A 55,125-nucleotide genomic window follows, 5' to 3' on the forward strand; every position below is an offset into this window, starting at 1 on the left:
GGCAACGTACTGCTGGATCAAGGCAATGGCGGTAATCAGACCAGCGATAAAACCACCGCCTGGCATGTTGTGACCACGCAGGAAGATATAAGCCGATACCAGCAGCGCCAGCGGCAGCAAGCTCTGTGATATCAGTGCCAGCAGCACCGGGTGGCTCTCTTTCGACCATGGAATGCCATCGCTGTTGGCGGTTGGCATCGCCAGCGTGATACGCGCCAGCAGTTTGTAGATGCCCAGCGCCGCAATGCCCAGTACGGTGATTTCACCGAGGGTATCGAAGCCACGGAAGTCGACCAGAATCACGTTCACCACGTTGGTACCACCGCCGCCGGATTTCGAGTTGGCAAGGAAGAACTCGGAAATCGAGTGCAACGGCCGCGTCAGCATGGCGTAGCAGATGGTTCCCACCACACTGCCAAACATGGCGGCAATGCCAAGGTCTCGAACAATCTTGCGCAAGGAGCTGTCCAGCGCCGGGCTGTGCTGGGGCAGGAAGAACAGCGCCAGCAGGAACAGCAGAATGGTGACCACCTCAACCGACAGCTGGGTCAGCGCCAGATCCGGTGCCGAGAAGTAGGCAAAGGCGATCGATACCACCAGACCCACCACCGACAGCGCCAACAGCGCCCGTAAACGACGATGACTCCACCAAACGGTCAAAATGGTCGACACAATCAACAGGCCGGTACAGAAGGTCACTACCCAGTTGGTCGGAATTTGCGGCCGCGAGCCTTCAACAGAATCCATGCTCAACAGCGGGTAAGACACCATCGCCAGCGCCAACAACAGCAACAGGAACATCGCTCGTTGCAGCGAGTCGGTATCCAGCCAATTCTGGATTGCTGTTGCCACCCGGACCGTTCTTTGAACCAGTCCTTCGAAAATCATTTTGGCGTCCATTTCGTTGAACTGGCCCTGGAAATGGAACAGGTGACGACGCTTGATATACAGCATTGAGCCAACGGTAATGGCCACTGCACTCATCGCCAGTGGCACGTTAAAGCCGTGCCATATGTGCAAATGGAATTCCGGCAAACGGGTCTGCAGCACCGCTGAGGATGCCGCATTCAGCAAGTCGCCGACGACAAATTGCGGGAAGATACCCACCAGCAAACACAGCACCACCAGGACCTCGACCGGCACCCGCATGTAACGTGGTGGCTCGTGCGGGGTTTTCGGCAGGCCAATCGGTTCACCGTTGAAGAACACGTCGTGCATAAAGCGCAGCGAGTACGCCACCGACAGTGCGCCACCGACGGTCGCCAACAGCGGAATCCACCAGGACAAGGCCCCAAGGGTGTACTGGTTAAGGGTTTCCGCAAACATCATTTCTTTCGACAGGAAACCGTTCAGCAACGGCACACCGGCCATTGAGGCTGCGGCCACCATCGCCAACGTGGCAGTAATCGGCATGTACTTGAACAAGCCATTGAGCTTGCGCATATCACGGGTGCCCGACTCGTGATCAATGATCCCCGCTGCCATAAACAGCGACGCCTTGAAAATGGCGTGGTTGATCACGTGGAACACCGCAGCAATCGCCGCCAGCTGACTGCCCAGACCCAGCAGCAAGGTAATCAGACCCAGGTGACTGATGGTGGAGTACGCCAACAGGCCTTTCAGATCGTGTTTGAACAGCGCGGTGTAAGCACCGACCAACAGCGTCGCCATACCCGTCAATGAAACAACAATGAACCAGGCATCGGTATCGGCCAGCAGCGGGAAGAAGCGCGCCATCAGGAAGATACCGGCTTTCACCATGGTCGCCGAATGCAAGTAAGCACTTACCGGCGTAGGTGCCGCCATGGCATGAGGCAGCCAGAAGTGGAACGGAAACTGTGCCGACTTGGTGAAGGCTCCCAACAGGAACAGCACCAGGATGGCCGGATAATAGCCGCTGGCATGCACCACATCGGACATCCCCAGCACTTCGTCGAGTTGGTAGGTACCAGTCACGTGACCAATCATCAACAAGGCGGCCAACAGCGCCAGACCGCCCGCACCGGTGATGGTCAACGCCATACGAGCGCCCTTGCGAGCATCGGTACGGTGAGACCAGAAGCTGATCAGCAGGAAGGAACTGATGCTCGTCAGTTCCCAGAAAAACCACAGCTGAATCAGGTTGTTGGACAGTACAATGCCCAACATGGCCACCATAAACAGCATCAGGTATGCATAGAATTTGGGCATCGAATCCTGCTCGGACAGGTAGTACCGGGCATAGAGAATGACCAACAAGCCAATACCAAGTATCAGCAAGGCAAAGAGGTACGCCAGTCCGTCAAGGTGAAGCTCGACATTGAGTCCAAGGACCGGTATCCATTCCATTGAAAAGGCATCAACCTGACCTGCAAACACGCCGTTGGTTTGCTGCATCAGGATGACAAGTGCCGCAAAAGGCGCGACTGCCGTGGCCCAGGCACAGGCAGAACGCCCGAGTCTGGCCGCAAGCAAGGGGGCCATAATACCCAAAATGGGTAACAGCAATATCCAGAAAACATTCATATTAAGGCAAAGCCCTGTCAGTTAAGTCCATCATACCGGGCTGGTCACACCCGGGGCCCAAAGGGGCATTTCCGACCATTACAGACATACTGGAGCTTAGCATGATTAGGATCATGAGTTGACTGCCTGTCTCCGACAGATAGCCAGCGTCAATACTACTTTGAGGCGGGGATAATAAAGCTAAAGAGAGGCTGAAAAGAGGCTTACCAGCAAGAAAGCAAAGTGGATGCCAGGGCCCCTCTGAAAAACCCGGTGCCCGCTCTGGATGACAGGGCGAAGCTGAGTCACCAAGCTGATTTGCAGGCCTGGCGGGTCAAGTCAAAAATCAGCGACACAGAGTCAGCGATGCCCTGCCATCCCCGCAGGGCGCGGCCTGCAGCCCGCCAGAACGGTGTTGGCGAACCTGCGCGGCCCGATTTGGAAAGGGCCAGCCATTCCGCTGCATTCGCCGCCTTGTTCTGACGACCTGCAGGACTCGCAGAGCTGTGCAGAGTTTTTCAGAGGGCCCCTAGCTTGCTGGTGAAAATGCCCAAGCGTAGCTGGGCCAGCCTGACGCGTCAGCGGTCAGGCTTACAGATGATATTCAGGGCTGAGTTCAACCACCGCTTCAACAAAGGCTTTGGCGTGTTCCGGGTCTACGAACTGGTGAATACCATGGCCCAGGTTGAATACCTGACCGGAGCCCTTACCGTAGCTGTCCAGAATGCGTTTTACCTCCGCGCGAATGGTCGCCGGTGAAGCGTACAATACCGATGGGTCCATATTGCCCTGCAGCGCCACCCGGTCACCCACGCGAGCACGGGCGTTACCAATATCAGTGGTCCAATCAAGGCCCAGCGCGTCGGCACCGGTATCGGCCATGGCTTCCAGCCACTGACCACCACCCTTGGTGAACAGGATCACCGGGATCTTCTGGCCGCCGTGCTCACGGATCAGACCGTCAACAATCTGCTTCATGTACTTCAGCGAGAATTCGCGGTAACACACATCACTCAAGCTACCGCCCCAGGTATCGAACACCTGTACCGCCTGAGCACCGGCTTTGATCTGGGCGTTGAGGTAATCAATCACGGATTTGGCCAGCACATCCAGCAGCTGGTGCATAACCTCCGGCGTGTCGTACATCATCGCCTTGATGTGGCGGAAGTCTTTGGAAGAGCCGCCTTCAACCATGTAGGTCGCCAGTGTCCACGGACTACCGGAGAAGCCTATCAGAGGCACACGGCCGTTCAGTTCGGAACGGATGGTCGACACTGCTTTCAGCACGTAATCCAGATCGGACTCGGTGTTCACCACGGACAGCGCCTGTACATCGGCTTCGGTGCGAATGATCTTGTTGAAACGCGGGCCCTCGCCGGTTTCAAAGTACAGACCCAGCCCCATGGCATCCGGAATGGTGAGGATATCGGAGAACAGAATGGCAGCATCCAGCGGGAAGCGTTCCAGCGGCTGAATGGTCACTTCACAGGCCAACTCAGGATTCTTGCACAGCGACATAAAGTCACCAGCATGGGCACGGGTAGCCTTGTATTCAGGCAGATAGCGGCCCGCCTGACGCATCATCCAGATAGGGGTACGGTCTACCGGCTGACGCAGCAGAGCCTTGAGGAAACGATCGTTTTTGAGTTGGGACATGCCATCATCCGTCACGAAAAATTCAGTGCCGGATGATAGCAGAGATTGCTACCCCTGAATTGATTCCAGTGGTAGCAAGTCGAAAGAACTAATCAAGGTGCGGTCAGACGCATCGACACGCCTTCAAAGTCAGAGTGGGAGACCGTCAGTTCGATATCAACCGGGTCATCGTCGTCGTCGTATTCAACGTAGTAGAGCTTACCGAAGGTCGGCAAACCGCTGTAGCTTGAATTAATTGAGCGCAGGAAGCCCAGTGTATTGGTACTCACGTCACCACTGTTGTCGAAGATGTCATAACCATCACCGGTCACCGCCAGGTTCACACCTTCAGCCGGGTAATTGCCATTGCCGTCTTGCAGCAGAATGTAGAAAGAACCACTGCCTGTAGCGCTCAAGGTAAGGCTGTTGTTCTCAACAAAGGTGACGCCATCGGCTGACTCATACAAACGCATCACCACATTGGAGTCACTCTGAATGATACGGATAGAGTCACGTACGTGGGTCAGGCTGGCACAGTGACCTGCGGACAGGGCACTGTCAGAGCAGGTAATCCCCTGATACACGGAAGAAGCCGCGGAATCGTGGTAGCCGTCGGCATCGAAGTCCATGAAGCTTTCAACCGGGGCACCGTCATACACATTCAGGTCACCGTCCCAGTTATCATCACGGAAGGCTTCTGCAAGACCTACAAATGGTTCTGGGCTGCCGCTGTCCAGAACATCGAACAAGCCATTGCCGTTGGTGTCTGTGTAACCACCCTCACCTGTGGTGTATGCAGTAATGGTCGTCATACCCAGAATGGTGTTAGCCCTCTCGTCCTCGGCGGTGCCCGGATCATCCACCGGATAGGTTTCATTCACACGGTGCAGGTCCGCATCGAAGTTGCCAGGGCGGGTGCCGCTGCTGTACCAGGTGACGGAGCAAGAGCCTCCGCTCATCACACAGGTGCTGGTGATGGTGCCGCTTTCGGCAGTGAAGTTAACTTCGGTACCATCCGCGACCGGGTTCTGGTATTGGTCAGAAGCAAATACGGTGAGTTCAACCTCAGAGCCAGAGTAATCATAGCCTCGTGGGTTGAAGATATCGGCAACCAGCTCAAAGCTGTCCTGGTCCGGATAACCTGTCGTAATCGTGATTGGCTGTGAATTGGTGGAAATGGTCACGCCTGCGCCGGATACGGTGGATGCCCGCACCGAGGTCACTGCATGACTGGAGCCAGAGTTGATCAAGACCGAGACTTCACCATTGGTATCCGACACATCCGTCGCTGTTTCAGTGCCACTGCCAAGGGTAATACCACCCGTGGTATTGGTCAGTTCAAAAGAAACTTCCTGGCCTTCAACAGCCTGACCTTGCTGGTCATAAACGGTGAAGTACACCGTCGTATACTCAGGGATATTCGGGTTACCGGTGTCCTTGATGGCCAGCGAAGTATCATCAACACTGTCGAAGCTGATACCACCAACCTCTGCCGGTTGAATAAAGATAATGCCGGTAATTGCCGTCGTGGTCAGACGCGTAGCCAGTGCACCGTCTTCGACGGTATACAGGTGGGCCTGAAATTCATCGGACAAACAGCCGGCAGCAGTATAAGTGAAGCGAACTTCGCCGGACGTGGTGGTCTTCTCTGCTTCATCCAGTGTTGCATCACCATCCGCCACACAGCCGGACGTCAGGCTAACACCGTAAGTCGTACCAGAAATCTGGCCATTGCTGTTGTTGGCATCAACGATATTGGCCTTGATCAGCATGGTGCCACCGGCAGCCAGTTTGTCTTCGTCATCCACGGAGTCTGACGTCGGGCTGTCACCGTATTCGCTCTCACGCATGCCGTTGACCAGCAGCTCGGCGTAGAAGGTGTCATCAACCAGTACGCCCAGCTCAGGATCTTCTCCGAGGGTTACTTCAATGGTTGCATTCAATGTGGCGTAACAACCGCTGGTGTCAGCGAGGCTACAGTTTGATGTGTCTGAGCCCGATACGAGCAGGCTGATGTTGTTGTCACCCGCACAGTCGGCATAGTCCGCAAGGTACTGGTTTTCAAAGGTACCCGTTGAATTGGTCGCGCGGATGATCGAAAACGTACCGTCTTCACAGTCACTGAACCAACGGCCAATGTAAGTTGAATCGGTAATCAGGGCATTGGAATCCAGCGGGTTAACCAGATTCACCGACAGGCTGGTACCGGCCTCATCGGTCAGCTCCAGGTCACCTTCGATCTCGCCTTCCACAAACGATGCACCGGATGACGAGCCAAGGGATGGGTAATCCGTTTGAATAGTCGTGGTCGCCGTTGCGATCAGGGAACCGAGGGAGCTATCCGTGGTGTCCACGCTATACATGCTAACGGTAATGGTATCGTCATCAGGGCAACCGCGGTTACGGTAGGTAGTGCTGATCGAGTTGGTTGAACTGAAGGTACTGGCAATAGAGAATTCGGCAGATTCACACTCTGCACTGAATACATAGCCATAAGTGTCTGTCAGGCTTTCGTTTTCGCTGTTGGTATCAACGCCATCCACAGTCACGGTGACGCTGCCACCCACAAGGGCGTAATCGGCAGACAGGGTAATCACGCCGGATTCAAAATCGGCACCCGTGCCACTGCCCAGCGCAGGGCTGACGTCGGCACCGGAAGATCCGGAGGAACCACCTGAGGACGAACCACCCGTATTGGCATCCGACACTGAGCCGCCACCGCCACACGCCGATAGACCGCCAGCCAACATCAACATGACCAATAAACTGCGAAATGACATACGGGCAAACTCCCTTGAGGCAATTCCTGACAAATACAGACGCTGGAGGATAACACTTACGGCTTACTGACGACCACCTACAAAAAACGCGGCCGAAGCCGCGTTTTCTACCGTTCATCACATTTTATGAGATGTGTCACACATCGAGGTAATCAAGGATACCTTCGGCGGCGTTACGGCCTTCGTAAATGGCGGTAACCACCAGGTCAGAGCCACGTACCATGTCACCACCGGCGAAGATTTTTTCGTTGGTAGTCTGGTGAGCGTACTTCTGTTCCGCTGGTGCAACCACACCTTGCCAGCTGTTCAGTTCGATACCGAACTTCTCAAACCATGGCGCCGGGCTTGGACGGAAACCGAAGGCCACCAGAACAGCATCCGCTGGCAGGATTTCTTCAGAACCTTCCACCACCTGTGGACGACGACGACCGTTCTCGTCTGGCTCACCCATTTCTGTAGTGACTACCTTAACGCCTTCAACCTTGTCTTCACCAATAATGGCAACAGGCTGACGGTTGAACAGGAACTTGACGCCCTCTTCGCGTGCGTTAACCACTTCACGCTTGGAGCCCGGCATGTTCTCTTCGTCACGACGGTAAGCACAGGTCACCTTCTTGGCACCCTGACGGATGGACGTACGGTTACAGTCCATCGCGGTGTCACCACCACCCAGTACCACCACCTGTTTGCCCTTCATGGAGATGAAGTCAGCTTCGTCTTTCTCAAAGCCCAGATTGCGGTTGACGTTGGAGATCAGGAAATCCAGCGCGTCGTGTACGCCCGGCAGATCTTCACCCGGGAAGCCGCCTTTCATGTAGTTGTAGGTACCCATGCCCAGGAACACCGCATCGAACTCGTCGATGATGTCCTGGAAGTCGACGTCCTTGCCTACTTCGGTGTTCAGACGGAACTCAACGCCCATGCCTTCGAACACTTCGCGACGGTTGGACATGACGGATTTTTCGAGCTTGAACTCAGGAATACCGAAGGTCAGCAGACCACCGATTTCCGGGTACTTGTCGAATACCACCGGGGTAACGCCGTTACGCGCCAGAATATCAGCACAGCCAAGCCCCGCAGGGCCAGCACCGATGATGGCAACGCGCTTGCCAGTCGGTACAACCTGTGACAGGTCCGGCTTCCAGCCCATGGCGAACGCGGTATCGGTAATGTATTTCTCAACGTTACCGATAGTCACCGCACCAAAGCCGTCGTTCAGGGTACAGGAGCCTTCACACAGACGATCCTGCGGGCACACACGGCCACACACTTCTGGCAGCGAGTTGGTCTGATGGCTCAGCTCAACCGCTTCCAGGATGTTGCCCTCACTGGCCAGTTTCAGCCAGTTCGGGATGTAGTTGTGTACCGGGCACTTCCATTCGCAATATGGGTTACCACAAGCCAAACAACGGTGTGCCTGGTCGTTTACCTGTTCCTGGGTGAATGGCTCGTAGATTTCCACGAACTGCTTCTTACGCAGGGATACAGCTTTCTTCTTCGGGTCCTGACGACCCACTTCAACAAACTGAAAATTATTGTTCAGACGTACTGTCATCTTGAACCTCTCTCTACTCGTCCAGTGTTTAGCCGTGCTTACTCAGGACGAGCACGGGTGTTTTTCAGCAGCTGCTGCAGATCAGCGGCCTTTGGTTTAACCAGCCAGAACTTGCCGATGAAGCGTTCGAAATCATCAAGGATTTCCTGACCCCAGGCACTGCCTGTTTCAGCAACGAACTCACGAATCACGCTGCGCAGGTGGTTACGATGCGCTTCGGTTTCTTCGTTGGAGATACGGTTGATGTCTACCAGTTCGTGGTTGTACTTGTCGACGAAGCTGTTATCCAGATCCAGTACGTAAGCGAAACCACCGGTCATACCGGCACCGAAGTTGTAACCGGTTTCACCCAGTACACACACCACACCGCCAGTCATGTATTCACAGCAGTGGTCACCGGCACCTTCAACCACGGCGTGAGCGCCGGAGTTACGAACACCAAAACGCTCACCCGCACGGCCAGCCGCCAGCAACTTACCGCCGGTGGCACCGTACAGACAGGTGTTACCCACGATAGAGGTGTGGTTGGTCTTGAAGGTGGAGCCTTTTGGCGGGTAGATCACCAGCTTACCGCCAGTCATGCCTTTACCCACGTAGTCGTTGGCGTCGCCTTCCAGCACCATTTCCAGACCACCGGCGTTCCAGACACCGAAGGACTGACCGGCAATGCCTTTCAGGTTCAGACGGATTGGCTTGGCCGCCATGCCCTGGTTGCCGTAACGCTTGGCGATTTCACCAGACAGACGGGCACCCACAGAACGGTCACAGTTGGTGATTTCGAAATCGAAATGACCACCCAGCTTGGCGTCGATAGCACCGATGGTTTCTGCCACCATGCGCTCGGCCAGCAGGCCTTCATCGAACGGCGTGTTGCGATCCACTTCTACAGTGTGCGGCTTATCAGCCGGAATCTGATCGTTGGACAGCAGTGGGCTCAGGTCGAGGTGACGCTGCTTGCTGGATACACCTTCCAGAACGTCCAGCAGATCGGTACGACCCACCAGTTCCTGCATGGTGCGAATACCCAGCTGAGCCATCCAGCCACGTACTTCTTCCGCCAGGAAGCGGAAGTAGTTTTTAACCATGTCAGCGGTGCCGATGTAGTGCTTGTCACGCAGGTTATCGTCCTGGGTGGCAACACCGGTGGCACAGTTGTTGAGGTGACAAATACGCAGGTACTTACAACCCACAGCCACCATTGGCAGAGTACCAAAACCGAAGGACTCGGCGCCCAGAATCGCTGCTTTAACAACGTCCAGACCGGTCTTCAGACCACCGTCGGTTTGTACCCGAACCTTGCCACGCAGGTCGTTGGCACGCAGCGCCTGATGCGCTTCGGACAGACCCAGTTCCCATGGCGAACCGGCATACTTGATGGAAGTCAGCGGAGATGCCGCAGTACCACCGTCGTAACCGGAAATGGTGATCAGGTCGGCGTAAGCCTTGGCAACACCCGCAGCAATGGTGCCCACACCTGGCTCGGACACCAGCTTCACAGACACCAGTGCAGATGGGTTCACCTGCTTGAGGTCAAATATCAGCTGAGCCAAATCCTCAATCGAGTAAATGTCATGGTGCGGCGGCGGTGAAATCAGAGTCACACCTGGCACAGAGTAACGCAGGGTCGCGATCAGATCGTTAACCTTGCCACCTGGCAGCTGACCACCTTCACCCGGCTTGGCGCCCTGGGCTACCTTGATCTGCAGCACTTCAGCGCTGGACAGGTAGTGCGGGGTTACACCAAAACGGCCAGATGCAATCTGCTTGATCTTGGAGTTACGGCTGGTGCCATAACGCAGTGGATCTTCACCACCCTCACCGGAGTTGGAGCGACCACCCAGTTCGTTCATGGCTTCAGCCAGCGCTTCATGGGCTTCCGGAGACAGCGCACCCAGAGACATGGCCGCGGTATCGAAGCGTGGGAACATGGCTTCGGCCGGCTCCACTTCGCTGATATCGATGGCCTGAACGTCCTTACGGAAGGTCAGCAGGTCACGCAGGGTTGCAGGAGAGCGCTTGTTAACCAGCTCAGCAAAACGGTCATAGGCCGCCTGGCTGTTGGTTTGTACCGCTTCCTGAATGTTCTTGATCACGTCCGGGTTGTAGGCGTGGTATTCGCCGCCGTGAACGTATTTCAGCAAACCGCCCTGATCCAGTTTCTTGCGCTTCTTCCAGGCTTTGTCAGCAACCAGTTGCAGGTCGGCTTCAAAGTCTTCGAAAGTGGCACCACCGATACGGCTGGTCACGCCACGGAAACACAGGTCGACCACTTCCTTGCTGAGGCCAACACCTTCAAACAGCTGGGAGCCGCGGTAAGAGGTGATGGTGGAGATACCCATTTTGGACATCACTTTCATCAGGCCCTTACGGACCGCCTTGCGGTAGTTGTGGTGCGACTTCAGAGGGTCACCCAGCAGTTCGCCGCTGCGGTGCAAGTCGGTCAGGATGTCGTAGGACAGCCATGGGTAAACGGCCGTTGCACCGAAGCCCAACAACACCGCAAAGTGGTGTGGGTCGCGGGCGTCGCCGGTTTCTACGATGATGTTACCGCTGGTACGCAGACCGCTTTCCACCAGGTGGTGGTGAACCGCACCGGTCGCCATCACGGCTGGAATCAGCAGCTGGCCTTCGGCCACGTGCTGGTCGCTCAGAATCAGGATAACGGAGCCGTCCTGAATCGCTTTGGCAGCGGCTTCGGTCAGGTTAACAATCGCTTGCTTGAGGCCGATCGCCGGATCGTAGGCCAGCGGCAAACGTTGGGTACGGAAGGCATCGGACTTGTTGCTGGTCAGACCAACAAATTTCAGCGGTGACAACACCGGTGACGTCAGAATGATACGCTCGGCGTGGTCCGGCGTTTGTTCAAAAACGTTTTTCTCGGCACCGATACAGGTTTCCAGCGACATCACGATCGCTTCACGCAGCGGATCGATTGGCGGGTTGGTTACCTGGGCAAATTGCTGACGGAAGTAGTCGGCAACGTGACGCACACGACCAGACAGCACGGCCATTGGGGTATCGTCACCCATGGAACCAGTGGCTTCCTGACCTTCTTCACCCATTGGACGCAGAACCTGATCACGCTCTTCGTTGGTGACCAGATGCAGTTTCTGGTGCGACATCAGCTCGTCACCGGTCATATCATCCAGACCAGCGTGCTGCAGGTACAGCGAGCTTTCGATTCGAATGGCGTTCTCACGCAGCCACTTCTTGTAAGGCTTCTCGGCCTTGAGGGCGTTATCGATATCGTCAGTTTTCAGCAACTTGCCTTCCTGGGTGTCGATCGCAAGGATCTGGCCCGGGCCAACACGGCCCTTGGCAACCACAGACTCAGGGGCGTAGTTGTAAGTACCTACTTCGGAAGCAACGGTGATGAAATCGTTGTCGGTGATCACCCAACGGGATGGACGCAGACCGTTACGGTCCAGACCACAGACCGCATAACGGCCGTCAGTGATTACCAGACCGGCAGGACCATCCCACGGCTCCATGTGCATGGAGTTGTACTCGTAGAAGGCACGCAGATCGGAATCCATGGTTTCCACGTTCTGCCAGGCAGGTGGAATCATCATACGGATAGCACGGAACAGGCTCATGCCACCGGTGGTCAGCAGCTCCAGCATGTTATCCATGGAGGAGGAGTCAGACCCAGTGGTGTTCACAACCGGCGCGATGTCGCTCAGGTTTGGCAGCAGCGGGCTGTCAAACTTGCTGGCACGGGCGTTGGCCCAGTTGCGGTTACCCTGAATGGTGTTGATCTCACCGTTGTGCGCCAGCATGCGGAAAGGCTGAGCCAGCTGCCAGCGCGGCATGGTGTTGGTGGAGAAACGTTGGTGGAACACACAAATGGCGGTTTCCAGACGCTCGTCACCCAGATCCAGGTAGAAATTCGGCAGATCGACCGGCATGGTCAGACCCTTGTACGACAGTACACGGGTCGACAGGCTGGCGATGTAGAAGTCCGGGTATTGAACCAGCGCTTTCTCGGCATAGCGGCGAGCGTAGAACAGTTTCACGTCCAGCTCGGCATCGCTCAGGGTTTCATTGCTGGCAATGAAAATCTGCTCGAAGCGTGGCAAGCAGTCCAGTGCCATTGGCCCCAGACAGTCGTTGTTGGTTGGCACCAGACGCCAGCCCAGAACGGTCAGACCCTGACCTTCAATGGCTGTCGTAATGGCTGCTTTTTGTTCGGCCGCAATGGCCTCGTCCAAATCAAGGAACAGCATGCCGACGGCGTATTGTGCTGGCAGCTCGATACCACCTTCCTGCGCCACGGCGCGCAGGAAAGAGTCCGGCTTTTGCAGCAACAGGCCACAGCCGTCACCGGTTTTGCCGTCCGCTGCAATGCCGCCACGGTGCGTCATGCATGTCAGGGACTGGATTGCAGTCGTCAACAACTCATGGCTAGGCTGGCCCTTCAAGTGGGCTAGCAGGCCAAAACCACAGTTGTCTTTGTAGTCGCCTGGAGTATACAGACCAGTTCTCATAGAACAGCTCTCACCAAAAATTTCTATTAGTTTTATGCTCTGCTGACGGGTCAGCAGGCTGCTCAAAATGCGAGCAATTTAGAGACAAAAGGACACACATTCTACACATGTGGGCCGATTCTCACAATTGGAGGGCGTTTACGGCGTGATCAATCCGACTATTTCAGCCGGATAACAAGGCGAAAAGCCCAGCAAACACTGGGCCAAGAGGCAGGTTAATTAAATTCGATTTGAGGGCGAACTGCGCCAAGTTTTCGCACCCATGGGGTGCCATTTTTCATTTTTGCGGGCAATGCGGAGGCCCAATTAGTTGCTTGTTCTCGCGTTTTGAATTCGCCACCCAGCACCACAAACCATGGTTTGCCGTTACGCTCGGTGCGATACCACAACAAATGGTCAGCAGCAGACTGCTGCCAGCGTTCAACATACGCCACTGCACCGGCCTGATCCGAGGTGCCAATCAACTGCACACCCCAGCCGTCACCGGACATCAACCAGGCCGGATAGGCGCTGCCACTGGCGGTTGCTTCCTCGGGCACATTGACCACTGTTTCAGAAGATTCTGGCGATTTTTCACTAACGACTGCCGCATCAGTAGTCGCTTGTTCAGAGGCTTTCTGCTGCGCAACCGCAGCAACAGGTGGCTGTTCAGACTCACTGGCGCCGGTTTCAGCAATGACAGCCGGCGTATCGGCGGAAGGCGATGTCGGTTCAGATGACGTGTTCAATGAACCGTTATTACCTTTATTAATAGTAGATACAGAAGACGACGCCGAATCATCCGAACCAGCAGTGGCTTCAATACCACGATTACTGCCAGCAACAACCGAAGACGTTCCGCTGCTGCGAACCACATCCGGGATCTCCAGCTGAGTGACCTCCACCGCCTGCTGTTCCTCCGACGAGTACAGCCAGCCCAGCGCCAACAACGTCAGCAGCGCAACGGACGGAAGAATAAGATACAGCGGTTTAATAGACGCTTTACCTTGCGGCATAGAGAATCCGGCCATCATGGCCTTTAACCGCCCCTGCAGGTTCTTGCTCCTGGTGTCTTCATGACTGGCGGCTTTATGACTGGCAGCTTTATGACTGACGGCAGAATCCAGCGCCCGCTCGGTCACTTTGGCGGACGCCGCTTTCAAGGAAGCCAGAAGTTCCTCATCGGCACCGGACAGCGGCTCGGTGGAAGCCTTGGCAGAATGAGCCGGAGCGGCATGCAGGTGCTGACTGTCGCGAGCATCGGCCGACAGCTCAACCAGATCGGCGTCGAAGTCATCCGGCAGTTCCAGTTCGTCCAACTGGCCAGGGAAGTCGAACTCCAGATCGTCGAAGGCGGCGGAGGCATCGTCGGCGGTCATGGTATCCAGCTGAATGCGGTACACCGGTGCCGCTGTTGGGCCTTCACGCAGCTGGCTATCGAAGCCTTTAAGACCAAACAGACAAAATGAAATCGCATGACTGGCCATCAGGGCCAAATGACCAATCGCCGCCAGCATGTCGTCGGACAGCTGTTCTGCCTGATCAATAATAACAATGGCGGGATCTGATTCTTCCGCCCGGCGGCGGGCAAATTCCAGCAATACTTCGCGGGCAGACACTTCATCCGCCGGTAATGACTGAATACCCAACTGCTGGGCGACCAGACCGGTCAACAAGGCCGAACTGCCAAGCTGGTTGGCAGCCAGAGGAATCACAACGGAAGTCGTTTGATGCTGAGCCACAACAGCGGTGCGTAATTGCTGCAGCTGCGCAGCATCCTGACTGGACACTGCGACCAATAAAGGCGAGTAGTTTCCGAGATGGCAAATCAGCTCAAGATAGCGAGCCGGGGAATGATAGGCGTCCATGCCAGCAGCTGTGGCGTCCAATGTGGATGTCATACATCCTCCTGCATTGCCTTGGTCAGTAGCCTTCCAGCGCACCCTGTTGCAGAGTCTGACGCAAAAGCTGCTGATCCACGTCTGAAGTTACAAAAGCGTTGCCAATAGACTGCAACAATACCAAACGTATCCGGCCATCCAGCACTTTTTTGTCAATTTGCATGCGCGACAGAAAATCTTCGATGGACATATCGGACGGAGCTGCCACCGGCAAGCCGGCTTTCACCAGCATGGCTTTCAGGTCGGCGACTTCAGCATTGGTCAGCGCACCGCTGCGACAGCCGTAATCCGCCGCCATCAACATACCCGTTCCCACGGCTTCACCATGGAGCCAGTTACCATACCCCTGATGGGCTTCGATGGCATGACCAAAGGTGTGACCCAGGTTCAGAATGGCGCGAATTCCACCTTCACGTTCGTCCTGCGCCACCACGTCGGCCTTGCATTCACAGGAAACACGAATGGCTTCTGCCAGCAGTTCTGAGTCGCCTGCCATCAGGCCATCGATATTGGCATCAATCCAGTCATAGAACGACTTGTCGGCGATCAGACCGTACTTGATCACTTCCGCCATGCCCGCAGACAGCTCACGCGGCGGCAGTGTTTTCAGGGTATCGGTGTTAATCAGCACCGCTTGGGGCTGATAAAACGCACCGATCATGTTCTTGCCCAACGGGTGGTTCACGCCGGTTTTGCCACCAACGGAAGAATCCACCTGCGACAGCAATGTAGTCGGCACTTGCACAAAATTCACACCGCGCTGGTAACTGGCGGCAGCAAAGCCACACATATCACCAATCACACCGCCACCCAACGCAATCAGAGTCGTCGTACGGTTATGACCTTTTTCCAGCAAGGCGTCGAAGATCAGATTAACCGTCTCCAGCGTCTTGTACTTTTCGCCGTCCGGCAACACAACCGCATCCACCTGCACATCAGCAGTTGCCAGCATCGATTCAATGGCGGCCAGATACAGTGGCGCAATAGTCTCGTTGGTCACCACCATGACCTGCTTGCCATGCACGTGGCGAGTCAGCAGTTCAGGCTGCTCAAACAGGGATTCACCAATATAAATCGGGTAGCTGCGATCACCCAGATCAACGTTCACGGTTTTCATGACAGAGCCTTGACGCGCTTGCGGATTTCGTTAACGACCCAGCGCGGGTTGCGCTGGTCGGTTTGCAATACGATGTGAGCGACCTCGCGGTACAGCGGATCGCGCTTTTTGAAGAGTTCCTGCAATACCTGGGCAGGGTTTTCCGTTTGCAGCAGGGGACGGTTCTTGTCCTTGGCGGTACGGGCAATTTGCTGTTCTACCGAGGTGCAAAGGTATACAACAACGCCACGGCTGCGCAGATGCTTGCGGTTTTCCGCCCTCATCACCGCGCCACCACCGGTCGCAAGGACCAGATCTGTTCGCTGGGTCAGAATATCGATCGCCTGTTCTTCACGATCGCGAAAGCCTGCCTCCCCTTCCATATCAAAGATCCATGGGATGTTAGCCCCACACTTCTCTTCGATAAATTTGTCAGAGTCCACAAACTCGCGGTGCAAATCACCAGAAAGCAAACGGCCAATGGTGGTCTTTCCAGCCCCCATTGGCCCTACAAGGAAAATCGATTGTTCGGACGGCATATTCTAGTTTGTATTAAACGAGTCCTTCAGCAGCTTCGGTGTAATGAAGACAAGCAGTTCGCTCTTGTCATCCGAGTTGCTGGTATAGCGGAACAGTGCACCAATCAACGGCAAATCCCCAAAGAACGGTGTCTTGCTGACGGATTTAACCTGCTCAGACCGGAAGATACCACCAAGTACCACTGTCTCGCCATTGTCTACCAACACTTGTGTCTGCACAGCGTTGGTATTGATCGTTGGAATACCCGATGCAGTCGTCTCACCTACCGAGTCCTGGTTGATCACCAGATCCATGATAATGCGGTCATCCGGGGTGATCTGCGGCGTCACTTCAAGGCGCAGTACCGCTGACTTGAAGGAGGTCGAAGTAGCACCACTGGAGGTCGCTTCCTGATATGGAATCTCGGTACCGGATTCAATAAAGGCGGTCTGACCATCGGCGGTGATCACTCGCGGCTGGGAAACAATTTCTGCACGGCCGTCGGTCTCAATCGCAGACAGTTCCAGATCCAGCAGGTAATCCGCCGTCTGATAACCAATCGCAAAGGTTGAGGCGTTGCTGGCGGTGGCGGCAAAATCAACGATGTTGGCATCAGACAAGCTCAGCTCGCTGCTGCTGTCACCGGAGGCGCGGTCAAACAGGATCTGGTTGGCTTCGGACAGGGTAGTCTGGCTGCCACCGGCGGTGGTCCAGTTGGAGCCGTTGTCCTTGTAGAAACCGCCACCCCACTTGACGCCCATTTCTTCGCCCACGGTGGTTGAGGCGCTGACAATGCGCGCTTCGATCAGCACCTGTCGAACTGGCACGTCGAGCATCACCAGTGCTTCACGCACTTTTTCGAGGTTAGCCGCGGTGTCTTTCATCAAAATGGTGTTGGTACGCTCATCAACGACTGCAGAACCACGCTCGGACAGCAGACCACCCTCACCAGAGGTAAGGATGTTGGCAATATCAGCGGCCTTGGCGTAGTTGAACTGCATGAACTCCTGCACCAGCGGCGCCAGCTCTTCAACCTGCTTGACCGCTTCCAGTTCAATCTTCTCACGCGCGGCAATTTCTTCCGCCGGAGCAATCAACAGCACAGAGCCCATCTGACGCTTACCCAGTGCCTTGGTTTTCAGCACCAGATCCAGCGCCTGATCCCAGGGTACGTTTTGCAGGCGCAGGGTAATGCTGCCCTGAACCGTGTCAGAAGCCACCAGATTCAAGCCAGTGAAGTCAGCAATCAGCTGCAATACCGCACGTACTTCAATGTTCTGGAAGTTCAGCGACAGTTTTTCACCGGTGAACGGGAATTTCTTCTTACGCTCGGCGGCGACTTCTTCCTGTTCTTCGGAGACGTTGATCGACAGCAAACGGTCGGTCTGATAAGCCAGATACTCAAAGTCATCCGAGGTTGGCTCGATCACAATGCGGGTACCACCTTCGTGATCCTTGGCATCGACGTATTGAACCGGCGTTGCAAAGTCAGTTACATCCAGACGACGGCTGAGTTCACGCGGCAGACGCACACCTTCCAGGTCGGCGATGATTTTGGAACCTTCGCGACGGATATTGGCAGACGCTTTCGGATCGTTCAGCATGATCTGAACCTGACCGTCGCCCAGCTCACCACGGCGGAAGTCGACGTTAACCACCTTGAGGGCGGCATTGGCAGCGGAGCGAGCCGGAGTCACGGCAACCATGGCGCCAGTGTCTGGGGTGTCGATGGTTGCAGGGGCTTGTTCAGAGCCCACTCGAACCAGCAGGGTGTTACCTTCTGCGGTTGTTGTATAAGGCACCATGCGAGACAGGTTGATCACCAGACGGGATCGATCCTGAGTGGTCAGCACCACCGCAGAACGGGCGTTACCGGCACCAATCTGATGACGCTTGGATTTCAGGCCGCTGACAACCCCGGGCATATCAATGGCAATACGGGCGGGCTTTTCAATGGTGTAGCCACTGATGTCCGGAGCCGCACCGTCAAATTCGAGCAAAATTTCAGTCACGTCGCCCGGCAGGGACGAAAAACGGATGTCGTTCAGCATGGCGGCGGAGGCTACACCAGAGGCCAGCAACACACCCAGTGCGACCACCGTTCTGGCCAGAGTGCTAAAGAGGTTCATATCAGTTTTCTCCGCCTAATCCTTCAAGAGCTATTGTTTTAGGACGTTCAACCCAGCCACCCAGGCCATTCGGAACAATTTCAATCAAACTTAACCGGTTACCAGACACCGACAGAATGCGTCCGTGGTTCTGGCCCATGTAATATCCTTCGTGCACTCGCACTACGCTGCCATCGCCGTCGCGAATCAGTGCCCACAGCACCTCATCTGCACCACGCATGGTACCCACCATGGAAAGCTCACCGAGCGGGTATTGCTCAAGGTGCTCTTTCGGGCGGTCGAAGTCCGGCCGCACATTACTGGAAGGCGCCATGCCGCTCAGGCTTTTATCCACCACCACAGGCAGCTCGAATGGCGAACGCAGGCCCGCCGCGCTGTAGCTGAAATATTCGTACGGTTTGAACACCGGAATTGGTTCAATACGGCCACGAGGCTTGGCCATCGTCTGCTTCACGTATTGTTGCAAATCGGTGTTACCGGTTTCCGAGCAAGCTCCCAGAAACGATCCAGCCAGTACGACGGCAATCAGTCGGAACATCTTAGTCATCCTCGCCACCACCGTACTGATAGGTTTTGGCCAGGATCTTCATTTTCAGCTCACCACTGTCCTGCTTGGCCGACGAAATCGAAAAATCGTGCAGCGTCACGATTCGTGGCAAGGCCGCCACACCGGACACAAACGCACCCATTTCATGATAGCCGCCACGCACCTCAATGGTGATCGGCAGCTCGTTATAAAATTCTGCTTCGCGCAGTGGTTGTGGCGAAATAGCGTCCAACTGCAAACCGGCACCCAGTGCAGTAGCACTGATGTCGTCAACCAGACCCGGCACTTCGGTGTCTTTTGGCAGCTGCTTCAGCAAGGAGCCAAAGCTTTCCTGCATTTCTGCCAGCTGGGCCCGGTAGGCATCCAGATTGGCAGCCCGGAACGCCTTGCGCTCGATGTCTTTCTTGAGCGTGGTTTCCTGAGCGATCGCGCGGTCCAGGCTCTCACTTGTATCAGCAACCAGCAGAAAGTAACCACCCACAATAACGGCGACAAACACCAGTACGCAGAAAAAAATCTTGCCCGGCAGCGGCCAGCTACCCATGTCGTTCCAGTCGATTTCATTGATGTCGTTAACATCAAGCTCGCCGAGCTTTTCACGCCAGGCGTTGAAGTCGAAACCCTTGGCAGCCATCTTAAAGCTCCTCGTTGTTACGAGGTTCTACGCGCTTCATGGCGACCTCAAACTGGTTACGGCCATTGTCCAGTGCCTTCACCCCCAACAAGGACGGATCGGTGAACCACTCGGACTCATCAAAGGTACGCATCAGCGCCGCCACCCGGTTGTTCGATTTGGCCTCACCCTGCACCAGAACGCGCTCACCGGTCACATCCAGCGAGGTGTAGAACAGGTCATCCGGCACTGCACGCGCCAGATCATCAAACAAACGCACGATCACCGGACGGTTACCTTGCAGGTTCTGGATCAGCTCCATGCGTTCAATCAGCTGCTTACGGGTATCCGTCAGCTCATTGATCTCGGCAATGCGCTTGTCGATGGCGGTAATTTCTTTCTTCAGGTAGTTGTTACGTGCGTTCTGGTGACTCAGCTCGCCGTCGTAATACCCACTGACACTGAAAATCAGAAAGGCAGCGACACCCGCCACCAAACCGACCAGCATCAGAAATTGCTTCTGGTTCTCCTGCCGCAGCTCTTCACGCCACGGCAACAGGTTAATATTTGCCATTAACGGGACCCTCTCATCGCAAGACCGCAAGCAACCAACAACGATGGTGCATCAGCGCTGAGCACATTGACGTTAACCTTCGAAGACACCGCCATATCGCGGAATGGATTGGCCACCAGAGTTGGCATCCCCATTTCCTCCGAAACCTTCTCTGCCAACCCGTCGAGGGCCGCAGTGCCGCCAGCCAGAACGATGCTGTTCACTTCATTGAACGGGCTGGACGAGAAAAAGAACTGCAAGGAGCGGCTGATTTGCTGCAATACCGCGTTACGGAACGGTTCCAGCACATCCTGCTCAAACTCTGGCGGCAGACCATCACCGGTTTTCGCCAGCATGGCTTCCGGATGGTTGAGGCCATAGCGACGCATGATGTCTTCAATGAGCTGATTGCCACCGAACAGCTGTTCGCGAGTATAAATAGAAGCACCATTGTGCAACACGCTCAGTGTCGTCATGGTCGCACCAATATCAATGATAGCCACGGTTTGCTGGGATTCGTCTTCCAGTTGCGGCTTGATCAGCTCGAACGCGCGTTCGGTACAGTAGGCTTCAATATCCACGATTGCAGCTTCGAGGTCTGCGTACTCGACCGCATCTTTGCGACGTTCGACCGTTTCGGAACGACAGGCTGCCAGCAGAACATCCACCACACCTTCGTTATTTTCGAGGGTGCCCTGAATCTCCCAGTCGAGGGAAACTTCTTCCAGCGGGTACGGAATGTACTGGTCGGCTTCGGCGCGAATCTGAATATCCATCTCGGCATCGTTCAGATTGGCGTTCATTTGAATATTTTTTGTAATCACCGCGGAACCGGCGACGGCAAGTGCTGCCTTACTGGCAGATGAACGGGATTTGGTCAGCGCCCTTTTGATGGCTTCGCCGACTTCTTCGTCATTGTGGATATTCTGCTCCACAATGGCATCGTTAGGCAGGGGTTCTGAAGCATAGGCTTCAACCCGGTAACCGGCGTCAGAGTGACTTAATTCCAGGACCTTAACTGACGTGGAACTGATGTCCACTCCAAGAAGGGCTTTGCCCTTCTTGCCAAACAAGCTAGCCAGCACCACAAAATCCCCTTGAAAATCGAGAGCTTGCATCAACAAGCTCAGAATAATCCTATATTTGGGCGGTCATTATAAGCACAATCCTATAAAAAGGACAAAAAAGGCTTATAATGCCGCGACTGCGCAAGAGACTACGCCGTCAACGCTATTTATCTTATGAGCTTTCTTAAATCTGCAATAAAATTCTTCAGCTGGCTAATACTGGCAATCGCCTCCGGAACGGGCATTGTCTGCATGGCCATTTATCTATATCTGGCCCCGGATCTGCCTGATCCTGAACAGCTGCGCGACGTCGATCTGCAAACGCCGCTGCGAATCTATACTGCTGATGGCAAGCTCATCAGTGAGTACGGCGAAAAACGTCGATCCCCGTTGCCTTACAGCGAAGTCCCCCAGACCTTTATCGATGCATTGCTGGCGTCCGAAGACGATGCGTTTTTCGAGCACTATGGCGTCGATATTAAAGGACTTCTGCGCGCCACGCTGGAACTGATTCGCACTGGCAGAAAGAAATCCGGCGGCAGTACCATCACCATGCAGGTCGCCAAGAACTACTACCTCAGCAGCGAGAAAACCTTCGCCCGTAAATTCACGGAAATATTACTGGCATTAAAAATCGAAAAAACGCTCAGCAAGGAAGAAATTCTCGAGCTTTATATTAATAAAATATATTTGGGCAAACGGGCTTATGGTATCGAAGCCGCCGCTCAGGTTTATTACGGTAAATCAATAAACGAATTAACTCTGGCCGAAACGGCCATGATCGCCGGCCTGCCGCAGGCACCTTCCGCCGCCAACCCGATCCGCAACCCGGAGCGCGCCAAATCCCGCCGCAACTACGTGCTGGCCCGGATGCACACACTGGGCAAGATCACCACCGAGCAGTTCGACACGGCTCTGGTTGCCCCAATCACGGCGGAATACCATGGCGCTACGTCCGAAGTAACCGCTCCTTATATTGCCGAAATGGTGCGCCGCGACATGGTGGAGCGCTATGGCAACAAGACCTACACCGAAGGCTATGTGGTTAAAACCACGCTCGACAGCCGCCGTCAGGAAGCGGCCACCCTGGCCTTGCAACGCGGCCTGCTGAACTACGACCGCGCCCATGGCTACCGCTGGGAAGCCAACAGCGTCAAACCGGTTCTGCTGGGTGAAGACGACAACAGCAACATCAGCAGCGACGACCTCCCTGAGTGGGCAACACAAGACCAGAACAGCGACAGCCAGATCAATTGGGCAGCCACCATCGAACAATGGCAGCACCTGTTGAGCAAGGAAGACAGCAAGGGCAACCTGCAACATGCGATTGTTGCCAAAGTAGATGACGACGGGGCCTGGCTGGTGATGGAAGATGGCACTGCCCGCTTGCCATTTGCCGGTGTGGAATGGGCTGCTCGCTATATCCACGTTAACGCCACCGGTGCCAAACCGGAAAAAACCGCCGACGTATTAAGTCAGGGCATGCAAATCTGGGTTGAAGAACGCGATGGCCAGTTGTTACTGGGCGAGCCGCCGGAAGCCGAAGGTGCGATTGTGTCGCTAAACCCCAACAACGGTGCGATTCAGGCCCTAAGCGGCGGCTTTGAACAATCCGCCAACCAGTTCAACCGTGCCACCCAGGCATTGCGCCAACCCGGCTCCTCCTTCAAGGCCTTCATTTATAGTGCTGCACTGGAAAACGGCTTTACGCCGGCCAGCGTCATCAACGACGCCCCGGTGGTATTCCGCGATGCGTCACTGGAAAGCACCTGGCGCCCGGAAAACTACAGCGGCAAATTCTATGGTCCAACGCGTCTGCGTGAAGGCCTGTATCGCTCCCAGAATCTGGTCTCCATTCGCATCCTGAAGCAAATGGGGCCACGTACCGCAGTTCGCTACATTGAACCCTTCGGCTTCCCGAAAGGTCGCCTGAGTGCCGATTTGTCGTTGGCACTGGGTGCAAGCGCGGTCGCGCCGATCGAGCTGGCCACCGGCTATGCCGCCCTGGCCAACGGTGGCTTTGCAATTCAGCCATTCTATATAGATAGCATTGAAGATTCCGCTGGCACCCTGCTGTTCAAGGCCAACCCGGCCCTTGCCTGCCGTCACGGTTGCGATGACCTGAAAGCCGAAGCCGAACAAGCTGCCACTCTGGCGATGCTGGAAAACGAAACCGCCGATGAACAATCTCGCGGCAGCGGCATTGCAGCCAGCGACGCGCTGGTCAGCGAAGACCTCTCAACCGGTACTGCAACATCATCAACCGACGACGCGGACGACGCTGTGTTTGAACCGCAGCCACCCGTGTTTGCACCACGCGTGATGGACGAGCGCACCAACTTCCTGATGGTGAACATGCTCAAGGACGTGATCCAACGCGGCACTGGCCGCCGGGCCAAGGCTTTGAACAGACACGATCTGGCAGGTAAAACCGGCACCACCAACGACCAGTTCGACGCCTGGTTCTCGGGTTTCAACCCGAACCTGGTCACCACGGTGTGGGTCGGCTTCGACCAACCCTCCACTTTGGGCCGCTGGGCTCAAGGCGGCACCACCGCCCTGCCAATCTGGGTCGACTACATGCGCACAGCACTGGCAACCGAGCCTGAAGTGCAGCTGGAGCAACCCGACGGCATTGTGTCTGTTCGTATTGACCCCAAAACCGGCCTGCTGGCAGCACCCAGCCAGAACAACGGCATCTTCGAGTACTTCCGTCAGGAGAACGTGCCGACAGAAACCGCCTTGCCAGACTACGTTGAGCAAACCGGTGAAGATAACGACAGCGGCCTGAGCGCCACCCCTGAGCTGCTGTTCTGACCTTCAGGTCAGATCAGCAGGCATAAAAAAACCGGCGCATGCGCCGGTTTTTTGTGTCTGATCGGGACGAGCCGATCAGTCCATATCGATCAGCTTGCCCGGGTTCATCACGTTGTTCGGGTCGAACGTGGCCTTGATGGCTTTCATGTAAGCAATCTCGGCAGCGGAGCGGGAATAGTGCAGGTATGGCTTTTTGGTCAGACCAACACCGTGCTCAGCGGATACCGAACCGTCGTACTTCTCGGTAATTTCAAAGACCCACTTGGAAACCTTGCCGCAACGTTCGAAGAATTCTTCCTTGGCCAGATCGTCCGGCTTGAGGATATTCAGGTGCAGGTTGCCATCACCAATGTGACCGAACCAGACGATTTCGAAGTCAGGGTATTCGCGTACCACCACCTCTTCTACTTCCGCCAGGAACTCAGGCACCTTGGAAACCACTACGGACAAGTCGTTCTTGTACGGCGTCCAGTGGGAAATGGTTTCGGAGATGTCTTCACGCAGACGCCACAGGTTAGCCGCCTGGGTTTCGTTCTGGCTGATAGCGCCATCGTAAACCCAACCTTCTTCCATGCAGGACTCGAACAGCTGCATGGCAACGTCCATCTTGTCGTCGGTGTCGGCTTCGAATTCCAGCAGTGCGTAGTATTCGGTTTCGGTCTCGAACGGTGCTTGTACATCACCACGAGCCAGTACTTTTTTCAGTGCCTTGTCGGAGAAGAACTCAAACGCGGTCAGGTCCAGACCAGACTGGAACTTGTGCAGCACGTTCATGATAGCGGTCATTTCCGGCACGCCTAGCACCAGTACAGTCAGGTTTTTGGCTGGACGAGTCAGACGCATGGTCGCTTCAGTAACAAAGCCCAGCGTGCCTTCACCACCGATGAACAGGTGACGCATATCGTAACCGGTGTTGTTCTTCAGCAGGTCCTTGTTCAGACGAACAATCTCACCCTTACCGGTTACCACCGTCAAACCAGCCACCCAGTCGCGGGTCATACCGTAGCGGATCACCTTGATACCACCAGCGTTGGTAGAAATGTTGCCACCAATCTGGCTGGAACCAGAGGAAGCAAAATCCACCGGGTAGAACAAGCCATTGTCTTCGGCAAATTGTTGCAGTTGCTCGGTAATCACACCCGCGCCACACTTCACGGTACGGTCGACCGCATTGAAGTCGGAAATCTGGTTCATGTAGTCAAACGCAACCACGACCTCACCATTGGCCGCTACCGCGCCAGCGCTCAGGCCAGTACGACCACCGGATGGCACCAGTGCCAGACCCGCTTCGTTGGCCAGCAGCACAATCTGCTGTACCTGCTCAGTGGTTTTCGGGAATACAATGGCAGAAGGCTTGGGATCGAGGATCTTGGTCCAGTCCTTACCGAAGGTTTCCAGGGAATCGGCATCGGTACGAACCTTGTCTTCACCAACAATGGCCGACAGGCGTTCAACAAGGGCGTCTTGGGTCAATTGCGTCATGGCTTGATTATCCAGGGCTTATCCGGGGATTTATGAGAATTCGTCATGCCATCCTGAGGGATCATCGCGATGATGACTGGGACGGAGTATCACATTTGAAAGCCACATATGTTACCATATGCGACCTGTTTTTCGGAGATCTTTCTCCCTGTGGGCACTCTGTAAAGACAGACCGACCGCACATCTCTATATAATCCGGACCGCCCATTGCTGGTCTGCACCTCAAGAAGGTACCCCATGGCACAAACGTCCCTCGACAAAAGCAAGATCAAATTCCTCTTGTTGGAAGGCGTGCATCAATCCGCTCTGGACACGCTCCAGGCCGCCGGTTACACCAACATTGAATACCTGAAAACGTCTCTGCCAGACGAAGAACTGAAAGAGCGCATCAAAGACGCTCACTTCATCGGCATTCGTTCCCGTACCCAGCTGACCGAAGAAATCTTCGAAGCTGCAGAGAAGCTGATTGCTGTTGGCTGTTTCTGCATCGGTACCAACCAGGTTGATCTGAAAGCGGCGACCAAGCGCGGTATTGCAGTATTCAACGCTCCATACTCCAACACCCGTTCTGTTGCTGAACTGGCCATTGCCGAAATCATCATGATGATGCGCGGCGTGCCAGAGAAGAGTGCCGTTTGTCACCGTGGCGGCTGGCAGAAATCTGCTGCCAACTCCTACGAAATCCGTGGCAAAAAGCTGGGTATCGTGGGTTACGGCAACATTGGTACCCAGCTGTCCGTAATGGCTGAAAGCCTGGGCATGAAGGTGTACTTCTACGACATCGTCACCAAGCTGCCAATCGGTAACGCCACTCAGGTGGGTTCCATGGAAGAACTGCTGGGTCTGGCCGATGTGGTTACCCTGCACGTACCAGAAACCGAATCCACCAAGTGGATGATGGGTCCTGAACAGTTTGCCCAGATGAAGCAAGGTTCTATCTTCCTGAACCTGGCTCGTGGCACCGTGGTCGACATCGACGCACTGGCTGACTCCCTGCGCAGTAAGAAACTGCTGGGTGCTTCCATCGACGTATTCCCGGTTGAGCCACGCAGCAACGACGACGAGTTCGTAAGCCCTCTGCGTGAATTCGACAACGTGATCCTGACCCCACACGTGGGTGGTTCCACCATGGAAGCACAGGAAAACATCGGTAAGGAAGTGGGTGAGAAACTGGCCACTTACAGCGACAAAGGCACCACCACAGCCTCTGTTAACTTCCCGGAAGTTGCCCTGCCATCCAACCCGAACGTTCACCGTATCCTGCACATTCACAAGAACGTGCCGGGCGTGATGAACGCCATCAACCGCATCTTTGCAGAGAACGACATCAACATCTCTGGTCAGTACCTGCAAACGGTTGAAGACATCGGTTACGTGGTGATCGATGTGGCCAAGTCCACCAGTGACCTGGCACTGGAAAAAATCATGGAAGTGGAAGGTACTATTCGCGCCCGCGTTCTGTACTGATCCCTGCTCTATAAAAAACGCCTCGGCTGCCAATGGCAGTCGGGGCGTTTTTGTTGGTGATCTGTGCCAGCTGTCGTTCTTGTTCAGCCTGCCGATTCAGGTAAACAAACCCTCACCAGCTCCAGCGAGCTGTCAGCCAATTGTTCCAACGCTCATTGCGTTCATATTGCAGTCGCCCGGCCAGTGGATCGTACTGGCTTTCCAGCGCCACTTCCCAACGCTGGAAACTGCGTGCCAATCGCCCGGTCAGACGACGCTTGGTGTAAAGCTCAGACTGGGAATAGCTGCCACCACTGCGGTAACGGCCCTGGTCATACCAGCCGCCCAACATCCACTGCCAGTCGTCACGCTGACCCGTCCAGGCCAGACGCACACTGTTCTCCGCCCCGACCGTCAACTCCTGACTGCTGTCTGAATCCGCCGAACGGTTTTGCACAAGACCCACCAGCCACAGCTTCTGTTGATTACTCAGCGCCCAGTCAAGCTGCCACTCCAGGCCGGTCAGGCTCATACCGGAGTTTTCATCCATACTGCCATTCAGCAAACTCACCTTGCCGTGAATCAGCCGCTGCATACGCTCGTGAAAGACCTTCACATCCAGGCTCAGGCGCGGGTCGCTGAACATGCCGTAATATCCCAACTCCCAGCTGTGAATCGACTCGCCGTTCAGCTCACCCTCCCAATCAGAGGCGTCTGTACTGAGGAACAACTCGCCACTGGCAAGCCCGAGGTAGTTGTCCGTCAGGCCGTTCACCTGAGCACTCGCCGCCATGTAACGCTCCGCCAGATCCGGCGAGCGATGACCGCTGGCGTACTGGAAGCGAACACTGCTGCGATCGTCCAGCAGGTGGGTCAATGCCAGCCTTGGTGAAAAATACACACCGTCGTTCTGCTGGTAGTCCGCAGTCAGCGACAGGAAAGCCAACCAATCTGGCTGGAAGCGATATTCAACACTGGAAAATGCCATCACATTGCTTTGCGACAGCTTGCCGCCAAACCAGGTTTCCGAAGCGGCTTCGTCGCGCCGAAAGGTCAACCCCTGCACCGAACGCAAGGTATCACTCCACCAGCGGGTGTACTCCAACTCCATTTCCAACCGCTGTTCGTAGAGGTCGTAGTCACCCTCACCACAAGTGACTTCATCCAGCGCGCCAGCGTTCACCGCGCGGGCGGCAATGGTACGAACCAGCTCGTAGTCTTGCTCAGACACCTGAGCATTTTGCCCTTGTGATGCCAGATAAGCTTCCAACTGTGATGCCGACACCACGCCATAGGCCAGGCCCTGATAAACCTGTTCAATTTGCTGGCGCTCGGCCGCAGATGTCGATGGATTACTCAGCGGCAGAACGCCGTAGCCCAGCGCAATCGCCAGCGACCGATTGTTGCGGTACAAGCGACCCAGGTCGGCGTCATAGGCCATGCTCGGAGTGCAGGCCTGATACTGTTTTTCCTGATTCTCGGCCTGCCAGGCAACACGTGCCTGCCAGCTACCACTGGCGCCATCGGCGCTTTTCAGCTTCAGCTGCACCATGTCGGTGATGGACTGCTGCTGCGGCTGACCGATGTGGAAATTTTCGTCCCCCAACAGGTTGCGACGCAGTCGCTGACGACCCACTTGCCAATTCAGTTCGGAATCGTCGTCCAACTGCGACGTACCACTCCAATGGCCACCTTCGACCCAGTTTTGCTCTGGTATTTCGACCGGGTTATTAGAGGCTTGCTCGCCTTCGTGATGGGCAAACAGGGATAACCGCGTCGGCGCACCAAAGGCCTCAAAGCCAATACTGCCATAGCCTTGCTTACGCTGTTGCTGGCCTGCAGAAAGCCGCAGTGCGGCCCGGGCGCTGTCAGCCGGGTGGCGGGTAATGAGGTTGATCACGCCCTGAAAGGCGTTCATGCCGTAGGCGGAGGCACTGGCACCGCGGGTGATTTCAATGCGCTCGATATCGTCCAGCGCAACATTAAACTGATCCCAGTCGACACTGGCAAAGGTGGCCCGATAGATAGAGCGACCATCCACCAGCACTTCAAGACGGCGCGCCAACGCCACATCACCGGAGTGGTAAACCACACTGGACTGATTACTGTCGAGTTCCTGGGCAACAAACATGCCCGGCACATACTGAAAGACGTCGACCAGACGACGAATACCCCATTGGCGTATTTGCTCGGCGGTGATCAAGGTAACACTGGCTGGAACTTCAGTCAGAGGCTGGTGCAGGCGCACCGGACTGAGAACGGTAGGGATGTCTGGCTCAAACTCATCAAACACATCGGCCTGAGAAGCGGAACTCACAGCAACAAAACACGCCGCCCAAACAAGCGGGCGTCGAACACCGAGGGCCATACATCAATCCTTTGAAAACGTCTGGGCATTATTCCACGAAACGCAACAAAGTTGACCCTCGAATGTTCAGTTTTTGGCCATTTACAGGCGCATTTCAATGCCCGCAGCGGCCATATGCTGCTTGGCCTGCTCAACCGTGTATTCACCAAAGTGGAAAATACTGGCGGCCAGCACGGCATCGGCCTTGCCTTGCAGTACACCGTCAACCAGGTGGTCGAGGTTACCAACACCACCAGAGGCAATGACCGGAATGTTCACAGCATCGGAAATCGCCCGGGTCACGCCCAGGTCGAAGCCGGACTTCACGCCATCACGGTCCATTGAGGTCAGCAGGATTTCACCGGCACCGTATTCGGCCATCTTCGCCGCCCACTCAACGGCGTTGATACCGGTTGGCTTGCGGCCACCATGGGTGAAAATTTCCCAATGGTTGTCGCCAACCTGCTTGGCGTCGATCGCCACCACAATGCACTGGGCACCGAATTTCTCCGACGCTTCGCGAACAAATTCCGGGTTGTAGACCGCTGCCGAGTTGATAGAAACCTTGTCGGCGCCAGCGTTCAGCATGTTGCGAATATCCGCCAGTTCGCGGATACCACCACCAACGGTCAGTGGAATAAACACCTGCTCGGCAATGGCTTCCACCATATGCACGGTGGTGTCACGGCCTTCGTGGCTGGCGGTGATGTCCAGAAAGGTAATTTCATCAGCGCCCTGATCGTTGTATCGCTTGGCGATTTCAACCGGGTCGCCAGCGTCACGAATGCCAACAAAGTTCACGCCTTTGACAACGCGGCCCTTGTCGACATCGAGGCAAGGAATAATACGCTTGGCCAATGCCATGGAAATTCTCCTGCTTACGCCTGACCAGTCAGTTCGTCAGCCAGTTTCTGGCTTTCTGCAACATCCAGCGTGCCTTCATAAATCGCACGACCGGTGATTGCACCCAGAATGCCCTTGTTGGCAACCTTGGCCAGATTGCGAATATCGTCGATGTTGGTGACACCGCCAGAAGCAATCACAGGAATGCCACCTTCCACCGCCAGTTCAACCGTGGATTCCAGGTTCACACCCTGCATCATGCCGTCGCGGGCAATGTCGGTATACACGATGGCAGATACACCGTCGTTCTTGAACTGCTTGGCCAGATCCACCGCTTTCACTTCAGACACTTCGGCCCAGCCATCGGTAGCCACAAAGCCGTTCTGAGCGTCCAGACCAACAATCACCTTGCCCGGGAACGCCGCACAGGCTTCTTTTACAAACTCCGGCTCTTTTACCGCTTTGGTGCCGATGATCACGTAGCTGACGCCCGCTTTCACATAGGCTTCAATGGTTTCCAGCGTACGGATACCGCCACCAATCTGAATAGGCAGACCCGGAAATTCCTTGGCAATGGCAGTCACGGCTTCGCCGTTCACCGGGGTACCGGCAAAGGCACCGTTCAGATCCACCAGGTGCAGACGACGGCAACCGCCATCGACCCAACGGCGGGCCATTTCAACCGGGTTGTCACCAAATACGGTGGAATCGTCCATACGGCCCTGACGCAGGCGTACGCATTGGCCGTCTTTCAAATCGATGGCTGGAATTACAAGCATGAGAGAAACCTTTTAAGCAGCAGGGAGTGAACGATCAGGCCTGACCGTCCCACTCCAGAAAATTCTTCAACAGGGCCAAACCGGCGTTGTGGCTCTTTTCCGGATGGAATTGCACCCCGAAGACGTTGTCTTCGCCAATGGCAGCAGCAAAATCAACGCCGTAGTGGCCAGAGCCTTTGACGTGCTCGGCACGCTGGGCTTCTACATAGTAGGAATGCACAAAGTAGAAACGGGTGTCGTCTTCGATCCCGTTCCACAGCGGATGGTGAATCTGGCGAACCTTGTTCCAGCCCATGTGCGGAACCTTGAGCTTCTCGCCGTCTTCAATCAGGTCGTTGCCGAAGAAGCGCACCTCACCCGGGAACAGGCCCAGACAATCAACGCCGCCGTTCTCTTCCGAACGATCCATCATGCCCTGCATGCCAACACAAATACCCAGCAATGGCTTGGTCTTGCGGGCTTCAGCCACCACCTGATCGATGCCCTGGGCGCGGATTTCGGCCATGCAGTCGCGCATGGCACCCACACCCGGCAGCACCACGTGGTCGGCCTTGCGGATGATCTCGGGATCACCGGTGACAATCACTTTGGTATCGCCGGCCACCGCCTGCAAGGCACCGTGGGCAGAGTGCAGATTGCCCATGCCGTAGTCGATCACGGCGCATGTTTTACTGGTCAAAACGTTATCCTTCCTGAATGCCTTACAGACAACCTTTGGTAGACGGCATCACACCGGCCATACGAGGGTCCATTTCCACCGCCATGCGCAGGGCACGACCGAACGCCTTGAAGATGGTCTCGGCCTGATGGTGCGCGTTAAAGCCCTTGATGTTGTCGATGTGCAAGGTCACCTTGGCGTGATTCACAAAGCCCTGGAAAAACTCCCAGAAGTTCTGGGTATCCAGACGACCGATGCTGCCACGGGTGAAATCGCAGTTGAAGCTCAGCCCCGGACGACCGGAGAAGTCGATCACCACACGAGACAGCGCTTCGTCCAGCGGCACATAGCTGTGGCCGTAACGAACAATGCCTTTCTTGTCGCCGATGGCTTCAGCAAACGCCTGACCGAGGGTGATACCGATGTCTTCCACCGTGTGGTGATCATCGATATGCAGGTCGCCCTTGCAGAAAATATCGAGGTCAATCAGTCCATGACGGGCAATCTGATCCATCATGTGCTCCAGAAACGGAACACCCGTGTCGAAGTTACTTTTACCAGTACCATCCAGATTGATGGAGATTTTGATCTGGGTTTCCAGGGTATTACGTTCGACCGTTGCGGTGCGGGCCATGGAACAACTCCAAACTCTCGCCAAAGAAAAAGGAAAGCATTATAAAGTGCGCGGTGGAAAACCTCCATGGAACATGCGCACCAGATACGCTGTCCCAGCCTAATATTGCGAAAGAGAAGCTCCCGTGCCGGTAAAACTTGAACATATTCGCCAACCCGATGCCGCCGACTGGCAGGATATAGCCAAAATCCAGCAAGATGCAGGTACCGAAATCCTGCTGCCGGAAGCACTGGAAAGTGCACTGCAACAGGGCCACTGGCTGGTTGCAGCGCGATTCAACGACCGCCTCGTTGGTGTCATACTTTGTTCGCAAAATGGTGACATGGTCACACTTGAATACGCCGCAGTGCGCTCTATTACCCAACGCCGTGGCGTTATGCATCAGACAATCACCCTGCTGCAACAATGGGCCGATCGCGAGCAAGTGAGCTTACTGATTACGCAGCTGCCGGCTGAACTGGCGGCAGCGGCTCAGCGACGAGACTTTCGTGAAACGGCGGCAGGTTGGTGCCGGGATAGCAACAATCTGTCCAGCGACAGCCGGATTTTAAAGAGTTAACAACCCAATATACTCAGCGAATCCAGATAGCGAGACAAATACAAGGATAACAGGATGACTATGCTCAAACGTTTTGCAGCGGTACTGGCCTTCGGCCTGATCGGCCTCAATGCCTGGGCGAACAGCAACCCCACTGAAGTGGTTAGCCAGGCGACCAATGGCTTGATTGAAGAACTGAAACAGACGCCAGAAGCCGACCGCTCCGAAGAGATGGTCAAGCAACTGGTGATGACCTACATCGTTCCAGCCATTGATCAGGAAAAAATCGCCATGGGTGCGATGGGCAAATACTGGCGCCTGGCTTCCCCGCAGCAGCGCACCGAATTTATTGAGCGCTTCCGCGAATTGCAGATTCACACCTACAGCGGCGCCTTCCGTGCCTTCAGCGGCGAGAAGCTGAACTTTGAAAGTGCTCGCATCAACGACAAGGGCGACCGCGCTTTGGTACAGGGCCAGCTGACCCAGACCAACGGTAACGTGATCCCGATCGACTTCAAGCTGTACCTGTCTGACGATGGCCAATGGCGTGTTTACGACGCCGTGGTATCCGGCCTGAGCATGGTGAAGACCTACCGCGACCAGATGAGCAACCGCCTGCAAGGTACCAACCCGGGCAACGCCTCGAAGCGTATGGATGCCTTGCTGGAAGAACTGAAGCAGGAAGCCGAGCAAAAAGACGACAGCCAGAACGCTGCCTGATTCTCGCCAGGGCCCTCCCTCCTGCGGGCTGGGGCACGTTGCCTTTATAGCGACACGCCCCAGCCCAGTTACTATTCTCCTTCCCTGCGTCTTTTACCTCCCGCTACCTTCTGCACTTCTCGCCTACACCCGCTCCTACCTAAACCTCACCGATCTTAAACCTCACCCTGCTTAAACTCCTCCCGCTGCTCAGCCTGTTCAGCCGCGGACTGGTCATTCGGCACACACTGACAAAAATTAACGCTCGTTCGTACAGTTACATTCTGTCTAATCCGGCAAACCCCGATTTTGTGAACCATACTTGTTGACGAATTTCATTGCTGCGCTCGGTCGACAGGCCTGACGGTATTTGTCCAACACCGGCGGAGAAACGCATTAACAGGGAACGGCTGTATTCATGTTATTCCGCCAACACAATCTGAAAGCGCGCCTGACCATCGTCGTTGTGATTGCCACCACGCTGACGCTGCTGCTTTCCGGAGGCGCCTACGTCGGACTGGAGTACTACCTCACCAGTCATGCCAGCAAACAACGCATTAACACCATTGCAGAAATGGCAGCCCGCTCGGCAGCGCAGGAAATCAAGCAGCAGCAGTTCGATACCTTGCAGGCCGACCTGCAATCACTCAGCGTTCACCCTGCCATCACCCTTGGCTGCCTGTACAACCAGCAAGGTGGCTTATTGGCACATTACGATCGTGAAACCGCGGTGGCATCGGGCTGCCCGGCCACCAGCAATGGTGCCGTCAGCAGTGCCAACACCCTGGTGGTGCCACTCACCACCAGCAACAATGTGATTGGCTCGCTGCGCATCAATCACGACGACCAGCCGGTACAACAGCGACTGCTGCGCTTCCTGCAAATCAGTGTCGCCATCTGGATTGTTTCCATGGCACTGGCTTTTCTGGTGGCGATTCGTATTCGGGAAGGGCTATTCGGCCCCTTGCGCGACCTGTCCGACTTCCTGGCCCGCATCACCCGCGAGCGCAACTACTCGCTGCGAACCCCCAGCAAGGCTTCCGATGACTACGGCAAATTGCTGCTGCAAGTAAACGAGCTGCTGCACGCCACCGAAACCGACCAATCGACCCTCAAGCTGAACGAAGAGCGATTCCGCAAACTGGCCGAGTTCTCGCCGGTGGGCATCTTTCAGGTCGATAAAAACGGCGTGCTCCGTTACGTCAACCAGCGCTGGCGGGATATCCACAACCTCACTAACGAGATTCCGGACATCGAACAATGGTTCAGCTGCATTCTGGCCGCCGACCTCGAAGCCACCCGCTTTGCCTGGGAGAACCTGGTCTCCCAACAAGAAAGCATTGAGCTTGACCTACGCTTGCAGCAACGCGACGGCAGTCATGCCTGGATTCATTTAATGGCCAGTCCGATGCACGACCGGGATGGCGAAGTGATTGGCTATCTGGGGGCGATTTCAGACATTTCAGAGCTGAAATCCGCTCAGTTACAGATGGAAAACCTCGCCTTCTACGACGCCCTGACCGGGCTGGCCAACCGGCGGCTGTTCAAGAACCGACTGTCGAAGTCGATCAAATCCGCCGAGCGCACCCAATCGACTCTGGCGCTGATGTTCCTCGACATGGACCAGTTCAAGCGCATCAACGACTCCATGGGACACGATGCCGGCGATTTGCTGCTGCAGGAAGTATCGCGCCGGCTTAGCGCCAACGTGCGCGACAAGGATACGGTATCGCGCATTGGTGGTGACGAGTTCACCATCCTGCTGACCGACGTAAAACGCATTTCCGACGTTAAAACCGTGGCTGAAAAGATCCTCGAAGCCCTCGCCGAACCCATTCGCATCAAAGGCCAGGACATCAACACCTCGGTGAGCATCGGCATTACCCTGACGCCGCAGGATTCCACCGACCCCAACACCCTGATGAAAAATGCCGACCTGGCCATGTACAAGGCCAAGGAGCTGGGGCGCAACAACTACCAGTTTTTCTCGGAAGAAATGAACAAGGAGATTCTGGAGCACCTGGCGTGGGAGCAGGAAATTCGCGACGCCCTGCACGAGAACCAGTTCAGCCTGGTGTATCAGCCCAAGGTCAGCCTGCAAAACTACGCCATTACCGGGGTTGAAACACTGATTCGCTGGCACCACCCCATCAAGGGCTTTATTCCACCAGACCGTTTCATCAAGGTAGCCGAGGAAACCGGCCAGATCATTGATATTGGCCGTTGGGTAATGCAAAACAGCTGCCGCGAGATCCAGTCATTTATCGCCTCTGGCGACATGCCATTCGACACCCGCATCGCCGTCAACCTGTCGGCCAAACAGTTTGCCGACCCCGACCTCGCCAACATGATCCGCAAAACGCTGGAAGAAACCGGCATGTCGCCCTCCAACCTCGAGTTGGAGATCACCGAAAGCACCCTGATGCTGGACGTCGAGAAAGCCATCGCTACCATGTCGGCCCTGCGGTCTTACGGCATCCGCTTTGCCATCGACGATTTTGGCACCGGCTACTCATCTTTGTCGTACCTGAAAAGCCTGCCCATTGAAGTATTAAAAGTCGATCGATCCTTCGTCAACGACATCCCCGTCGACAGCAACGACATGGCCATCACCGCCGCCGTCATCGCCATGGCCCACAAACTGGGCCTGCAAGTGGTGGCAGAAGGCGTTGAATCGGAAGATCAGGTAGAATTCCTGCGCCAAAACCGCTGTGACGAAGGCCAGGGGTACCTGTTCAGCCGACCGCTGGATGTACCACAACTCGAAGAATTTCTGGCCAAAACCCGTGCAATGACACTGGAAAGCAGCAAATAATCCGAAAAAGCACCAAAAACAGCGCCAGAACTTGATGAGCCAGATCACCGCCAACGCCCCACACAACGACCGGGCGTTCTCTGAAACCGTGCTTGAGTGGTACCACCAGCATGGCCGCAAACACCTGCCGTGGCAGCAAGACATCAGCCCTTACCGGGTATGGGTGTCTGAAATCATGTTGCAGCAAACCCAGGTCGCCACGGTTATTCCCTATTACCAGCGCTTTATGGAACGCTTTCCGACGGTACAGGCGCTCGCCGCTGCCGAACAGGACGAAGTGCTGCATCTGTGGACCGGACTGGGCTACTACGCCCGTGGCCGTAACCTGCACAAATGCGCCCAAACCGTCGTCGACCAGCATGGCGGTGAATTCCCCCGCAGCGTCGAACAGCTGGCCGAGCTGCCCGGCATTGGCCGCTCAACCGCTGGCGCCATTGCCTCCATCAGTATGGGCGTACGCGCCGCCATTCTGGATGGCAACGTCAAACGGGTGCTGACCCGCTTCTATGCCATTGAAGGCTGGCCCGGCACCACCGCCGTTCAGAATGCCATGTGGGACATTGCCGAACGACTGACACCTGAACACAGCCACCGGGAATATACCCAGGCCATGATGGACATGGGCGCTACCCTCTGCACCCGCAGCAAACCCGCCTGTGGCATTTGCCCACTGCAACCAGGCTGTGCAGGCTACGCCAGCGGCAAACCGACCCAATACCCCAACAGCAAACCGAAAAAAGAAAAGCCCGAAAAACACGCCTGGCTGCTGATGATCCGCAACCCCGACGGTGAGTTTTTACTGCAACAACGGCCACAAACCGGCATTTGGGGTGGCCTGTGGAGCTTCCCCGAAGCCGACTCACTGGCCAACGCCGAACAACAACTGGCCGCCAGCTACGGCGACAGGGTCAAACAGATTCAGGAGCTCAGCAGCTTCCGACACACCTTCAGCCACTACCACCTGCATATTCACCCGGTAGAGGTTGAACTGGACCGCCTGACCGATCACATAGGCGAGCAGACAGTGCATTGGTACAATCCCCGTCAACCGAGCGAACTCGGATTGGCCGCACCCGTCATCAAACTGCTGCAAAACCAACTCTGAGCATCAAACCACAGCCTACACGGGAGTTTTTCATGAGCCGCACCGTTTTCTGCCGCAAATACCAACAAGAGCTGGAAGCCCTTGCACAGGCCCCGTTCCCGGGCCCAGTGGGTGAAGACATCCTCAACCACGTATCCGCCAAAGCCTGGGCCGAATGGACCGAACACCAGACCCGCCTGATCAACGAAAAGCACCTCAACATGATGGACAAGGAAGCCCGCAAATACCTCACCGAACAGCGGGACAAATTCCTCAGCGGCGGCGATTTCGACAAGGCCGAAGGCTATGTGCCTGAAAAACCTGAAAATTAATTCAGAAAAGTTGTTGACAGAAAAACGGGATGGCTGTTTAATGCGTCCCACTTGAGCGAGACACCAAACGTCAGCCAAGACGCCCAGATAGCTCAGTCGGTAGAGCAGGGGATTGAAAATCCCCGTGTCGGTGGTTCGATTCCGCCTCTGGGCACCACCAAATCCCATAAAAAACAGCCACTTACGAAAGTAACTGGCTGTTTTTTTATGCCTGTAGTTTAGGCTCGGGCCAGTTCAGGGCCACTTTTATTTAAGCCCTAGATGCCCTTTCAGCATTTTTTCGCGCTTTTGTGTTATCGCCTCAGTAAGAATTTCTTCAAACGACCCGTAGTCTGTTCTATCAGCGATGAACTGGTTGAACCCCTCAGTATTCAAATCTTCTTTAGTATCCAGGGGCTGTCCGTAGCTTTCAGCAAGTCCTATAAACGAATCGAAGGGTGTTCTTTTACTGAGAAACTCGGGAGAAAGTAACTCTTGTAGTTCTATCTTTTCGCTTGGTGCAATGGACATACAAAAGTCACAAACATAGTGAAATTCCTCCCCTACTTTGCGTAAACACTCCTCAGGCTCCTGAACCAAAGAACCACACCGAACACAAAACTCTTTGTGACTATCAATGGGATCTGTACTGACGGCTTTTTGAAAGCAAGGGTTACAGACAGATTTTTGTTCCAGCTTTCCCGTATCAGGATTCGTAACCGTCGCAACCCATCGAATATCTTTGACAGGGAGGTAATCATTGCAGATAGCACAGCGACTTTTTGGCTTCGTAAACCGATATGCAACGTAGGCAAATACCGGCGTTAAGACGGCAGTAATAACCTCAGACGTTAGAAAATCCATTTCACCGTCCCTAAGTATCAGGACCTGGTTAACCGGTTGTACTGAATGGCCTACTCAAGTGCTTCTGGTGCCAAGTGCGCATAACGTAGCGTCATGGTCATTGTTCAGATATCACCCTACCGGGATGACTGATGATGTGTGGAGCGCCGCTGTAAATCCAGCAAACCGGGAACACGTTTGGCCTGTACGCCGGAAGTCAGTCCCCACTTTTTAGCCAATGCATCGCGGTTGGTCTTACCGGCAACGTCACCAACATAAAAACCTTCTGCTGCAACGTCTGGGAACTGTGCGGCCAAAGCCTTGAGGCGTGATTTAAGCAAGCGGCTCTGGTTCAGGGGCATCGCCTGATTGCTGGCAAAAAAGTCAGCCAGATAAGCTGCTTTTCTGAGTAATGGCAGGGCGACCTGCTCGACGTCAGGAGACCAGCCCTTGTGCCACGCCGCATCTGCAAGTACTCGCAAATCGTCTGCGGCCTGCTCTGGCGAGGTACTGCTCAGTACCTTCAGAAAGTGCTTCTGATAGTCATTATGGGTCATGGTCTCTCCAGCTCTTCCAGCCGGGATATCATAAAATTGATATTGCCCTGCAAGCGTCTTTCATTGCCGACCGCTCCCAACAGGGCTTCTTCAGCGTGCGCTTTCAGACCTTCAATCGTGAATTTACCGGCCCGATACAGAAAGATTATATCAGCCTGGTCTTGCTCGCCAAGCCGGTCCAGTTTGCTCACAGCCAAATCAATACCTGTCACAACGAACGCATGCAATGGAGCCTCTACCGTTCTGTTCAGCGGTATCGCATCATCCTGATAATTCTCTGGCAACAACCCTGATATCGTTGGGTTAAACGTGTCATCTATCACCAGTTGCCGCTCATCGCCGTGTTCATCAGTATAAAGCACGGTAATTTCATCGAGATCCAGTTTCGTAGCAGCAGAGATTTCAACATCAATGTCTGCAGAGCCTCGGGCATTGGTGTGGATATGCAGCGCAGCCCCGCCAAAAACGTACGCTCGAACGCTGCCCGGCCCTGCACTTGTAAACAACTTCGCTATCTCTTCATTGAGCTGCTGCAAAGCCTCCAAAATAGCTTCACCCATTGGAGTGTTGGTATACAGTTTTTCTGACATGCAGGACTCCGCATTTAGCCAAGGCCCCTCTGAATAACGATGTACAGTTCTGCGCGACATCGAGTTTTTCAGAGAACCTCTGGAGACTGGTTAAAAAGCAAACATACAGTACGACACCATAGCCATCCAGCCAACAGCCGGAGCATCACCGCCCCAGCACCGCCAACCACTGCAGCTCCTGCACCAGCCCTTCCGTCGAAGGCGCAAAGTACCACAAGGCACCACACACCAGCGCCAGCATCAGGCTGCCGGACCAGTTATCCACACTGAAGGGTTTGATGGCCGTGCCAAACGACGTCTTCAGGCGTACGCCATTGAAGTCGACGGCGTAGACCTCATCCAGCAGCAAATGCACCACAAAACCACCCGCCACAAACAAGCCGCAAAGCCAACTGAACGGCGCAGGTTGTTGTGCCAGCGCCCAGGCAATGCATACCGTGGCCAGGCCAAAAAACAGCGCCGCCAGCAGCGAGTGAAACAAGCCCCGATGAATGGTGAAGCGGAAGAAAACCCGCATCGCCAACGGCCCCGCCAGCAACCAGACCAAGGCCATACCCAGCCAGCTCCACACAATACGGCTACCGCCAGAGCTGCTCCAGCTTGCCAGCCAAGGAGTCGCTAGCCACAGGAATAAGGCGCAGGCCGCTGCCGCCAGTACATTGAACAGCCAGATCACCGGCCGTGATGTGTCGGAGTCGATATCCGGCAGCACACCACCCAGCGCACCGAGAAAAAACAACAGAACACCCTGCTCGATTGAGCACCACTGGCTGACAACCGCCGCCGATGCCGACATCGCGCTGACCAGCGCCGCACCACTCAAATGGGTTTCAAAACTCGCCAAGAAACACCTGTTTATCCATACAGAAAACCGCAAAGATAACAGACTTTTTTCTTTATTATTAATAACTTACAAATTCAGAAATTTGAGATTGGGTAACAGGGTCAGATTTTCAGGCACTGGTTGAGGTGCTGGCATTGGCGCACCAGCGACAGTGCCGCCAGCGCCGAGGTTTTACGGTTATCCGGCAAGGGTTTACCCAGCACCCGAATATCCAGCTCGCCAAAATCCCCCCGTGCGGTGAGTTCATGCTGGTTGCCCTGAATGGTTGGATCAGCAATCAGGCGAACCTGCGTTGCCTCAAAGCCGATGCCCGCCAGGGCAATGGTGGCGGCCACGTTGGCATTGGCCGGGAAGCCCAGCGCGGCATCGCGGGCATTGCCTTCGAACAGCACGGTTGGTTCGCTGATAGCGGCAAGATCAAACGCCTGTTCGGCCATCGAACCTTGCCAGCTTTGGGGTGGTTTTCTGGAGGTGTATTCAACCCGATCGATACCGGCAATACGGGCCGCAGCGAGGGTTTCCATACCGGCAATGGCACCTGCCGGAACGTGAATTTCGCCACCGCCCTGCTGAGCCTGTTGAATCAGTTGCTGACGAAACCCATCGTTGGCCAGTGCACCACTGGAAATCACCACCAGCGGCAGCCCCGCCGCAACGACCGCCATGCCGTGTTGGCGTACCGACGCCTGACCACCGCACTCAATCACCAGGTCGGGTTGTACGCTCAACTCAGCAAATTGCGTGACCACTTCGACGCCCGGCAACGCCTCACGCAGCCGCGCAGCACTTCGCTCAGAGGCGATCACGCCCGCTAACGTCAGGTTTTCCGGCAGGTATTTGCAAATAACCTGCGCCATCGCACCGTAGCCAATCAATACCAGCTGCTTCATGGGTAACCCCGGAATCGTTTACACCATTGTGATCCGTACAGGTTTCAGTATGGCGCATGCCGCTGGTCAATTCATGGCAGGCCGGTTATTGGCAGGCCGGTTATTGGCAGGGCAAGAATGTCAGCACTGATCGGTGAAAGGGGCGCAGGGTGGCTTATTGCCACAAATTGCCAATCGCGGTGGCGCCAGAGTAATGATGGGCGATCTGGGCCTGAAACAACTCGCCGCAGGCCAACGCATCCGACAAGGCATGATGAGGATGATAAAACGGCAGGCCATAACGCTCGCGGCTGTCGGCCAACCGAATGGACTTGCGCCGCGCACCGAACATGCGTTCGATCAGTGTCGGCTGGCGTTGTATTCCGGCTTCCAGAGCCATGGTATCCAGCATTGGAAACACCACGCCCTCGCCCAGACGAGCCTTGACCGCCATGTCGAGGAAGTTGCGTTCAATGCTGCAGCAGTGGGCAATCACCACCTTGCCTTGCAGGTGTTCGAGAATATCGTCCAGCTGCTCGCTGAGGTCTGGCGCGTTATCAATATCGCTGTGGGTAATGCCGTGAAACACCACCGAATCGGCAGACAATGCCGTACGTGGCCGCACCAGCCAATGTCGCCCCTGACGGTTGTAGATACGGTTCAGGGTCATGGGCACAATGCCAACACTGACGATGTCGCATTTGCTGGCATCCAGCCCGGTGGTTTCAAAGTCGATGGCCACCAGCGGAACCTCGGCTAATGGCGTATCACCAGTCGGAGTTCCGGCAGCATAAAATCGCTTCAGCAGCGGGTGCTGGGCCTGCTCGGCCATACGCGCAAAAAACACCGGCCAGGGCTCATTGCCCGGCCCTACCCCACCGCCAGACAGCTTGCTGGCAAAGCGTTGTTGAAAACCGGCCATCAGAACGCCCGTCCGAATTGATAACGAAACTTCAGGTATTTCTGGGCGTTGCTCAGAATCTGGAAAGCGTCCTTGAGGGTTCGGCGTTCAAAATCAGACAGGTTATCGGGCTCAATGCTGTTGTCCGGGTCACGACCCGCTTCCAGATCCAGCGCCTGATGACGAATCCGCACCATGGCGATCAGCTCCAGCGCATCGCGCAAATCGGCGCCGCTGCCCGGCGGCAAAATGTCGGCTTCGATCACGTCGTCGAGCCGATCAAACGAGTTGTGTGACTTGCTCGCCACCGCCAGCGCGTGCACCCGAATCAAATCGGCCAGCGGTGCTGTACCGCGGCGTTTCATATTGATCGAGCGGCTGTGTTCACCGTCGGTTTCCATTACAAAGCCCTTGAAGAACCCCAGCGGCGGCGTTCGTCCCAGCGCACCACGGGCCATACAAGCGAGGAACTTGGGGCTACGGCTGGCTTTTTCTGCCACCAGCGCCGACAGCTGTTCAGCCCATTGGGTTTCTCCCCACACCCCTTGCAGGTCGAAAAAGATAAAGCTGTTCAGCAACACTTCCTGCACCGGGTTGTTGATCCAGTCGAGGAAGCTGTCGCCCCACTGTTGCAAGGTTTTGCGCCACTTCGGGTTGGTCGCCATGATGCCGCCACGGCAGTAGGTGTAGCCGCAGGCATCGAGGCCGTCGCACACAAAGTTCGACAGCTTGATAAAGTAGTCTTCATGCAGCTTGGGGTCGTAGCGGTTATCCAGAATCAGGGCGTTGTCCTGATCGGTCACAATCAACTGCTCTTCCCGGGCCATCGAGCCCAGCGCCAGAAAGCAGTAGGGCACCGGCGGTGGCCCGAACTCTTCTTCCGCCATTTCCAGCAGCTTCTGCTTGAAGCTGCGACCAATTACCGCCATTGCGGTGCCAATCATGTGGGAATTGGCGTCTTCCGCCACCATGCGACTGAAGCAATTGCGCACATCCGGTTGCAGTGCTTTCAGTTCATCCAGGCTTTGCGCACCAAAGATGCGGCGCACTACAAACAGGCTGTTTTGGGATTCGTAACGGATAACATCAGGCAGGGTAGCAACACCCACCGGCACGCCATGGCGCATCACGGGCAAATGATGAACGTTGAATCGCAGCATCATCAGCATTGCCTCGAACACAAACTGATTGTGCTCAACACTGGCAATGCGGGTACTCATGATGTCTTCAACGCTGGAGTCGTAGGGCAAGCCTTCTGCCACCAGGCGGTTGCGAATGTCCTTGTCGGTAACAATACCCACCAGCCGGTTGGCCGCCAGCGGCTGATCATCGGACTCGGTTACCACCAAAGCGCAGCTGACGCTTTCCTCCGACATCTGGATCGCCACATCACGCACCGACAGGGTCACCGGTACCGTCAATGGCTCGCGCAACATCAGGGTTTCAACCGGGGCGCTCAGCAGCTGATTGCTGTCGGCCTGACGCGCCATCGCCTGGCGCAAACGGGTGCGGTCCTCCACCTCAACCTGATCGGCAAAGGTTTCGTATTCTTCAAACAGCTCGCTGAACAGCGGCTCGGGAATCAGATACACCAGCGTGTCTTCCAGCGCCTTGGCCGGAAAACGAATCCGCTTGTTGCGCAACAAACCAAACTGGCCGAAATAATCCCCGGTCGTCAGTCGGTCGTACAGCTCGCCAGAACGACGATAGACCTCCACCGCACCGCTACGGACGATGTACCAGTCGGTAATGGCTTCGCCAAAATTCAGAATCTGGGTACCGGCCTTAAAATAGGCCACATCGGTCTGGCTGGCAATGCGCTCAAGAATGGCGTTATCAAGATCCTTGAACGGATGATGCTGACGCAGGAATTCCAGAATTTCGATGTTTTCCGCCTGCATTCGGCACTCCCCTGATCAAACCCGGACACGAAACCTTATTGTGGCTGCCACGGTACCGGATAATGACCTGAATACGCCATCTTTGTGTGCGTTATGGCCAAATTTGAGGGCTTTAGCCAGCCGCCAGCAAAAAGCGCTTGATCGTCTGAATCTGATCCCGCGCCATCAAGGCCGGGGCATGGCCAATGCCCGCAAAGGTCGCCAGCTGTACGTTGTCCTGCGAGGCCATTTCACGGGCGGTTTCGGGTAGCAGCAAATCGGAGTCGCCACCCCGGATCAGCAACACATCGGTGGTCACGGCTTGCCAGATCGCCGACAGATCGACGTCGGTCATGGGCACGCCGGAAAAGGCGTTGGCAATGGCGGGGTCGTAGCGCAGTTGCAGCTTGCCATCACGCTCTTCCACGCTGTAACGGGTCAGGTGTTGCCATTGTTCATCGGTTAGCGGGCCAAACGAGGCGGCGATGTCGCGAATATAGGCTTCGGCGTCGTCCAAACTGTGAAAATCAGTGGATTTGCCAACGTAGTCGGCCAGCCGGTCGAGGGAGGCTTTGGGGATAAAAAAGCCAACGTCGTTCATCACCAGCTTGCGCAGTGGGCAGATTGGCTGCGCCGCCAGCATCATGCCGATCAGGCCGCCCATGGAAGTGCCAACCCAGTCAAACTCGCTGACGTCGTGTTTGACCATCAACTGCTGTAACAGCTGTTGCATTTGCGCCACGTACACCGGGTAACCGTAGTTCATCGGGTTGTGCAGCCATTCGCTGTCGCCGCGACCGGCAACGTCGGGACAAATCACCTGATAGTGTTCGGTCAGGGCTTGCGCCAGTGGATCAAAGTCACGGGCGTTGCGGGTCAGGCCGTGAACACAGAGTAATACTGGTGGGGCTTTGATGGAGGCGTCAGTGCAGGGCCAGCACAGATAACTGCCCTGGCGAACGCCTTCCGGTGTCTGGTAGGTATAGCTGAGGGTATCGGCTTGCTGGGTCATGGCGGTCTCCGCGGTATTCCAGTTGGAATGACTGTGAGCTGCCAGCAAGCGAATACCGGACGAACCGCTTAATTGTCGCTGCTTGCCGTTGGCAGTGGACGTTTCAGTGTCAGTGGACTGATGTTGTTACTGACCAGAATATCCATCGCCTTGTTCAATTTCGAGCGATTGGTGAAAGGACCAACGTACACCCGATTCCAGACGCCATTGCCGTTATCGCTGGCTTTCTGGTAGGCATCCAGCCCCAGCAACAGCAAGTTGGCGCGCATCCGATCGGCGTCTTCGCTGTTACGGAATGAACCGGCTTGCAAAATGTACTGGTATTGGGTGGCTGCGCCTTTGGGCGTCGACTTGTAAGCCTCGACCTTGGGCGCTTCGACTTTCTGTTCTTCCAGCAGCTTGTAGAAATCGTAAGCGGCCTGGCTTTCCTCACCCATCGACTCGGCGGCTTTTTCTGCCATCTTGTCACGCGCGCGATCAATGCCCTGCTGCAACACACTGCGGGCGTCGCCCTGCACCGCTTCCATTTCATCGCTGGACGGCTGGGTGTTCAGGTATATCAGGAATCCGGCAAAGGCAATGGCACATGCGGGAGTGGTCACCCATAACCAACCGGGGATTCGGCTTTCAGACATATCGACTTCCTGCTGCGTGCTTCTGCTACGGCGTGTCAGGCGGCCATATTAACCAGCCGCCATGACCGTCACGTTTACATTTCTTCCGGCGCGCTTACACCCAACAGGTACAGACCGTTGGCCAGCACCTGGCGCACAGACTCCGCCAGGGTTAGACGGGCATTACGAACGCCTTCGTCTTCCACCAGGGTTTTCTCGGAGTTGTAGTAGGTGTGGAAATCACCCGCCAGTTCCTTCAGGTAGTTGGCCACCTGATGCGGTTCGTTGGCCTTACCAGCGGCTTTAACCACTTCAGGGAAACGACCCAGTTTTACAATCAGTTCTTTCTCGGAATCCAGTTCCAGTTTGTCCAGTGCCGCCAGACCGGTTTCCTTGTTCCAGCTCCAGCCAGCGTCATCCAGCTTGCGGAAGATGGAGCACACGCGCGCGTGAGCGTACTGAATATAGTACACAGGGTTGTCGGAGGACTGTTCGCGGGCCAAATCGATGTCGAAGGTCAATTGACCATCGGCCTTACGAGCGGCCAGGAAGTAACGGGTGGCATCACGGCCCACTTCGTCGATCAGGTCACGCAGGGTCACATAGCTGCCGGCACGCTTGGAGATTTTCACTTCTTCGCCACCACGCATTACGGTCACCATCTGGTGCAGTACGTAGTCTGGCCAGCCCTGTGGGATACCGGCGTTCAGTGCCTGCAAGCCGGCACGTACACGGGTAATGGTGGAGTGATGGTCAGCACCTTGCTCGTTCACCACGCGGGAGAAACCACGCTGCCACTTGTTCAGGTGGTAAGCCACGTCTGGTACGAAGTAGGTGTAGCCGCCATCTGTCTTGCGCATAACGCGGTCTTTGTCATCGCCGAAGTCGGTTGTACGCAGCCACAGCGCGCCGCCGTCTTCGTAGGTGTAACCGTTGTTGATCAGGGTCTGAACGGCTTCTTCAACCTTGCCTTCGGTGTACAGGGAAGACTCAAGGAAGTAGACATCGAAATCGACACCAAAGGCTTTCAGGTCGAGATCCTGTTCACGACGCAGGTACGCTACGGCGAAGTGACGGATCGCATCGAGGTCGTCGGCATCCTTGGCGCCAGTGAAAGACTGGTCTTCGGACTCAACGGTGTCGCCGTTCATATAGCTGTTGGCCAGATCGACGATGTATTCACCGCGGTAGCCATCGGCAGGCCAGCTTTCGTCATCCGGCGTCAGGCCTTTGCAACGAGCCTGTACAGACAGTGCCAGGTTATTGATCTGGGCACCGGCGTCGTTGTAGTAGAACTCACGGGTAACGTCCCAACCGTTGGCTTCCAGCAAACGACAAATACAGTCGCCTACCGCAGCGCCACGACCGTGACCAATGTGCAGCGGGCCAGTCGGGTTGGCAGATACGAACTCAACCTGCACCTTTTTGCCTTCGCCGGAATTGTTGCGGCCGTAGGCGTCGCCTGCTTCCAGTACGGCTTTCACCAGAGACGCGGTGGATTCCTGGCTGAGGAAGAAGTTGATAAAGCCAGGACCGGCGATTTCCACTTTTTCCACCAGCGTGTTCTCAGGCAGGGCTGCCACCAGCAAATCGGCCAGATCACGCGGCTTTTTGCCAGCAGGCTTGGCCAGCATCATGGCCAGGTTAGTGGCCAGATCGCCGTGCGCTTTGTCGCGGGTGTTTTCAATTTGAATTCGGGGTTCGAAATCAGCTGGCAGGACGGCGTCCTGTTTCAGTTGAACAACAGCAGCAGACAATAACTCGGCGATTTGCGGTTTCATAAGCAGGGAATCAGATCTGGTATTAGAAGAAGGGGCGGGAGTATCTCAAATTCAGCCCGTCGGGTGAAGAATAGCCGTTGCTGTTTGGTCAATAGCAACGACTGTCTTACATAACTCCGACAACCTTCTGACAACATGCAGCGACCGCCACTGGCGGCTTATGACTCACGCCATTTTCTGACAACAGCCATCCAAAGGGCGCAACAGACCACCCGGAAACAGCGAACATTTCCGCCGTTTTGTGGCTTATTAACCCGCTATCCTGAATTTATTCATGAGTTATTCACAGCCTTGTGACTTGACAGCCTGTCCTTATCCACATTTCCACCCAGCTCTGGCAACGGCGACTATTGATCGATTTTCAAACAACCACTGTGCATATTTCAGGCCTGAAAAAGCCATTTTAAGGCCCGGTTTTTCCCTTGCTCAGCCGCGCCATCTCGGGCTTTTTGCAGGCTTTTGATTTTATTGGGATTTTAGAAAGGCAATTGGTAATAACCACAAACCGCCGGATTGATCAAAAAACGTACGAATCCAACCACAGACCCGTAGTATCGGTGTTCTGGGCCATTGCCCCAAAGTTATCCCGACTTTTATCCACAGAAACACTGGATAACTGTGAATGACCGCCTGCTTGTCCACATCACGGCCGCTGACCGGGACAAGCGGCCAAAGCCACATAGCACTCTGGCGCTGTTGCAATAATCATCAGCACAGACTGCGTAGCGGCGCGGCTTTTGATAAACTATCGGCCTTTCGCCATTCGGGCCCCCGCCGTCGGCTCCATCCAGACCCGACTCGCAGCCCAGCGGCCCAAAATAATAGCTGCTTCACCTGAGTGCCAAGCAGCTGCCTGCAACCTGAAACGCAGTAAAGAGAGACATCATGCCTGAGTATCGTTCCAAGACTTCCACCGGCGGTCGTAATATGGCCGGCGCTCGTGCCCTGTGGCGCGCCACCGGCATGAAGGATGAGGACTTCCACAAGCCGATCATCGCCGTTGCGAACTCATTTACCCAGTTTGTACCGGGCCACGTACACCTGAAAGACCTGGGTCAGCTGGTTTCCCGTGAGATAGAACGAGCCGGTGGTGTGGCCAAGGAATTCAACACCATCGCCGTGGACGACGGTATCGCCATGGGTCACGACGGCATGCTGTACAGCCTGCCATCCCGCGAAATCATCGCCGACTCGGTGGAATACATGGTCAATGCCCACTGTGCGGATGCCATCGTCTGTATTTCCAACTGCGACAAAATCACCCCGGGAATGCTGCTCGCTTCCCTGCGCCTGAACATCCCGGTGATCTTTGTATCCGGCGGCCCAATGGAAGCCGGTAAGACCAAGCTGTCCGAGCACAAGCTGGACCTGGTTGATGCCATGGTGATCGCGGCAGATGACTCCGCTTCTGACGAGAAAGTGGCTGAATACGAGCGCAGCGCGTGCCCGACCTGTGGCTCCTGCTCCGGTATGTTCACCGCCAACTCCATGAACTGTCTGACTGAAGCGCTGGGTCTGGCGTTGCCGGGCAACGGTTCGGTACTGGCTACCCACGCCGACCGCGAACAACTGTTCCTGGAAGCCGGCCGCAAGATCGTTGAAATCGCCAAGCGTTACTACGATCAGGACGACGAATCCGTCCTGCCGCGCTCCATCGCCAGCTTCAAGGCGTTTGAAAACGCCATGACCCTCGACATCGTGATGGGCGGTTCCACCAACACCATCCTGCACTTGCTGGCTGCTGCCCAGGAAGCCGAAGTCGACTTCGACCTGAAAGACATCGACCGTTTGTCACGCGTGGTTCCTCAGCTGTGTAAAGTGGCACCGAACTCGCCGCTGTACCACATGGAAGACGTTCACCGTGCCGGTGGCATCATGGGTATTCTGGGCGAAATCGATCGCGCCGGTCTGCTGCACAACGACCTGCCAACGGTTCACAGCGCGACCATGAAAGACGCACTGGACAAGTGGGACATCATGCGCAACCCAAGCGAAGAGGTCGTGCAGTTCTACAAAGCGGGCCCTGCTGGTATCCCGACGCAAACCGCATTCAGCCAAAGCACTCGCTGGCCAACGCTGGACGGCGACCGTGAAAACGGCTGTATCCGCAGCATCGACAACGCCTACTCATTGGAAGGCGGTCTGGCAGTTCTGTACGGCAACATCGCCCTCGATGGCTGTGTGGTGAAAACCGCTGGTGTGGATGAATCCATCCATGTCTTCCAGGGCCGTGCGCGTATTTTCGAAAGCCAGGACGATGCCGTTAAGGGCATTCTGAGCGATGAAATCGTTGCCGGTGATATTGTCATCATCCGCTACGAAGGCCCGAAAGGTGGCCCAGGCATGCAGGAAATGCTGTACCCGACCTCCTACCTGAAGTCCAAAGGCCTGGGTAAAGAGTGTGCACTGCTGACTGACGGTCGCTTCTCCGGCGGTACCTCTGGTCTGTCCATCGGTCACTGCTCTCCGGAAGCCGCGTCTGGTGGTGCCATCGGCCTGCTGAAAGACGGCGATATCATCAACATCGATATCCCGAACCGCTCTATTAATGTGGATCTCAGCGCGGAAGAACTGGATCAGCGTCGCGCAGAGCAAGACGCCATCGGCTGGAAACCGGCAGAACAGCGCCCTCGTAAAGTCAGCACCGCCCTGAAGGCCTACGCCAAGTTCGCCACCAGTGCTGACAAGGGTGCCGTTCGTGACAAATCCATGCTGGACTGATCAGAATAAGGAAACTGATCACATTTCGGTCAGTCTCAGAGTGACTATTCTGAGCTGACCTACTTGACGACGATGCGGCATAACGACTGTGCCGTATCGTGAGGATTCCGACCCCGATGTACTTCAAGATCGACCCGCTCAAATCGCTGCTGCTGGCACTGACCGTTTCTGCCACCCTGATCTCCAGTGGCTGTGCGACCCGCCATATTGCCAATGAAGACAGCCTTGAAAGCCAGGCTGCCATTCGCGCCGAGCAACTGACCGGTAATACCCAATCGGCTCTCGATAAAGCCGAAGAAGCCATCGCAAAAGCCAAGGGCGAAAACTACGCCTTGCTGACGCCGTTGCACTGGCAGCAAATGAACGACGCCATCAAGCTGGCTCGCAAGGAAGACCTGGCCTCCAACAGCGAAGCCTCCGTCGCGGCATCCGCTCGGGTGCTGACTCTGGCCGAAAGCGCCGAAATCACTCGTATACAAGTGCAGGATTTGCTGTCGCAGGTATTGCGCCAGAAAGCCGTGCTGGATGATGTGAAGGCCGACAAGGTGCTGCCGAAAGAATACCGCGCCATTCGCAACCAGATTATGGATCTGGCCCGTCTGATCGAAGCTGGCAAAGCCGCAAAAATCGATGGTGATATTAACGACCTGATGGCCGATATGGACGAGCTGGAACGCGACACCATGCTGGAAATCCACTGGCGTCCGGCCCTGCAAACCCTCGCCAAGGCCGAGAAAGAAGGGGTTGATGACTACGCTCCGGAAACCTTCAGCGATGCCGAAGCCATCACCGAGGAAGCTGAAGACACCATCCGCGAACAGTACAGCAATCGCCAGTTGTCCACCGATGTGGGTCTGCGTGCACTGCGAGCGGCCCAGCATGCCTTGTACATCGGCCGTGAAGCCGAAAGCATCATCAACATGGACATAGATGACGCCGAGCATGCCGCACTGCGATTTGAAAGCTACCTGCATCAGCTGGCAGAGGCCCTGAACGCCGGTGATCTGCGCAACATGGCATTTCTGGATCAAACCCTGGCACTGGTGCAAAAAGCCCGTGAGCAGGCCGACAGCATCCGTCAGCCACTGCAGCAGCGCATTCAACAGCTGGAAGCCCAGTTGCAGGCCATCCAGAACCCGGAAGCAGCCCAGGCGCCACAAAACCCGTAACCGTTGTTAACACAGAGCACTGGACAACTCAGTGCTCTTGCCAAACCAAACAGGGCCAGCATGGCGGCCCTGTTTGTTTCTGAGGCTTGAGATTCTGGAGTTTGGAGTCAGAGAGATTTCTGACCCGACAGTTATGCCGTCTCAGGCCCCTTCAGAAGCACCGCACTGCCACCATCTGGCTGCGGCTGAAACTGCAACCGATGCTGGAAACCCGCCGGAATCTCATCTGCATGATGGGTCACATAAAGCATGGTCATGCGCTGCTGGCTGACCAGTCGATTGATAAACGCCAACACCATATGACGGCTGATGTCGTCCAACCCCTGACACGGCTCATCCAGAATCAACAAGGCTGGCTGCTTGATCAACGCCCGGCCAATCAGCACCAGACGTTGCTCACCGTAGGACAGATGCTGCAAGCTCTTGTTGGCCTTGTCCCGCAAGCCCAGAATTTCCAGCCATTGCAGACCCAGCTTTTTATCGCTATCTCCCACCGATTTATACAGGCCGATACTGTCATGCAAGCCCGACAGCAAGGCACTCAATACATTGGTGGTTGCCCGGTATTGCCACTGCAACGAGGCCGAGACAATGCCGATGTGCTTCTTGATGTCCCAGATCGACTCGCCCGTTCCACGCTGAATACCAAACAGACGCAGGTTGTTGCGGTAGCACTGTGGGTTATCCCCAGTCAGCATTTGCAAAAGACTGGTTTTACCGCAGCCATTCGGCCCCTGAACCGCCCAATGCTGACCCGGCTGAATGTCCCAGTTCAGCTGGTCAAACAGCGTCCGTTCGTCGTAGCGGATATTGCCATCAATCAAACGCACCAGGGGATCACCGTCTTCCAGCTGCAACGGCTCTGAAGGTGCCGGTGGCAGTTCTGGTAGTTCGCGATCAAAGGCCACCAGAGCGTGTACTTCAGGGATATTCAGCACTTGCTGACGCTCACCCTTGGCGACCAACTCGGCGTTGTGGATAAACGCGATGTGAGTAATCCAGTCCGGCAGCTCATCCATGCGATTAGCCACCCAAATGATGTTGCGCCCTTTGGCCGCCAGCTGATCCAGCCATTGCTTGACGTATTCACGGCTGTTGGCATCCAGACCTTCATAAGGCTCGTCCAATACCAGCAGGTCGTGGTCGTCCCGCAAACGGCTGACCCACAACACCTTGCGGCTTTCCCCTGTGGATAACGACCGGAAGCCCTGATCCAACAGATGGCGAATGCCAAGGCCATCGATCAGCTCGGCAACGGCTTCGACCGGTTCCAGCAGTTCACGCACCAGCGTGCCCTTGTGGGCCATGTCAGTGATATCGCTTTCGTCGGTCTTGCGCTCATGCTCAATCAGCTCGGCCTGAGCCTCCAGAGACACGTACACTACATCGTCTGGCAAATCCGTCGCGCTACCATGGCTGAGTCGGACCAGATCGCCGAACAAGCCCGACAGCACGGTTTTACCGCTGCCATTGGTTCCGGCAATGGCCCAGTGCTGGCCTGCTTGCAACTGCCAGTCATCCACAACCAGATAACGGCCGTCGTGCAGATGGGCCCGTATCGATTCAAATTTCATCGTCGTCATTCCTCAGCCCGGTGGCCAGGTCAGTGAGCGGCCGCCGATCACATGCATGTGCAAATGGAACACCGACTGCCCGGCATCGGCACCGTTGTTAATCACCAGCCGAAACTTGTCGCCCAGACCTTCTGCTTCGGCCACCTTGTTGGCAACCAGCAGCATATGACCCAGTAGCTGCTGATCTTCTGCAGCGGCGTCACAGAGACGTGGGATCGGTTTACGGGGAATGATCAGAATGTGGGTGGGGGCAGCAGGGAAGAGATCGCGGAAGGCAACCACCTGCTCGTCTTCAAACACAATGTTGGCGTCGGCCTCGCCACGGGCGATCTGGCCAAAAATGGTATCTTGCTCGGACATGACATCCTCCTTGGTTCATGCCGACACAATAGGGAATCCAATGCCCCGGTACAATCCAACCCAAGTAGGATGACGTTCTGTTGCAACGACAGAGCGTTTATTCGACGACGCCAATCACCTGATTACGGCCGCCGATCTTGGCGCGATAAAGGCATTCGTCGGCCACCGAGAACATTTGCTCAACCGACGCGTTAGCCGATTCACAAATGCCGATGCTGAGGGTGATACGCAGATAGTCGCCATCTTCCACGTCGATTACGATGCCCTCCATGTGCTGGCGAAAGCCATCCATCAACGCCTGCGCCTTATCCAATGGTACGGTTGGCATCAACAAGGCAAATTCTTCACCACCAACACGGGCGACCAGCAACTGATGAAATGCCTGTAACAGCTCTTCCGACAAACGCTTGAGGACAATATCCCCGGCCTGATGACCGTATTCATCGTTAATCTTTTTGAAGAAATCGATATCCAGCAATGCCAGGGTGTTGGTGCTGCTTTGATAGCGCTCCAGCTGGACGTCTGCCTGTTGGGAAAAGTAGCGTCGGTTGTACAAACCCGTCAGATAATCCCTGGAAGCTTGCTCTTGCAGCTTCAGGAACGCCTCAGTGGCTTGCGTGCTGTTGGTGATACGACACATGAATTCTTGCTGGTCGAACGGCTTTGGCAAAAAGTCATCCGCGCCCGACTTGATAAAGTCCACCGTCAGCTGCTCGCGCCCTTTATTCAGCCCGGATACAGCAATAATGCCCAGCGGCCTGTCCGGGTATTTGTAACGAACGAACTGCACCAACTCCAAACCGTTCATACCCGGCAGCTCATGATCGACCACCAGAATGTGAATATCCGAACGCCGCTCCAGCACCTCCAGCGCGTTCTCCGCGCTGATCGCCTCATAAATACGATAGCGGTTGGTCTCCAGCATCCGTCGCATGGTCGCGGTACACATTTTGGAATCATCAACCACCAGGACATTAATGTCCTGGTTCAGGCTCAAACGCCGCAGCATACGTACCGCATAGAGATACCAATAACGGCCGTTCTTGTTAACGAAGTCAGCTACACCGGCTTTCAGATACTTGTCCCTTGCCGCTGGGTCCTCACTGGCGGTTAACACCACACAAGGAACGCCACACTGCATCACCGCCTCAACTGACGCACCTTCTTCTGCATCCGGTAGCGCCAGATCGACCAACGCACTCCGGAAGCGGCCCTGATACTTCACCAGCTGCGATTTCAGCTCCGCCATGGAGCGTGCATACACGACGTTGTCTCCAACCGTTTGCTTGATCAGATGTCTGAGAATTTTGCCGACGACGGGATCGTCTTCAACAACGAGGTACATGAATACACGAACTCCTGCTAACAACCCTCAAAGTGTAGACAAGATTCGGCTGAGCGCAGGAAATGCATTTCGAGGATGGGTTAAGTGAACATACCCGGCCTGGGAGTTTGGATATATGGCTGTAGGAGAACAGTGATGCGGCAATCCGACGGCCCGCCCGCATGGGTTACGGTGCTGGAATGAAGATTATGTATGGAGGTGCTTGAGTCGCAGAGGCGATGACCTCAATGAGTCCAACGCTGCGCGTTGTCTGGCTTCGCCACGCCT

Annotated in this window: 41 protein-coding genes and 1 tRNA gene (1 of these 42 cut by a window edge); 10 read left to right on the top strand and 32 right to left on the bottom strand. The window is 55.5% G+C overall.

Translation table 11 applies throughout. From position 1 onward, the window contains the following. The 13 genes from G516_RS0110930 to G516_RS0110995 all read right to left on the bottom strand — a co-directional run. Window positions 1-2,505: the 5' portion of a monovalent cation/H+ antiporter subunit A gene (locus tag G516_RS0110930; protein WP_028293691.1), read on the bottom strand. Its footprint begins 291 nt before the window's first position; only the first 2,505 of its 2,796 coding nucleotides appear in the window; the start codon lies at window positions 2,503-2,505; its stop codon lies beyond the left edge, outside the window. Between the two features lie 570 nt (window positions 2,506-3,075). Next, a complete protein-coding gene (gene hemE / locus G516_RS0110940; RefSeq protein WP_028293693.1) occupies window positions 3,076-4,140 on the bottom strand; it encodes a uroporphyrinogen decarboxylase in 1,065 nt (354 codons plus the stop codon). A 92-nt stretch (window positions 4,141-4,232) separates the two neighbouring features. Continuing rightward, window positions 4,233-6,899: a hypothetical protein gene (locus G516_RS0110945; RefSeq protein ID WP_028293694.1), complete on the bottom strand. Its 2,667-nt coding sequence runs from the start codon at window positions 6,897-6,899 to the stop codon at window positions 4,233-4,235. Between the two features lie 136 nt (window positions 6,900-7,035). After that, the gene (locus G516_RS0110950) at window positions 7,036-8,454 is read right to left on the bottom strand and encodes an FAD-dependent oxidoreductase (RefSeq protein ID WP_028293695.1); all 1,419 of its coding nucleotides are present in this window, start codon (window positions 8,452-8,454) and stop codon (window positions 7,036-7,038) included. Window positions 8,455-8,492: 38 nt separating this feature from the next. After that, window positions 8,493-12,941, bottom strand: coding sequence for a glutamate synthase large subunit (gene gltB, locus G516_RS0110955; protein ID WP_028293696.1), 4,449 nt, complete (start codon window positions 12,939-12,941; stop codon window positions 8,493-8,495). Between the two features lie 215 nt (window positions 12,942-13,156). Further along, window positions 13,157-14,821, bottom strand: coding sequence for an SPOR domain-containing protein (locus G516_RS0110960; protein WP_028293697.1), 1,665 nt, complete (start codon window positions 14,819-14,821; stop codon window positions 13,157-13,159). A gap of 22 nt (window positions 14,822-14,843) precedes the next feature. After that, window positions 14,844-15,938 carry a 3-dehydroquinate synthase gene (gene aroB, locus G516_RS0110965; RefSeq protein WP_028293698.1) on the bottom strand — a complete coding sequence of 365 codons (1,095 nt, stop codon included), beginning with the start codon at window positions 15,936-15,938 and terminating at the stop codon, window positions 14,844-14,846. After that, entirely contained in the window at window positions 15,935-16,456 is a 522-nt protein-coding gene (gene aroK, locus G516_RS0110970) for a shikimate kinase AroK (protein ID WP_028293699.1), read from the bottom strand. The genes aroB and aroK overlap by 4 nt, the downstream gene beginning before the upstream one ends. Before the next feature lie 3 nt (window positions 16,457-16,459). Beyond that, window positions 16,460-18,565 carry a type IV pilus secretin PilQ gene (gene pilQ / locus G516_RS0110975; protein ID WP_028293700.1) on the bottom strand — a complete coding sequence of 702 codons (2,106 nt, stop codon included), beginning with the start codon at window positions 18,563-18,565 and terminating at the stop codon, window positions 16,460-16,462. Window position 18,566: 1 nt separating this feature from the next. Continuing rightward, entirely contained in the window at window positions 18,567-19,112 is a 546-nt protein-coding gene (locus tag G516_RS0110980) for a pilus assembly protein PilP (RefSeq protein WP_051219283.1), read from the bottom strand. After that, on the bottom strand, window positions 19,105-19,746 hold the full coding sequence (locus tag G516_RS22075; protein ID WP_036535934.1) for a type IV pilus inner membrane component PilO: 642 nt from the start codon (window positions 19,744-19,746) through the stop codon (window positions 19,105-19,107). The genes G516_RS0110980 and G516_RS22075 overlap by 8 nt, the downstream gene beginning before the upstream one ends. A gap of 1 nt (window position 19,747) precedes the next feature. After that, window positions 19,748-20,299 (bottom strand): PilN domain-containing protein, encoded by a 552-nt coding sequence (locus G516_RS0110990; RefSeq protein ID WP_028293702.1) that lies wholly within the window; start codon window positions 20,297-20,299, stop codon window positions 19,748-19,750. Next, on the bottom strand, window positions 20,299-21,396 hold the full coding sequence (locus tag G516_RS0110995; protein WP_051219285.1) for a pilus assembly protein PilM: 1,098 nt from the start codon (window positions 21,394-21,396) through the stop codon (window positions 20,299-20,301). Before G516_RS0110995 ends, G516_RS0110990 begins: the two co-directional genes overlap by 1 nt. Window positions 21,397-21,597: 201 nt before the next feature. On the opposite strand from G516_RS0110995, the gene G516_RS0111000 reads away from it, so the two are divergent. Further along, window positions 21,598-24,162 carry a penicillin-binding protein 1A gene (locus G516_RS0111000; RefSeq protein ID WP_169449526.1) on the top strand — a complete coding sequence of 855 codons (2,565 nt, stop codon included), beginning with the start codon at window positions 21,598-21,600 and terminating at the stop codon, window positions 24,160-24,162. Window positions 24,163-24,237: 75 nt separating this feature from the next. Here the strand turns inward: G516_RS0111000 and G516_RS0111005 are convergent, their stop codons facing one another. Beyond that, window positions 24,238-25,644, bottom strand: a complete 1,407-nt coding sequence (locus G516_RS0111005) for an FAD-binding oxidoreductase (RefSeq protein WP_084645000.1) — start codon at window positions 25,642-25,644, stop codon at window positions 24,238-24,240. Window positions 25,645-25,881: 237 nt separating this feature from the next. Between G516_RS0111005 and serA the strand changes: the two genes are divergently transcribed. Continuing rightward, on the top strand, window positions 25,882-27,111 hold the full coding sequence (gene serA, locus G516_RS0111010) for a phosphoglycerate dehydrogenase (RefSeq protein WP_028293706.1): 1,230 nt from the start codon (window positions 25,882-25,884) through the stop codon (window positions 27,109-27,111). Between the two features lie 112 nt (window positions 27,112-27,223). Here serA and G516_RS0111015 read toward each other — a convergent pair whose 3' ends face one another. The 5 genes from G516_RS0111015 to hisB all read right to left on the bottom strand — a co-directional run bounded on the left by G516_RS0111015 (window position 27,224) and on the right by hisB (window position 32,351). After that, window positions 27,224-29,407, bottom strand: a complete 2,184-nt coding sequence (locus tag G516_RS0111015) for a TonB-dependent receptor plug domain-containing protein (protein ID WP_169449527.1) — start codon at window positions 29,405-29,407, stop codon at window positions 27,224-27,226. A gap of 132 nt (window positions 29,408-29,539) precedes the next feature. Then, a complete protein-coding gene (gene hisF, locus G516_RS0111020) occupies window positions 29,540-30,301 on the bottom strand; it encodes an imidazole glycerol phosphate synthase subunit HisF (RefSeq protein WP_028293708.1) in 762 nt (253 codons plus the stop codon). Window positions 30,302-30,315: 14 nt separating this feature from the next. After that, entirely contained in the window at window positions 30,316-31,059 is a 744-nt protein-coding gene (gene hisA, locus G516_RS0111025) for a 1-(5-phosphoribosyl)-5-[(5-phosphoribosylamino)methylideneamino]imidazole-4-carboxamide isomerase (RefSeq protein WP_028293709.1), read from the bottom strand. Window positions 31,060-31,093: 34 nt separating this feature from the next. Next, entirely contained in the window at window positions 31,094-31,738 is a 645-nt protein-coding gene (gene hisH / locus G516_RS0111030; protein WP_028293710.1) for an imidazole glycerol phosphate synthase subunit HisH, read from the bottom strand. 22 nt (window positions 31,739-31,760) lie between these two features. Continuing rightward, window positions 31,761-32,351, bottom strand: coding sequence for an imidazoleglycerol-phosphate dehydratase HisB (hisB, locus tag G516_RS0111035; protein ID WP_028293711.1), 591 nt, complete (start codon window positions 32,349-32,351; stop codon window positions 31,761-31,763). A gap of 124 nt (window positions 32,352-32,475) precedes the next feature. Between hisB and G516_RS0111040 the strand changes: the two genes are divergently transcribed. The 6 genes from G516_RS0111040 to G516_RS0111065 all read left to right on the top strand — a co-directional run bounded on the left by G516_RS0111040 (window position 32,476) and on the right by G516_RS0111065 (window position 37,976). Continuing rightward, window positions 32,476-32,910, top strand: coding sequence for an acetyl-CoA sensor PanZ family protein (locus tag G516_RS0111040; RefSeq protein ID WP_028293712.1), 435 nt, complete (start codon window positions 32,476-32,478; stop codon window positions 32,908-32,910). A gap of 54 nt (window positions 32,911-32,964) precedes the next feature. Next, the gene (locus G516_RS0111045; protein WP_084645001.1) at window positions 32,965-33,609 is read left to right on the top strand and encodes an MlaC/ttg2D family ABC transporter substrate-binding protein; all 645 of its coding nucleotides are present in this window, start codon (window positions 32,965-32,967) and stop codon (window positions 33,607-33,609) included. 397 nt (window positions 33,610-34,006) lie between these two features. Continuing rightward, a complete protein-coding gene (locus G516_RS22080) occupies window positions 34,007-36,403 on the top strand; it encodes an EAL domain-containing protein (RefSeq protein WP_051219286.1) in 2,397 nt (798 codons plus the stop codon). A 34-nt stretch (window positions 36,404-36,437) separates the two neighbouring features. Further along, entirely contained in the window at window positions 36,438-37,508 is a 1,071-nt protein-coding gene (gene mutY / locus G516_RS0111055; protein ID WP_036535940.1) for an A/G-specific adenine glycosylase, read from the top strand. 32 nt (window positions 37,509-37,540) lie between these two features. Continuing rightward, on the top strand, window positions 37,541-37,819 hold the full coding sequence (locus tag G516_RS0111060) for an oxidative damage protection protein (RefSeq protein WP_028293715.1): 279 nt from the start codon (window positions 37,541-37,543) through the stop codon (window positions 37,817-37,819). A gap of 81 nt (window positions 37,820-37,900) precedes the next feature. Continuing rightward, window positions 37,901-37,976 (top strand) — tRNA-Phe (locus G516_RS0111065). Between the two features lie 89 nt (window positions 37,977-38,065). Here G516_RS0111065 and G516_RS0111070 read toward each other — a convergent pair. The 10 genes from G516_RS0111070 to argS form a co-directional block, all read right to left on the bottom strand. Continuing rightward, window positions 38,066-38,662, bottom strand: a complete 597-nt coding sequence (locus tag G516_RS0111070) for a hypothetical protein (RefSeq protein ID WP_028293716.1) — start codon at window positions 38,660-38,662, stop codon at window positions 38,066-38,068. Between the two features lie 116 nt (window positions 38,663-38,778). Beyond that, complete coding sequence (locus G516_RS0111075) at window positions 38,779-39,198, bottom strand: hypothetical protein (RefSeq protein ID WP_028293717.1); 420 nt, start codon at window positions 39,196-39,198, stop codon at window positions 38,779-38,781. Further along, window positions 39,195-39,788 carry a DUF6036 family nucleotidyltransferase gene (locus G516_RS0111080; protein ID WP_028293718.1) on the bottom strand — a complete coding sequence of 198 codons (594 nt, stop codon included), beginning with the start codon at window positions 39,786-39,788 and terminating at the stop codon, window positions 39,195-39,197. The genes G516_RS0111075 and G516_RS0111080 overlap by 4 nt, the downstream gene beginning before the upstream one ends. Before the next feature lie 145 nt (window positions 39,789-39,933). Further along, the gene (locus tag G516_RS0111085) at window positions 39,934-40,632 is read right to left on the bottom strand and encodes a metal-dependent hydrolase (RefSeq protein ID WP_028293719.1); all 699 of its coding nucleotides are present in this window, start codon (window positions 40,630-40,632) and stop codon (window positions 39,934-39,936) included. A 101-nt stretch (window positions 40,633-40,733) separates the two neighbouring features. Then, window positions 40,734-41,522 carry an aspartate dehydrogenase gene (locus tag G516_RS0111090; RefSeq protein WP_028293720.1) on the bottom strand — a complete coding sequence of 263 codons (789 nt, stop codon included), beginning with the start codon at window positions 41,520-41,522 and terminating at the stop codon, window positions 40,734-40,736. A 154-nt stretch (window positions 41,523-41,676) separates the two neighbouring features. After that, complete coding sequence (locus G516_RS0111095; RefSeq protein ID WP_084645002.1) at window positions 41,677-42,423, bottom strand: 3'-5' exonuclease; 747 nt, start codon at window positions 42,421-42,423, stop codon at window positions 41,677-41,679. Next, window positions 42,423-44,303: a DUF294 nucleotidyltransferase-like domain-containing protein gene (locus G516_RS0111100; RefSeq protein ID WP_028293722.1), complete on the bottom strand. Its 1,881-nt coding sequence runs from the start codon at window positions 44,301-44,303 to the stop codon at window positions 42,423-42,425. Before G516_RS0111100 ends, G516_RS0111095 begins: the two co-directional genes overlap by 1 nt. 112 nt (window positions 44,304-44,415) lie before the next feature. Continuing rightward, a complete protein-coding gene (locus tag G516_RS22085) occupies window positions 44,416-45,294 on the bottom strand; it encodes an alpha/beta fold hydrolase (protein ID WP_051219288.1) in 879 nt (292 codons plus the stop codon). A gap of 68 nt (window positions 45,295-45,362) precedes the next feature. Then, on the bottom strand, window positions 45,363-45,929 hold the full coding sequence (locus G516_RS22090) for an SPOR domain-containing protein (protein ID WP_051219290.1): 567 nt from the start codon (window positions 45,927-45,929) through the stop codon (window positions 45,363-45,365). Window positions 45,930-46,003: 74 nt separating this feature from the next. After that, complete coding sequence (gene argS / locus G516_RS0111115; protein WP_028293723.1) at window positions 46,004-47,689, bottom strand: arginine--tRNA ligase; 1,686 nt, start codon at window positions 47,687-47,689, stop codon at window positions 46,004-46,006. 885 nt (window positions 47,690-48,574) lie between these two features. On the opposite strand from argS, the gene ilvD reads away from it, so the two are divergent. Further along, a complete protein-coding gene (gene ilvD, locus G516_RS0111120; protein WP_028293724.1) occupies window positions 48,575-50,410 on the top strand; it encodes a dihydroxy-acid dehydratase in 1,836 nt (611 codons plus the stop codon). 116 nt (window positions 50,411-50,526) lie between these two features. Beyond that, entirely contained in the window at window positions 50,527-51,579 is a 1,053-nt protein-coding gene (locus tag G516_RS0111125) for a hypothetical protein (protein ID WP_028293725.1), read from the top strand. 131 nt (window positions 51,580-51,710) lie between these two features. Here G516_RS0111125 and G516_RS22095 read toward each other — a convergent pair whose 3' ends face one another. The 3 genes from G516_RS22095 to G516_RS0111140 all read right to left on the bottom strand — a co-directional run bounded on the left by G516_RS22095 (window position 51,711) and on the right by G516_RS0111140 (window position 54,858). Then, window positions 51,711-53,153, bottom strand: coding sequence for an ATP-binding cassette domain-containing protein (locus G516_RS22095; RefSeq protein ID WP_051219292.1), 1,443 nt, complete (start codon window positions 53,151-53,153; stop codon window positions 51,711-51,713). Between the two features lie 12 nt (window positions 53,154-53,165). Beyond that, on the bottom strand, window positions 53,166-53,513 hold the full coding sequence (locus tag G516_RS0111135) for a histidine triad nucleotide-binding protein (RefSeq protein WP_028293726.1): 348 nt from the start codon (window positions 53,511-53,513) through the stop codon (window positions 53,166-53,168). A gap of 97 nt (window positions 53,514-53,610) precedes the next feature. Continuing rightward, on the bottom strand, window positions 53,611-54,858 hold the full coding sequence (locus G516_RS0111140; protein ID WP_036535949.1) for a diguanylate cyclase: 1,248 nt from the start codon (window positions 54,856-54,858) through the stop codon (window positions 53,611-53,613). Window positions 54,859-55,125: the final 267 nt, after the last annotated feature.

The organism is Oceanobacter kriegii DSM 6294, from assembly GCF_000422845.1.
Taxonomy (GTDB): Bacteria; Pseudomonadota; Gammaproteobacteria; order Pseudomonadales; family Oceanobacteraceae; genus Oceanobacter; species Oceanobacter kriegii.

Bases quoted from the DNA above. Each gene is read 5' to 3' on its own strand.
- hemE (WP_028293693.1), bottom strand. From the start codon at position 4,140: ATGTCCCAACTCAAAAACGATCGTTTCCTCAAGGCTCTGCTGCGTCAG.
- G516_RS0110945 (WP_028293694.1), bottom strand. From the start codon at position 6,899: ATGTCATTTCGCAGTTTATTGGTCATGTTGATGTTGGCTGGCGGTCTA.
- G516_RS0110950 (WP_028293695.1), bottom strand. From the start codon at position 8,454: ATGACAGTACGTCTGAACAATAATTTTCAGTTTGTTGAAGTGGGTCGT.
- gltB (WP_028293696.1), bottom strand. From the start codon at position 12,941: ATGAGAACTGGTCTGTATACTCCAGGCGACTACAAAGACAACTGTGGT.
- G516_RS0110960 (WP_028293697.1), bottom strand. From the start codon at position 14,821: ATGACATCCACATTGGACGCCACAGCTGCTGGCATGGACGCCTATCAT.
- aroB (WP_028293698.1), bottom strand. From the start codon at position 15,938: ATGAAAACCGTGAACGTTGATCTGGGTGATCGCAGCTACCCGATTTAT.
- aroK (WP_028293699.1), bottom strand. From the start codon at position 16,456: ATGCCGTCCGAACAATCGATTTTCCTTGTAGGGCCAATGGGGGCTGGA.
- pilQ (WP_028293700.1), bottom strand. From the start codon at position 18,565: ATGAACCTCTTTAGCACTCTGGCCAGAACGGTGGTCGCACTGGGTGTG.
- G516_RS0110980 (WP_051219283.1), bottom strand. From the start codon at position 19,112: ATGACTAAGATGTTCCGACTGATTGCCGTCGTACTGGCTGGATCGTTT.
- G516_RS22075 (WP_036535934.1), bottom strand. From the start codon at position 19,746: ATGGCTGCCAAGGGTTTCGACTTCAACGCCTGGCGTGAAAAGCTCGGC.
- G516_RS0110990 (WP_028293702.1), bottom strand. From the start codon at position 20,299: ATGGCAAATATTAACCTGTTGCCGTGGCGTGAAGAGCTGCGGCAGGAG.
- G516_RS0110995 (WP_051219285.1), bottom strand. From the start codon at position 21,396: ATGCAAGCTCTCGATTTTCAAGGGGATTTTGTGGTGCTGGCTAGCTTG.
- G516_RS0111000 (WP_169449526.1), top strand. From the start codon at position 21,598: ATGGCCATTTATCTATATCTGGCCCCGGATCTGCCTGATCCTGAACAG.
- G516_RS0111005 (WP_084645000.1), bottom strand. From the start codon at position 25,644: ATGACGCAATTGACCCAAGACGCCCTTGTTGAACGCCTGTCGGCCATT.
- serA (WP_028293706.1), top strand. From the start codon at position 25,882: ATGGCACAAACGTCCCTCGACAAAAGCAAGATCAAATTCCTCTTGTTG.
- hisF (WP_028293708.1), bottom strand. From the start codon at position 30,301: ATGGCATTGGCCAAGCGTATTATTCCTTGCCTCGATGTCGACAAGGGC.
- hisA (WP_028293709.1), bottom strand. From the start codon at position 31,059: ATGCTTGTAATTCCAGCCATCGATTTGAAAGACGGCCAATGCGTACGC.
- hisB (WP_028293711.1), bottom strand. From the start codon at position 32,351: ATGGCCCGCACCGCAACGGTCGAACGTAATACCCTGGAAACCCAGATC.
- G516_RS0111045 (WP_084645001.1), top strand. From the start codon at position 32,965: ATGACTATGCTCAAACGTTTTGCAGCGGTACTGGCCTTCGGCCTGATC.
- G516_RS22080 (WP_051219286.1), top strand. From the start codon at position 34,007: ATGTTATTCCGCCAACACAATCTGAAAGCGCGCCTGACCATCGTCGTT.
- mutY (WP_036535940.1), top strand. From the start codon at position 36,438: ATGAGCCAGATCACCGCCAACGCCCCACACAACGACCGGGCGTTCTCT.
- G516_RS0111060 (WP_028293715.1), top strand. From the start codon at position 37,541: ATGAGCCGCACCGTTTTCTGCCGCAAATACCAACAAGAGCTGGAAGCC.
- G516_RS0111070 (WP_028293716.1), bottom strand. From the start codon at position 38,662: ATGGATTTTCTAACGTCTGAGGTTATTACTGCCGTCTTAACGCCGGTA.
- G516_RS0111075 (WP_028293717.1), bottom strand. From the start codon at position 39,198: ATGACCCATAATGACTATCAGAAGCACTTTCTGAAGGTACTGAGCAGT.
- G516_RS0111080 (WP_028293718.1), bottom strand. From the start codon at position 39,788: ATGTCAGAAAAACTGTATACCAACACTCCAATGGGTGAAGCTATTTTG.
- G516_RS0111090 (WP_028293720.1), bottom strand. From the start codon at position 41,522: ATGAAGCAGCTGGTATTGATTGGCTACGGTGCGATGGCGCAGGTTATT.
- G516_RS0111095 (WP_084645002.1), bottom strand. From the start codon at position 42,423: ATGGCCGGTTTTCAACAACGCTTTGCCAGCAAGCTGTCTGGCGGTGGG.
- G516_RS0111100 (WP_028293722.1), bottom strand. From the start codon at position 44,303: ATGCAGGCGGAAAACATCGAAATTCTGGAATTCCTGCGTCAGCATCAT.
- G516_RS22085 (WP_051219288.1), bottom strand. From the start codon at position 45,294: ATGACCCAGCAAGCCGATACCCTCAGCTATACCTACCAGACACCGGAA.
- G516_RS22090 (WP_051219290.1), bottom strand. From the start codon at position 45,929: ATGTCTGAAAGCCGAATCCCCGGTTGGTTATGGGTGACCACTCCCGCA.
- argS (WP_028293723.1), bottom strand. From the start codon at position 47,689: ATGAAACCGCAAATCGCCGAGTTATTGTCTGCTGCTGTTGTTCAACTG.
- ilvD (WP_028293724.1), top strand. From the start codon at position 48,575: ATGCCTGAGTATCGTTCCAAGACTTCCACCGGCGGTCGTAATATGGCC.
- G516_RS0111125 (WP_028293725.1), top strand. From the start codon at position 50,527: ATGTACTTCAAGATCGACCCGCTCAAATCGCTGCTGCTGGCACTGACC.
- G516_RS22095 (WP_051219292.1), bottom strand. From the start codon at position 53,153: ATGAAATTTGAATCGATACGGGCCCATCTGCACGACGGCCGTTATCTG.
- G516_RS0111135 (WP_028293726.1), bottom strand. From the start codon at position 53,513: ATGTCCGAGCAAGATACCATTTTTGGCCAGATCGCCCGTGGCGAGGCC.
- G516_RS0111140 (WP_036535949.1), bottom strand. From the start codon at position 54,858: ATGTACCTCGTTGTTGAAGACGATCCCGTCGTCGGCAAAATTCTCAGA.